Origin of the sequence: Dactylosporangium sp. NPDC051541, from assembly GCF_044454505.1 — a bacterium.
Lineage (GTDB): Bacteria > Actinomycetota > Actinomycetes > Mycobacteriales > Micromonosporaceae > Dactylosporangium.
On record NZ_JBITDU010000017.1, the window covers coordinates 57,672 to 114,629 of the forward strand.

Genomic DNA, 56,958 nt, shown 5'->3' on the forward strand with positions numbered 1-56,958 from the left:
GGTTGGGGCCCTTGCTGACGAAGACGGTGATCGCCTGGCCGGGCTTGACCTGCGTGCCGATCTTCGGGTCGGTGTCGATGACGTAGTTGACCGGGACGGCGTCGTCGAACTTCTCGGCCCGGTTGCCGGTCAGCTTCATCGCCTGCAGGTCGACCTGCGCGAGGTCCCACTCCTTGCCGGCGATGTCCGGGACCTGGTAGATCTCCGGCCCGAGCGACAGGACCAGCGTGATGGTGCCGCCGCTGAGGATGCGTCCACCGGCGGGTGGGTCCTGCGACAGGACTTCATCTTTCGGTACCGTCGCATCGAATTTCGGCGTTCCGAACTTGACCTTGAACCCGCCGGTGGCCGCCTCGCTCGCCGCCTGCTGACCGGTCTTGGTCCGCAGGTCCGGGGCGTCGGTGTAGCGGCCGACGCCGAACCAGTAGCCGCCGACGGCGACCAGCAGGCCGAACGTCAGCATCGCGGCGATCACGGCCAGCCGGGTGCGCGGGTTGGCGTTGATCTGCGCCAGCAGGGCCGGCAGCCCGCCCTCGCGGCCGCGGTGCTCGACGTCGCCGCGGTGCCGGCGGGCCACGCCCTGTGTCGGCGTCGGCGCGGGGGCCGGCAGCCGGGCCCACGACGGGCGGCGGCTGGCCTGGTAGGTCTGGGTCTGTCCCTGGTTGTGGGCGTGGTGCTGGGGCACCGACTCGACCCGCGGCACCATCACCGTCGGCGGCGCCACCTGGCGGCCGCGGCTGCCGGTCACGGCGCCGATGTCCTCGCGGACGGCCTGCACCTCGGCCAGCATCGCGCCGGCGTCGGTCGGCCGCGCGCCGGGGTCGCGGCGGGTCGCCCGGACCACCAGGTCGTCGACGGCGGCCGGGAGGCCGGGGACATACTTCGACGGGAACGGTACGTCGCGGTCGACGTGCTGCCAGGCCACCTCGACGGGGCGGTCGGCCTCATACGGCACCCGCCCGGTCAGCATCTCGAAGAGCACGATCCCGGCCGAGTAGACGTCGGTGCGCGGGTCCGCGTGCCCATCGGTGACCAGCTCGGGCGCCACGTAGGCGACGGTGGCCATGAGGTGCGAGCCGGTCTCGTCGGCGCTCGCCTCGACAGCGCGGGCCAGGCCGAAGTCGGCCACCTTCACCACGCCGTCGATGATGTTGTGGGTGTCCCCGGGCGACTCCGCGACCAGCACGTTCTCCGGCTTGACGTCGCGGTGCACGAGGCCGGCCCGGTGCGCGGCGGCGATCGCGGCGAGCATCTGCTCCATGATCGCGAGGGCCTCCTGCGGCTGCAGGCGGCGGCGCTCGGCCAGCAGCTCGCGCAGGGTCTGGCCGCGGACGTACTCCATGACCAGGTAGGGCAGTCCGTGATGGGTGCCCTGGTCGTAGACGGCCACCACGTTGGGGTGGGTCAGCCGCGCGATCGTCTTGGCCTCGTCGGTGAACCGGTCCACGAACAGCGGGTCACGCGACTGCGCCGGGTGGATGATCTTCAGCGCGACGATGCGCTCGAGACGCTCGTCGAGCGCCGTGTAGACCGTGGCCATGCCGCCTTTGGCGACACGCGAGCGAACGCGGTAGCGCCCGTCTACGAGCGCACCGAGCAAGGGGTCGGCGACCGTGGTATCCATTGGCTGCGAGTGTACGGCTGAGGTGGGCTAAACCTCAGCGTCCGTTGCGATCGTCGGCAGATCGTCCCCATTTGGAGCGCTTTGTGGGTGACGGCGACGGCGACGAAGACGTCACGGAAGGTGACGGGCTGGCCGTTTCGCTGGGTGTCGCGCTCGGCGTCGGCGTCGCCGTCGGGGTGCTCTCCGGCTCAGTGGTCGCCTGCGTCGGCACCTCGATCGGGGCCGGCACCGGCGGCATCGCCAGCACCGGCGCCGGCTCGGTCGTGCGGCGCACCTGCGGGCGCACCTGCGTCGGCTGCGGCGCGGGCGGCCGGATCAGGCTCGGGGCCAGGTTCGGGTGGGCCGCGGGCGCGGCCGGCGCGGCCATCGGGGCCTCGTAGGGCTCGGGCTGCAGCGCGGCCAGGCTCCCCGCGACCGCGAGGTAGGTGCCCGCCGCCCCGCCCGCGACGAGCAGGGCGACACCGGTCGTGGCCGCGGCCTTGCCGCGCCCGGAAGCCCGCATGACGTGCTGGCCCCGGTGGTTGCGCGGCCCGTACTCGGCCGTCTCCGCCATCCGCAGCCGCACATCCCGCCGGCGGCCCGCGTGCCGGACCATGTCGTAGCACGCGGAGCGCCAGGCACCGGCGACCTCTCGGTGAACCTTGAGCCAGAGCCCCACTGCCCGTTCCTTCCTCAACGCGTTGCGCGGTTTAACCTGCTTGTGTGAGCGAAGAATCTGCCGCCCCGTCCGAGTGGCTGACCATGCCCGACGTCGCGGAGCGCCTCGGCATCCCGGTGAACCGGGTGCACCAGCTGGTCCGTGACCAGTCCCTGATCGCCGTCCGGGAAAACGGGGTGCTGCGCGTCCCCGCGGACTTCATCACGGACGAGGGCGTGGTCAAGCACCTCCCCGGCGTGCTGCGGTTGTTGTACGACGCCCGGTACAACGAGGCTGAAGCCCTCCGGTGGCTGTACACGCCGGACGAGTCCCTGCCGGGCACCCCCGCCGAGGCGCTGCGCGGCAACCGGGCCACCGAGGTCAAGCGGCGCGCGCAGGCCCTGGGCTTCTGACGGTGCACTGGACCTACCTGCTGGTGCTGGCCGGCTGCCTGTTCGGCGCCCTGTGGCTGGAGCCGCTGCTCAAGGTCGGCGTGTTACGGCAGGTGCGGCGGCTGGTGCTGACCATCGCACCGGTCGCCGCCGTGTTCGTGGTCTGGGACCTGCTGGCGATCCGCGCCGGACACTGGACCTTCGACCCGCGGCAGATCCTCGGGGTCATCCTCCCGGGTGGCCTGCCGCTGGAGGAGCTGCTGTTCTTCCTGGTCGTGCCGGTCTGCGCGATCCTGGGCTTCGAGGCGACCCGGCTGACGTTGCTGCGGTGGTCGCGGCGGTGACCTATACAGCGGCGGCTGTTCTCGGCGTTGTTTCGGCGGTGGTACTGGACGTGGCCGTGCTGCGCACACGAGTGCTCCTGGGCCGGGTGTTCTGGTGCTCGTACCCGATCGTGCTGGCGTTCCAGCTGCTGTCCAACGGCATCCTCACGGGCCGCGGCGTCGTGCGCTACAACCCGGACGCGATCCTCGGCATCCGGCTCGTCTACGCGCCGGTCGAGGACCTCGCGTTCGGCTTCGCGCTGATCGTGGCCACCCTGGCCCTCTGGGTGCGGCTCAGGCCGCCCCCAGGATCGCCGCCCGAGCCCGATTCACGCTGATCGCGGCCCTTGGCGTTTTTGGGTGCTGGGCTTGGGTGCTGGGCTTTGGGCGCTGGGCTTTTTCGGTGCGGCTCAGACCGCGCGTTGGGTCGCCGCCTGCGCCAGGCCGGTGAGCACCTCGCGGGCCTCGTCGGTGATCTCGGCCTGGGCGAGGGCCTCGAGGGCGGACTCGGTCAGCCGGGCGATTCGCTCCTCGGTGCGGCGCAGGGCCCCGCTGTCCACGATCGCCGCGCGGAGCCGGGCCACGCCCTGCTCGGAGAGCAGCGGGTCGCCGAGGTGCTCGTCGAACACGGCCGGGCCGGCCTGCTCGATCGCGGCCGCGACGAGGTAGGTCCGCTTGCCCTCGCGCAGGTCGTCGCCGGCCGGCTTGCCGGTGACGGCCGGGTCCCCGAACACGCCGAGGATGTCATCGCGCAGCTGGAAGGCCTCGCCGAGGGGCAGACCGAACGCGGAGTAGGCCTTGGCCAGCCGCCCGCCGTCGGCCAGCGCCGCCCCGAACACCAGCGGCTGCTCGATCGTGTACTTCGCCGACTTGAACCGGGCCACCAGGCTCGCCCGCGCGGTGGAGGTGTCGCCGGTGGCCTGGGTCTGCACGTCGAGGTATTGCCCGATGGTGACCTCGGTCCGCATCTCGTCGAAGACGGGCCGGGCCCGGGCCAGCGTCACCGGGTCGACGCCGCTGGTGTGCAGCAGCTCGTCCGACCAGACCAGGCACAGGTCGCCGAGCAGGATCGCGGCCGCGGTGCCGAAGTCGTCGCGGTCGCCGCGCCAGCGCTCGGCCGCGTGCAGTGAGGCGAACCGCCGGTGCACGGCCGGCTCACCCCGGCGCGTCTCCGACTGGTCCATCACGTCGTCGTGGATCAGCGCGCTGGCCTGGACGAGCTCCAGCGCGGCGACGGCCGCGACGATCTCGTCCCGGTCCGCGCCGCCCGCACCCCGGTAGCCCCAGTAGGCGAACGCCGGCCGCAGCCGCTTCCCGCCGCCGAGCACCAGCGCGTCGATCGCGTCCGCGACGGGCGCCAGCGCCTCCGCCTCGATCTCGGTCAGCCGGTCCCGCCGCCGCTGCAGAAACTGGCCGAGGGCGGCGTGGACCCGCTCGCGAAGGCCGGCCCGGTCGAGGAAGGGGTGCGTCACGGCAGAGACGCTAGTCCGAAACGAGCCGCCCCGCCGAACCGGTGTCGCCCGCATCTCCAGCCGCCCAGCGCACCGACGCGTACATTTCGGCGAATTGGCGGTAGTTTCGCCCGCTTCGCAACGCCGGCCGGACCCGCTCCAGCTCCCGCGCCACCCGCACGGATCCGCAGCTCACCCCCGCGACCACGGCTTCACCGGCGGCAACACAGGCCGCATCGACCGCACCGGCCGTGGCCAGCGCCCGGGCCCGGGCGACGTGCACGAGCGCGAGCCCGCGCAGCCGGATCCCCGGCCGGCCCGCCGCGCGGTCCCGGGCCGCCGACCGCAGCGCGGCGTCGAGCAGCGGCAGCGCCTGCCGCGGCCGCCCGAGCGCGGCCTGGCACCGCCCGGCCATGGCCGCGACGTGGGCGTCGTCGAGCCAGTAGAGCCCCGGCGGCTCGGCACCGCTCCGCCGCCGCCGGTGCGCGCGCACGGCCGCGGCGATGGCTCCATCGCACCGCCCACGATCTCCGGCGGCCGCCGCGGCCGCGGCCTCGCGCAGCCACAGCAGGGTGAGCGTGCCGGCGTCGGCCGGGACCGCCAGCCGCCGGGCGGCCCGGGTGAGCCTGAGCGCCGTGGCGCCGTCGCCACGCTCCGCGTGCAGCTGGGCCAGGCACCCGAGCAGCCCACCGGCCGCCGCCCGGTGCCCGCCGCGCAGCGCCGCCCGCAGTCCGGCCCGCACCAGCGCCGCCGCGGACCGCCCACCGGCCGCCGCACCGGCGTCGGCCCCGGCCCAGAGCGCCAGCTGGGCCAGCTCGGCCACCAGCCCGAGCGCGGCCGGCCCCCGACCGGGCGCCTGACGCACCGCCGCCGCGAAGGCGTCCCGCACCACCCGGACCACCTCCGGCCCGGACACGAGATCGTCGAGCCGCCGCAGCTCCAGCACCCGCCGCGGGTCCAGCCGGCCGTCGTCGGACGGCCCCGCGGCCCGATCCGCCCGGTCACGCGGCGCGCCCGCCGGGAGCGTGGCCGCCCGGTCACGCGACGGGACCGCCGCGGGCCCGGCCGCCCGGTCGTGCGGCGCGACCATCGGGCGTGTGGCCGCCCGGCCGTGTGGCGCGCCCGCCGTGGGCCCGGCCGCCCGGTCGTGCGGCGCGACCATCGGGCGTGCGGCCGCCCGGTCGCGCGGCGCGCCCGCCGTGGGTGTGGCCGCCCGGTCGTGCGGCGGGACCGCCGTGGGCCCGGCCGCCCGGTCGTGCGGCGCGACCATCGGGCGTGCGGCCGCTCGGTCGCGCGGCGCGCCCGCCGTGGGTGTGGCCGCCCGGTCGTGCGGCGCGCCCGCCGAGGGCCCGGCCACCCGCGGGCCCGGTAGCCGGTCGTGGCGGGTCCGGCCGGCCGCACGCTCCAGGTCGTCGAGGGGCACTTGCAGGACAAACGCGATCCACGCCCGCCACGGTGGGCCCGGCACCCGCTCGCCGCGCTCCCACCGGGACACCTCGTGACGGGTGATCGTCGCCTGGCCCGCGGCCGCGCACAGCATCTCGGCCAGCCGGAGCTGGGAGCGCCCGCGAGCCAGGCGCAGCCGGGTCAGCAGCGCCCCGAACGTCTCGTCGTCGTCTCGGCTGAAGGACATGCAGCCACCTCCCGGAACCAGGCCGCGGCACCGGGACACCACCCACCGGCGGCATCCACCGCCTCTTATACCCCCCAGGTACGACAATTCCGGCCCGCAAACCCGGAAGTGCCCTGCGGCCGCTTCGGGCATTACAGTCAGAACGTGGCTCTCGGACTTCCCTCTGTCATGGGCGGCGGACCTGCCGCGATCGGTGACCTGATCGCGCAGCACGCGCCCACGTTCTCCTTCGAGTTCTCCCCGCCCAAGAACCCCGAGGCGGAGAAGCAGCTGTGGCAGGCGATCAGGGAGCTGGAGTCGCTGCAGCCGTCGTTCGTCTCGATCACCTACGGGGCCGGCGGCACCACCCGCGACACCACGGTCGCGGTCACCGAGCGGGTGGCGACGGAGACGACGCTGCTGCCGATGGCCCACCTGACGGCCGTCAACCACTCGATCGCCGAGCTGCGCAACGTCATCGGGCAGCTGGCCGGGGCCGGGATCCGCAATTTCCTGCTGGTGCGCGGCGACCCGCCGGGCGACCCGATGGGGGAGTGGGTCCAGCACCCCGAGGGCGTCCTCTACGCCGAGGAGCTGGTCCAGCTCGTCCACGACGCCGGCGACTTCAGCATCGGCGTGGCCGCGTTCCCCTACAAGCACCCGCGCTCGGCCGACATCGAGGCCGACACCGCCAACTTCGTGCGCAAGTGCCGGGCCGGCGCCGACTTCGCGATCACCCAGATGTTCTTCGACGTCGACGACTATCTGCGGCTGCGCGACCGGGTCAGCGCGACCGGCTGCACCACACCGATCGTGGCCGGCCTCATGCCCGTCACCAACGTCGGCACGATCGCCCGCTCCGAGCAGCTGTCCGGGGCCCCGTTCCCACCGGCCCTCGCCGCCCGCTTCGAGAAGGTGGCCGACGACCCGCAGGCCGTGCGCCGCCTCGGCATCGACCACGCCACCGCGATGAGCCAGCGCCTCCTCGACGAGGGCGTGCCCGGCATCCACTACATCACCTTCAACCGCTCCACCGCGACCCGCGAGGTCTGGCAGCAGCTCGGCGTCGGTGCGCGGACCTGACGCTCTCGACTGGGACGGGTACTGCGCGCGCTGGTCGGCCGCACACGGCGGTTACGACCCGCGCACGGCGCCGTCCCTGGTCCGGGGCTGGCTGCGGCTGGGCCACACGCTCGGGGCGGCCCTGCTCCGGGCGGGTGTCGGCAGCCCCAACACCGTCACGTCCTTCGGTCTGCTGTTTTCGCTGGGGGTACCCCCAGTGGCCGCACTGGCCCCGTTGGGCGCGCTGTGGGCCGCGATCCTGATCCTGCTGGCCGCGTTCGCCGACACGATCGACGGCGTGCTGGCCGTCATCGCCGACCGTGCCACCAGGCTGGGCCAGGTCTACGACTCCGCCGCCGACCGCCTGTCCGAGGCCGCCTGGCTCGTCGCATTCGCCCTGCTCGGCGCGCCCGTCTGGCTGACCGTGGCGGCCGGCGGCACGATGTGGCTGCACGAGTACGTCCGCGCCCGCGCGACGGTCGCCGGCCTCCCCGACATCGGCACCGTGACCATCGCCGAACGCCCGACCCGCATCCTGATCGCCATCTTCGGCCTCCTGGCCACCCTGCTGGACACCCGCGCGGCCGCCGTGACGATGGTGATGGCGCTGCTCGTCGCCCTGATCGGCCTCGGCCAACTGCTCCGCGCCGTCGTCAAAGCCCTCCGCTGACGCCGGCTTCGTCAACACGCCCCGAGCACGGCGCGCGGTTGCGGGCGCTTGGCCGCCGGGCGGCGCCGCGGCTGGGCTCGCCGTGCGGTGTCGGCGGCCGCGACCGCGCCGGGGAGCGCGGCACGCGGGTTCCGGGCGCTCGGCCGCGGCGGCACCTGGGCGCCCGGGGAGCTGGGCGCGCGGTTGCGGGCGCTTGGCCGCCGGGCGGCGCCGCGGCTGGGCTCGCCGTGCGGTGTCGGCGGCCGCGACCGCTCCCGGGAGCTGGGCGCCGCACGGAGTTCCGGGTGCTGTTGCGGAGCGTTCAGCCGAGGGCCTTCTCGAACGTCAGCAGGGTCGAGACCAGCAGTTCGCGCTGGTCGGCGGTGAGTGGTTCGAGGGCCACGCGCCAGGCGGCGGCGCTGCGGCCGAGCCAGCCGTCGATGGCCGCGTGGTGCTCCGGGGCGATGCTCACGATGGTTCGGCGGCGGTCCGTGTCGTCCTCGCGGCGCAGCAGGACGCCCTTACGGCTCAGGTCGCCCACCATCAGGCTCACCGTCGTCGGCGCCACCTCCAGCCGGGCCGCGAGTTCGTTGACCCCCAGGGCGCCGTCCAGCAGCAGGTATGACAGCAGCGACAGGTGGCGCGGGGCCAGGTTGAGCGGCGCCAGCTCCGGCGGGGGCGGTGTGCGCTTCGCCCGCCCGACCAGGCGGGGCATCAGCAGCAGCAAGGTGCGGATCGCGGCGTCGGCCGACGTTGACACTGTCTTGCTCCTCAAAGTATCTTTGCTTGCAAAGCTAGTTGCCGATCAAAGGTGTCCCCATCATGGCCGACGCGCCGCCCACCCTGGCCCAGATCCACGCCGCGCTCCGGGACCACCTCACGGCCGCGCGCCGTGACCCGGCCGCGCACTGTCTCACGTTCTGCGGCGCGCTCACCGCCCACCACTGCAACGAGGACGGCGCCTTTCCCCGCCTCGAGCGCGAGCTCCCGGAGTCCGCCCCGCTCCTGCGGCAGCTGCGCGAGGAGCACGAGGCGATCGCCCGCCAGGTCGACCGGCTGCGCGACGACCCCGACCCGGCTGTGGCCCTGGAGCGGCTGGCCGGCGAGCTCGAGGAGCACTTCGCGACCGAGGAACGCGACCTGGTGCCGCTGCTCAGCCGGCTCCGATGAGGTCGGCCACGATCTTCGCGGACAGCATCACTAGCGGCAGCCCGCCGCCCGGGTGACCAGTGGGAGCCCGCAGTCTGGTGACCAGTGGGAGCCCGCCGCCGGGTAACCGATGGCAGTCGGCCGTCCGGATGCACCGAGCCGGCGGCGAGGAATGGGCCCGGCACGTGAGGCGTGGCGCGCTGCTCAGCCGGCTCCGATGAGGTCGGCCACGATCTTCGCGGACAGCATCACCAGCGGCAGCCCGCCGCCCGGGTGTACGGAGCCGCCGACCAGGAACAGGCCCGGCAGCGGCGCGCGGTTCGGCGGGCGGAGCAGGCCGCCCAGGCCGTGGCTGGCGGTGCCGTAGATGGCCCCGCCCGGCGAGCGCGTCGCCGCCTCCAGGTCGGCCGGGGTGAGGACCTCGCGGAAGAGTAGCCGGTCGCGGACGTCGAAGCCGCGGGCGGCCAGGACCGCGAGCACCCGGTCGGCGTAGGCGTCCTTGACCGCGGGCCAGTCGACCGGGCCCTGCGGCGCGGCGTTGACCAGCACGAACCAGCCCTCGTGGCCGTCCGGCCGGACGAGCGGGTCGTCGGCCGCGGTGACGAAGACCGTGGGGTCGGCGACGGGCGCGGGTGGGGTACCGAAGATGGCGTCGAACTCGGCGTCGTAGTCGCGCGGGAAGAAGACCGTGTGGTGGGCGAGGCCCGGCGTGCGCCCGCGCACCCCCAGGAGCAGCACGAACCCGCCGAGGCTGCGCGCCGCCAGCTTCCGGGCCAGGCGGGGGCGGGGCAGCAGCTCGCGGTACACCTGCAGCGCATCGGCATTGGCGACGACCACGTCGGCCCGGACCTCGGTCCCGGCCCGGTCGGCGAGGACCACGCCGGCCGCGCGCGAACCCTCGACCAGGACGGAGCGGATCGCGGTGCCGGTGACCACCCGCACGCCGAGCGCCTCGCAGCGGGCGAGGAGGGCGTCGGCCAGGGTGCCGAGGCCGCCGCGGAGGTACCAGCCGCCGAACTCCAGCTCCGCGTATGGGATCGCCAGCAGTGCGGCCGGGGCCCGGCGCGGGTCGGCGCCGGTGTAGGTCGCGTACCGCTCCAGCAGCATCCGCAGCCGCGGGTCGCGCAGGTGCGAGCGGCCCAGCCCGCGCAGCGTCCGCCCGGGTGCGATCGCCGCGAGGTCGCCCAGCCGCCAGGCCAGCCCGGCCAGCTGCCGCGGACTGTCCACAGGGGACGTCAGCACGTGCCGCCACGACGTCGCCCAGACCCGCCCGGCCCGCTTCCACAGCCCCCGCCAGTCCGCGGCCGCCTCGGCACCGAACGCCTTCTCGATCCGCGCGGCGAAGCCATCGCCGGTCGCCGAGTCCAATGTGGACCCATCCGGGAAGTGATGACGGACAATGGGATCCAGTGGTACCAGCTCAAGCCCGTCAGCACCGATAGCGCTGAACAGCTCGGCGGCGACCTGGGGCAGGGTGAACAGGCTCGGCCCGGTGTCGAACTTGAACGTCCCCGCGTCCGTCGCCACGGTTCGCCGGCCGAGCTTCCCGCCGACCGTCTCCGCCTGCTCGAACACGGTCACTTTGTGCCCCGCGGCGGCCAGCCGGGCAGCGACGGAGAGCCCGCCGACGCCGGCGCCGATCACGATTACGGCTGCCATGTCGGGCGTCCCTTCCAGGTGGTCCGGCCCCGGCGCGCGAACGAGCGCACCACCAGCCACGCGAACAGCAGTACCGACACCGGCTGGGCGAGTGCGTCGGGCAGCGCGCGGCCGCCCGTGGCGCGGGCGCTCACGATGCGGCCGGCCACGCCGAGCGCGTAGGCGGCCAGCCCCCACCACTGTCCGACGAGGACGGTCAGCGGTGCCGCGACGTAGAGGGCGAGCAGGAGCGTGACGATGGCCGCGGCCCCGGCGGGTGAGCCGAACGAGGCCCACAGGGACTTGCTGTAGCCGTCCGAAAGTTCGTGCCAGGAGGTGTACATCCGGCAGCTGGCCAGGTCCGAGCCGTCCGCGAGCGCGATGCGGCCGCCGGACCGTTTGACCGCGCGGGCGAGCTCGATGTCCTCCAGGACCTTGTCCCGGACCGCGGCGTGGCCGCCGGACCGCTCGTAGGCGGCGCGGCGCACGACCAGGAACTGCCCACCGGCCGCGGCGAGGCTCGGGCGGGGCGAGCGCTCCATGGCCCGCAGCGGCAGGAACGTGAGCCACGACCACTGCAGCAGCGGCTGGACCAGGCGCTCGCCGAGGCTCCTGGTTTCGATGTGCGGGTATGGGCTGAGCAGGTCGATGTCATCCGCCTGCATTACCGCAATCGCGCGGTCGACGGCGTCCGGGGCGAGGACCACGTCGGCGTCGATGAAGACCAGGAACGTTTCGGTACCGGCATCCGCCAGCTGCTGGCAGGCGTGGGGCTTGCCCAGCCAGCCTGGGGGGAGGTCTTTGCCGGTCAGGAGTTCCGCGCGGCTGCCGGCTATGCGTTTGACCAGGTCGGCGGTGCCGTCGGTGGAGCCGTCGTCGAGGATCGTCAGCTTGATGTCGGGTGGGAGGCGCAGCAGCGACTGGAGGCACGGTTCCACTCGCTGTGCCTCGTCGCGCAGCGGTAGGAGTACCACCGCCGAAGCTTCTTGGGTTTTTGGGGTTTTTGGGGGTTTTCTCAGCAGCCTCGCGTTGACCAGGGTGTGTGCCAGCAGGGCCAGGAGCACGGCGCAGGCGATCAGGGGCGCCACAGTCGCACCGCCAGCGGGATCGCGACCAGGCCCATGCCCGCGGCTCCCCAGGCCGCCGAAGCGGGCAGGCCGAGGAAGACCGCGTGGGCCAGGATGCTCGAGGCGTAGGTCCAGAGGTACATGGCGTGCATTGGCGCGTCGGACGGTTCGGATTTTTCGCGTCTTCCGTAACTTTCGCCTTTGTCGTATTTTTCGGTTATGTGGAGGAGGGCCATCAGGGCGGTGGCGACTATGAGCCAGCCGAGATAGTTCGTGAGGGGGATGCCTGGCACGCCGGGGAGGGCGGGGGTGGTTGTGTGCCACTGCCAGTACCCCTGGGAAACCATCTGTGGGTCCAGGAACAGGTCCCAGGCTGCCAGTCCGACGCCGGCGACGGCGATTTTCGCTATGCGATTCGTGGTAATTCTTCCGGCGGCGGTCCAGGCCGGCCAGGCCATCCACGTCCAGGCCAGGGGGATGGCGAGCGGGACGCCCAGGAGCCTGGGGCCGAGCGCGGCGGTGTAGTCGTAGTCGCCGAACGGGTAGCCGGTCGCCCGTCCGACCGCCTCGACCAGGAAGCCGCCGCCGGTAGTGATCAGGATGAGCGCGACGGCCGTGCGTCGGCCGCGGGTGAGCCAGGCGTGCGCGACCGAGATGACGTAGCCGAGGACGACGGTCGCGACCACGAGCGCGGTCCGGGCCCGGCCTTCGGTCAGCGGGTAGCCGATCTCGGCCAGGACCAGGGCGCCGAACAATATCCAGAGCTTGTTCACAAGGGAAGCTGGCGTCCCAGTACGGCGAAGGGTCGATCGTCGCCCGGGAAGTTGAAGTGGCGCAGGACGTCGACGAAGCCGAACCTTCTGTAGAGCCGCCACGCCCGCGAGGTCGCCTCGGGCGCCTCCGGAGTGGACAGCAGGACGGTCTGGTGGCCGGCCTGGGTGAGCAGCTCGTGCAGCTGGCGGGCGCCGATGCCGTGCCCCTGCGCGTGCGGGCGGACGTGCAGCTCGACCAGCTCGAAGCAGTCGGCCAGCCAATACTTGCGGGCGTCGCGGCGCAGGGCGTTGCGGACCTGGTCGTGCCACCACTGCCCGGCGGTGCCGCGGTAGCCGTAGCCGAACCCGAGCAGGTTGTTGTCGTCGTCGAGCGTCGCCACCGCCTGGAACGACTCCCGGCGGGTGTGCCCGGCGACGTAGCCGCGGCGGGTCTGCAGCAGCTGCACGGAGTAGCCCATGGCCTCGCCGTAAACCGCGATGACGTCGTCGAGGCGCTCGAGGAGGTCCTCCCCGCGCCACCGCACGAGCCTCACTGGCCGTCCCTCCACCCGATCACCTCTCGGTCGCCGTCGATGCCGAGCACGCGGAACCGGGCGAACAGCTCCTCCGCATACCATCCCACCTCGGCCGTGCGCGCCACGACCGCGGCGTGTTCGGGCCGACGGTACGCGAATCGCACGACGTCCGCCGCGGAGCGCCAGACGCTCATCGTGCCCTGGAATCCTACGGGGGCCTCGCCGAGCCCGAAGGCGCAGTGCAGCCCCTCCGCTTCGCCGGCGATCGCGCCGACCGGGCCGATGGCCCGCCAGAACGCCAGGGCCTTGCCGGTCTTGAGCCGAGCCCTGGTGAGCACCGCGACGGGCCCGTCGCCGCGAGCGGTCCGGACCGGCTGGAAGGGCTCCTGGCCGCTCCAGGTGCCGCGGCTGGCGATCGGCTCCAGGGTCAGGGTGCAGCTGGCTACGGCGCCGCGCATGGGCGGTCTGCGCTCGGGCGCTTCGTCGGCGGTCGTGATGAGCGCGGCCCATCGTGTGAGGTCGGCCGACCCCACGCCGAAGTCGCGCCCGTTGCCGGTTCCGAGCAGTTTCGCAAAATCGGCGTTTTTCCGGATTTTTCGTTTATCTACGGCCATGGACCAGAATGCGGCGGGGATCTTGCTGCGCGGCACCCGCCACACGTAGAGCCGGACCGTCATGCCACCGCGGCCGCGGTACCGCCGGTCACCCGCACCAACTCGGCGAAGGTGATCGGAAACACGGCCTGCGGAATCCCACCGGCCGCCCAGACCTCGTCATATTGCCCCAGCTCCACATCCACCAGCGTCCGCAGCGGCGCCGGATGCCCGAGCGGCGAAACACCCCCGATGACCTGCCCGGTGTTGAGCCGCACGAACTCCGCCTCGGCCCGCTTGAGCTTGGCCACCCCGAGCAGGCCCGCCACCTTCCCGGTATCGACCCGATGCGCCCCGGACGTGAGCACCAGCAGCGCCTCGCCGTCAGCGTTGAAAATGAGCGAGTTGGCGATCTGGCCGACCTCGACCCCGAGCGCGGCCGCCGCGGCGGCGGCGGTGTGCACCGGGTCGGTGAGAACCTTGACCTGGCACGGGTGGCCGGCTGACGCTTTGGCGCCGGCGGCGTCCAGCGCGTCCTGGACGGCCTGGACGTTGAGGTGAGGCTGCATGGTCTCTATCTTGCCTCGCTGGCTGGTTGACTGGTTTTCCACGAGGGGGCGGGCGCTTGGCGCCGCTTCCCACGACGCGCGGGGCCCGCTTGTGGGCCGCTTCTCATGACGTGCCGGGCGCTTGCGGGCCGATATGTCGGGCGCTTCAGGGCGTTCGGCGCTTCGGGCGCTTCGCGCCGCTTTTCCTGACGTGATGGTGCACTGGGTCGATCGTCGGCGATGTGTCCGGCGCGATATGTCGGGCGCTTCGCGCCTCGACATATCGGATTTATACCCCGACGGGGGATTCGCCGGAATGCAAAAGTGTCGTACCCCGTCGCTATGGTGCGGCTATGACGGTGAGGGAGCGGCGGTTGCACTCGCAGCTGCTGGCCGGGGCGCCTGCGACCGACGTGCTGAGCGTCGTGGAGCGGGTGGTGGGCGTGCAGGCTCAGTCCTGGCCGGCGGCGCGGCTGGCCGTGCGGGCCCGGTCGTCAGCACTGACCGCCGCCGACGTCGACGCCGCGCTCACCTCGGGCCGGCTCGCCCGGACCTGGCTGATGCGGGGAACATTGCACCTGGTGGCGGCGGCCGATCTCGGGTGGCTGACATCGTTGTTCGGGCCGATCAACCGGGCCGCGGGGGAGCGGCGGCGGTTTGAGCTCGGCGTGTCCGACGATGTGGCCGCTCGTGCCCTGGCCGAGCTGCCCGGGATCCTGGCCGGGGCCGGGCCGATGGAGCGGGGCCGGCTGGTGGCCCAGCTGGCTCGGCGGGGTGTGCGGGTCGACCCGTCCGGGCAGGCGCCGGCTCACCTGGTGGCTTACGCGGCCGCGGCCGGCGTTGTGTGCCGTGGGCCGGAGGTGGGCGGGAAGCCCACGGTGATACTGGCTTCAGAGCTCGAGGTCTCGTCACCGCGGGCGTTCACGGGGGATGCGGCGCTGGCCGAGCTGGCGCGGCGATACCTGGTCGGTCACGGGCCGGCGTCCGCGGATGATCTGGCGGCCTGGTCCGGGCTGCCGGTGACCTTGGCTCGGCGGGCTCTGTCGCTCGGGGCTCCCGCTGCTGTGCCTGTCTCCTCGGGTGCGGCGTCTCCGCTCTCCTCGGGGGCGGCGTCTGCGCGGTTGCTGGGGGCGTTCGACACGTTGCTGCTCGGGTATCGGGACCGGTCCTTTGTTCTGGACGCCGAGCGGGCGGGGCTGGTCAATCGGGGTGGCGGCATGATCGCGGCGACGATGCTGGTTGACGGGCGGGTGGCCGGGGTGTGGCAGCGGTCGGGGCGGAAGGTTGTGCTCCAGCCGTTCCCTGGTCTTGACCGGGATCCTGCTCGTGGTGCTGCCCCCGGCCCTGGTGCTGCTCGAAGTCCTGATCGTGGTCCGACTCTTGGTCCTGATCGTGGTCCGGCTCTTGGTCCTGATCGTGGTCCTAATCGTGGTCCGGCTCTTGGTCCTGCTCGTGGTCCGGCTCTTGGTTCGGCTCCTGGCCCTGCTCTTGGTCCGGCTCGTCGTCCGGCTCGTCGTCCGGCTCGTGGTGCTGCTCGTGGTCCGGCTCGTCGTCTTGGCCTTGGTTCGGCCGGGCTGGTCAGCGGGGCTCGGGAGGCCCTGGAAGCCGAGGTCACGGACTTGTCTCGGTTTCTTGGTGAGCGGCTGGTTCCGGTGTGGGAGGGGGTGTGATGGTGATCGTCCGAACGGGTGTACGAAAAACCTCGCGCAACCATTCCGTGGGCGGGTGTCGGGGGTGTACTGTTGAGCCATCGAACGAGTGTTCGAACTGCTTCGGGAAAGCGATTCGCGGCGCTGATCCCGAGCGCGGTCCGCGACACCGCGGAGGCCGGATTTTCGCGGGTCTGGCCTCAGGCGGGGCCGCCGTTCGCCGCCCACGACCCCCGGGCGGCGGACGGCGACCCAGCCGGTCGGGTGTGGTGTGGGGAAGCTCCACGCCCGACCGGCACGCCGTCGCAGTCGCGGACCGGCACCCGTTCGACCCGTTGATCGCACCTAGCTCCACCCCATAACTCCAGCTCCTCGCTCCTGACAACCGCAGTTCCCGATCCCGGCCCTTTTTGTTCCAGTCACTTCCAGCTTTTGGCTTTCTTCGCAGTTCTGATCGACTCCGGCGGTTGCGACTCCCCCCGCAGCGGCCGGCCGGCGCACACCGCGCACCGACAGGCGCAGGCCCAACCTGCCGACGCACCACCGAGGGAGAGCACCGATGCCGACGAACCGTTCGACCAGCTCGTCCAACATCAGTCGTTTCCCGGCCCCACCGTCGGCCACCGGGCCGAGCGGCGGTGCGTCCCGCCAGCAGCTCCCGATCCCCGCGCACGCGCTTCCCCACCGCACCCCGCGCGAACTGCTCACCATGGCCCGCCACGGCCTGGAAGAAGCCGCCGAGATCCGCGCCGACGGCATGCGCTACGCGACCGCCCACCTGGCCGCCCTGCGCGCCGCCGCGGCCGTCTTGGCCGCCCGCGCCGTCCCCGCCGCCCCCGGCCGCCGCAGCCGTGTGACCAGCGTCTGGTCCCTGCTGGTCCTGGTCGCCCCGGAGCTGAGCGAGTGGTCCTCCTTCTTCGCCGCCACCGCCAGCAAGCGCTCCGCCGCCGAAGCCGGCATCCCCCGCGTGGTCACCGCCCGCGAGGCCGACGACCTGATGCGCTCCGCGGAGCAGTTCATCGCGGTGGTCGAGGTCGCGCTCGGCTACTCATACCAGCCAAGGCTCGAAGGCCTGGCCAGCTGACCGCCCGCCGCCACCCGCCATCAGCGCCAAGCCCGTGCCTCCAACGCCCGCGCCCGCTACCGCCCCTGCGCCAGGTCCTGCTTCCGACCTTGGTGCCGCTGCCGGTTCCGCTTCCGCGCCCAGCCCAGGTCTCGCGTCCGGGTTGGGTCCTACGCCCGGTTCCGCTTCCGCGCCCAGCCCAGGTCTCGCGTCCGGATTAGGTCCTACGCCCGGTTCCGGCTTCGGTTCCGCGTCCAGTCCAGGTTCCGCGTTCGGTTCCCGTCGTACGCCCGCTTATGGTTCCGGTTCCAGTCCTGGCTCTGGTTCCGGGCACGGTCCAGGTCCTGGCTTCGGGCGCGGTCCAGGTCCCGCTTGTGGTGCTGACTCTGGTTCCGGGCACGGTTTGGATTCTGCGCCCGGTTCCGGTTCTGCGGCCGCTTACGGTTCTGGTCCGGGCTCCGATTTCGGTTCTGCGGCCGCTTACGTTTTCGCTGCTGTTCTCGAGCCCGGCGCCGAGGTGCTGACCCCCCGCAGCGAGCCTCGCCTGGGTGTACGTGCCGTGCGTCCTCGAACGCGCCCAATCCCAACCTCCGAAACCCTGACGGATCCCGTGGTCCAGGCCAGCCCTGGTTCCTCGGGCCGCTCCGCACTTCCAGATTCCACGAGGCCTGAGCTCGCATCCGCCCGCGAGTTCGGTGTTGATGGTGGTGGGCGTCCGGTCGTGTCGTCCGTCCGCGGCCGGCGTTTGGCTGCCTCGCCTTCGGGTGCTGCTGGATCTGCTTTCGCATCCGCTGGCGAGTTCGGTGTTGATGGTGGTGGGCGTCCGGGTGCGTCTTCCGGCCGTGGTCGGGGTTTGCTTGGTCCGGCTTTGGGTGCTGCTGCTGGGTCTGTGGGCTCATCCGTTGTGCGGGGCGTTGACGGGGCCGGTGGGGTTGACTACGACGGGCCGGGCTGGTCCTCTCGTGGGCTTGGCTCGGTTGTTGCTCGGTTTGCGGCGGCTGAGGTTGGTGCTGTGCTCGAGGACTCCTCCGCCTTGCCCCTTGCGGCCGCTGGAAGTGTGCCCGGGGTTGCGTTCACCTCGTTGAGTGTTGTCTTGGCCTCTGGTCGGTCCCTTCCGGCTGCTGCGGTTGCTGTGTTCAGCGAGCCGGCGGGGTTCGGTGGTGTTGAGCTGGTTGAGGGTTCTGGACCCCGTTCGGTGCTGGCGGCCCCCACCGTCGTGTTCGCGTCGGGACTGGAATTGGCTGGGAGTCATGCCGGCGGTGATCCGGGGGTCTGAAAAGGCCCCCAACGGCTGGCGTACATGAATGGTCATTCTTTGGGCGATTTGCCCAGATTCGTGCAGGTTTCTACTACAGGTGGGGGAGCAAGGAGCCGTGGCTGGCACATCGGCTTCGGTGGCGGCCGAGTTTGATGACGTGGCGTACGACGACGTGCGGCCCGAGGATGACGACTGGTCCACGATCAGCGTTGTCGGCGGGCGGGCGTCTCGGCGGCTCGATCGGTCCGGCTCGGCCAAAAATGCTTGCCCTGCGGGTGGGGACGACACGCCGGCCCCGGTTACCGCGATCGAATCGGCTCGGGCGTTCGTCAGAGGGCTGCCCGGCAGAAAAGGCGACGAAAACAGAAAAGGCGACGACAGCAAGAGGGCCGACGACAGCAAGAGAGCTGGCGAGAGCAAGAGAGCCGGCGAGAGCAAGAGAGGCGACGGGGGCGGGAGGGCCGACGAGAGCCGGCAAGTGGTTCGGGCGGCTGGGCTTGACGGGGTGGTGCGGACCGCCTCGGAGCGGGATGTCGAAGTTGTTGCCGGCACGCGTACGTTGCCGGTGCTGCAGAAGCTGAAGGAGCTGCTGCCGGGCGGTGGGCTGCGGCGGGGGGCGACCGTGGCCGTGCACACCTCGTCGGTGTTGCTGGCGTTGCTCGCGGCGGCCTCCCGTGGGGGGTCCTGGTGTGCGGTGGTCGGGCTGCCCGCGTTGAGCCCCATCGCGGCCGCCGAGATGGGGATCGCGCTGGACCGGCTCGCGTTGGTGCCGCATCCCGGTACCGAGTGGACCACCATCGTGGCCGCGCTGCTGGACGGGTTCGACATCGTGGTCGCGGCGCCGCCGGGGCCCATCGCGCCCGTTGTGGCCGGGCGGCTGGCGGCGCGGGCGCGGCAGCGGGGGAGTGTGCTCATGCCGGCCGGGGCCTGGGCCGGAGCGGATCTGACCGTGGCGCCGGTTCGGGGGGCCTGGGGTGGGCTTGGTACCGGGCGGGGGCGGCTGCGGTACCGCGAGATCACCATCCAGGCTCGAGGGCGGGGCGCCGCCTCCGCGACCCGCGAAGTGACCCTGGCCCTGCCCGCGGCCACCGGTGTCCTGCCGCCCATAAGAGAGCTGACCGCAAAAGACCCAGCGGCAAAAGACGCAGCGGCAAAGGACACCGCGACAAGAGGCGCAGCGGCAAGAGGCGTGGCGGCAAGAGGCATCGCGGCAAAAAACACGGCGGCAAAAGGGCCGGCGGCAGAAGAGACGGCCCGAGAGCAAGCAGTCGAGCCCCTGCGCCGGGTGGGGTGACGGGGCATGCGAACGATGGTGGTTTGGTGCCCGGACTGGCCGATCGTGGCGGCCGAGATCGTGGACGGGTATCCGGCGCGGGAGCCGGTCGCGGTGCTGCACGCCAATCGGGTGCTGGTCGCGTCCCCGGCCGCCCGCGAGGAAGGGGTCCGAAGAGGGCTGCGCAAGCGCGAAGCGCAAGGGCGCTGCCCCCACCTCATCGTGCTCGAGCACGATCCCGGCCGTGACCTGCTGGCATTCGAGCCGGTCCTGGCCGCGGTCGAAGCTATCGCGGCGGGTGTGGAGACGCTGCGGCCGGGGGCGTGTGCGCTGGCGGCGCGCGGGCCGGCGCGGTACTACGGGGGTGAGGCGGCGGCCGCGGAGCGGATCGTCGAGCAGATCGCCCAGCAGTGCGCGGTCGAGGCGCAGATCGGGGTGGCGGAGGGGACGTTCGCGGCGGGGCTGGCGGCGCGGGCGGGTGTCATCGTGCCGGACGGGGAGACCGGCGAATTTTTGCGCGACCTGAGCATCGGGGCGATCGGGCGGCCCAACCTCGTGGATCTGCTGCGGCGGCTGGGGATTCACACGCTCGGGGAGTTCGCGGCGCTGCCGGCGGCGGACGTGCTGGACCGGTTCGGGTTCGATGCCGCGCTCGCGCACCGGCTGGCCGGTGGGCGGGACGAGCGGCCCCTCGCGCCCCGGCAGACGCCGCTGGAGCTGGCCGTGGAGGAGACGTTCGACGAGCCCGTCGAGCGGGTCGACGCGGCCGCGTTCGCGGCCCGGGCGCTGGCCGAGCGGCTGCACGACCGGCTCGGGCGGCACGGGCTGGCCTGCACGCGGCTGGCAATCGAGGCGGTCACCGACCGCGGCGAGGAGCTGGTGCGGACCTGGCGCCACGACGGCCTGCTGAGCGTGAACGCCGTCGCCGACCGGCTCCGCTGGCAGCTCGAGGGCTGGGTTCGCAGCGAAAGCAACAAGAACATCGCCAAGCTGAGGCTCATCCCGGAGGGCGTGGTCGAGCATCTGGGGCTGCAGCCGGGTCTGTGGGGTGAGGCCGGCGAGGAGCGCGACCGGGCGCACCGGGCGATGTCCCGGGTCCAGGGCCTGCTCGGCCCGGATGCGGTGCTGACCGCGGTCCTCGACGGCGGCCGGGCCGACCAGAGCCGGATCCGGCTGGTGGCCTGGGGTGATGAGCGGACGGCGCAGGGCACCGAGGCGCCGTGGCCGGGCGGGATCCCCGGACCGAGCCCGGCGACGGTGTACCCGGAGCCGATCCCGGCCGAGGTGGTCGATGAAGCCGGCAACAAAGTCCAGGTCAGTGGCCGACTGGAGCTCTCAAATCCCCCGAAATACCTAAAAATCCGAAACGACGGCGAGCTCATCGAGATCACCGCCTGGGCCGGCCCCTGGCCGATCGACGAGCGCTGGTGGGACGAGGAGCACCAGACCAGAGCGGCCCGGTTCCAGTTGCTGCTCGCGGACGAACGGGCCTTTTTAGCGGTACTGCGGAATGGATCTTGGCACATGGAAGCGCTGTACGACTGATGGGCTTCACGAACCCCGACATTCCCTGGTCGAAGCTGCACGACCAGATGAGCTGGGCGCCACCGGGGCCCGACTTCCGCCCGGACGCGCTCGCCGCCGACGGTGGAGACGGCCCGGCCTGGTCCCGCAAACGCCCGGAGTACACCGCGCCCGACATCACCAAGAACACCGGAACAACCCCATACGCGGAGCTGCACTGCCACAGCAACTTCAGCTTCCTCGACGGGGCCAGCCACCCGGAGGAGCTGGCCGAGACCGCCGCCCGTCTGGGCCTCGAGGCGATCGCGATCACCGACCACGACGGCTTCTACGGTGTGGTCCGCTTCGCCGAGGCGGCCCGCGCGCTGGACCTGAAGACGGTGTTCGGGGCGGAGCTCTCCCTCGGCCTGCCGGGGCCGCAGAACGGCGAGCCGGACCCGCTCGGCCGGCACCTGCTGCTGCTGGCCCGCGGCCCCGAGGGGTACGCCCGGCTCTCCCGCGTCATCAGCGAGGCCCACCTGCGCGGCGGCGAGAAGGGCCGCCCGGTGTATGACCTGGAGGAGACGGCCGCGGCCCTGCGCGACCACGTCGTCCTGCTCACCGGCTGCCGCAAGGGCCATGTCCCCGCAGCCTTGGCGCAAAATGGCATGGAAGCCGCAAAAGCCGAGCTGGACAAACTGAGCACCCTCTTCGGCGAGGAGTCGGTGGTGGTCGAACTGACCTCGCACGGCGATCCGCTGGACGACGAGCGCAACGACGCTCTCGCCACAATCGGACAAAAGCTACAAATCGTAGCTACCAACAACGTCCACTACGCCCAGCCAAAAGACAGAAAGCTGGCCACCGCCCTCGCCGCGGTCAGAGCCCGCCGTAGCCTCGACGAGATCGACGGCTGGCTCCCGGCCGCCGGCTCGGCCTACTTGCGCTCCGGTGCGGAGATGGCCACCAGGTTCCAGGCGTTCCCCGATGCCGTGCCGAACGCCGCGAGACTGGGCCGCGAGCTGGCGTTCGATCTGCAGCTCGTCGCCCCGAACCTGCCCGACTACCCGGTGCCGGTCCAGGGCCTCACCGAGATGCAGTGGCTGCGGCACCTCACCGCGGAGGGCGCGAAGGAGCGGTACCCCGGCAATCAAAAGGCGCACGAGCAGCTGGAGCACGAGCTGGCCATGATCGAAGAGCTCGATTTTCCGGGGTACTTCCTGGTCGTGCACGACATCGTGACGTTCTGCCAGCGCAACGGCATCTACTGCCAGGGTCGCGGCTCCGCGGCGAACTCGGCCGTCTGCTACGCCCTGAAGATCACGAACGTGGACGCGGTGCGGTGGGGGCTGCTGTTCGAGCGGTTCCTGTCCCCGGAGCGCGACGGGCCGCCGGACATCGACATCGACATCGAGTCCGACCGCCGCGAGGAGGTCATCCAGCACGTCTACAAGAAGTACGGCCGCGAGTTCACCGCCCAGGTCGCCAACGTCATCTCGTATCGCCCCAAGTCCGCCGTCCGCGACATGGCCAAGGCGTTCGGGCACTCACCAGGGCAGCAGGACGCGTGGAGCAAACAGATCGACCGCTGGGGCGCCGTAACAGTCAGCGAGACCGAGGACATCCCGAAGCCGGTGGTGGACTTCGCCAACGAGCTGCTCACGTTCCCGCGGCACCTCGGCATCCACTCCGGCGGCATGGTCATCTGCGACCGGCCCGTGATCGAGGTGTGCCCGGTCGAGCACGCCCGCATGCTCAACCGCACCGTCCTGCAGTGGGACAAGGACGACTGCGCGGCCGTCGGGCTGGTCAAGTTCGACCTGCTGGGCCTGGGCATGCTCTCGGCGCTGCGATACGCGTTCGAGATGATCGACTCCGAGCTGGACATCGCGCACATGCCGCTGGACGACCCCGAGGTCTACGCGATGCTCTGCCGCGCCGACTCCGTCGGGGTGTTCCAGGTGGAGAGCCGGGCCCAGATGGCGACGCTGCCCCGGCTCAAGCCCGAGACGTTCTACGACCTGGTCGTCGAGGTCGCCCTGATCCGCCCGGGCCCGATCCAGGGCGGCTCGGTCCATCCGTTCATCCGCCGCAAGAACGGCAAGGAGCCGGTCACCTACCCACATCCGCTGCTCGAACCCTCGCTGGAGAAGACCCTCGGCGTGCCGCTGTTCCAGGAGCAGCTCATGCAGATGGCCATCGACGTCGCCGGGTTCACCCCGGCCGAGTCCGACGAGCTGCGCCGGGCCATGGGCTCGAAGCGCTCGATGGAGCGGATGGGCGCGATCCGCGACCGGCTCTTCGCCGGCATGGCCAAGAACGGCATCACCGGCCGGCTCGCGGAGGATCTGTTCGACAAGCTGGCCGCGTTCGCCAACTACGGCTTCCCGGAGAGCCACGCGATGAGCTTCGCCTACCTGGTCTACGCCAGCGCCTGGCTCAAGCGCTACCACCCGGCCGCGTTCTGCGCCGCGCTGCTCAACGCCCAGCCGATGGGCTTCTACTCGCCGCAGAGCCTGGTCGACGACGCCCGCCGGCACGGCGTGGAGGTGCGCCGGCCCGACATCAACGCCAGCGCCGCGGCGGCCGTCCTGGAGGGTGCGCCGCTGGACGAGCCGCCGGACGATCCCCGGGACTGGGGGCGCGGCGGGCCCGCGGTCCGGCTCGGCTTCAAGTCCGTGCGCACGCTCGGCGAGGACGTGGCCGAGCGGCTCGCCGCGGTCCGGGCGGAGGGCGGCGCCTACACGTCACTCACGGACGTCGCGCGGCGGGCCGGGCTCAGTGCGGTACACCTGGAGGCTCTGGCAACGGCGGGGGCGTTCAACTCCTTGGGACTCACCCGGCGCGCGGCACTGTGGGCGGCGGGCGCGGCCGCGCGCGAGACGGCCAACCGGCTCCCGGGCACCGTCGGCGGCCAGAACGCCCCGATGCTGCCCGGCATGGACGCCGTCGAGCGGATGGTCGCCGACGTCTGGGCCACCGGCCTGGCCCCGGACGCGCACCCGGCGCAGTTCGCCCGGCCATACCTCGACACGATCGGCGCGGTGTCGGTCGAGGGCCTGCAGGCGGTGAGCGCCGGCCGCCGGGTCTCCGTCGGCGGCATCGTTACCCACCGCCAGCGCCCGGCCACCGCCGGCGGCGTCACGTTCATCAACCTGGAGGACGAGACCGGCATGCTCAACGTCACCTGCACGCCGGGACTGTGGCAGCGGTACCGCCGCATCGCCCGCACCGCCAACGCCATGGTCATCCGCGGCATCCTCGAAAAGTCCGAGGGCGTGCTCAACCTGCGCGCCGACCACCTGGCCGCACTGAGCCTGCCGATCCGCTCCGCCAGCCGGGACTTCCGCTGACGTCCGCCGGCCTCACCCGGTGGTCAGGCGGTCCCAGTCGGCGGCGAACTTCTTCGGGTCGAACGGGTCGGCCTTGATGGGGATGACACCGCCGGGTTGCATAACCGAAACCCGCTCCAGTGGTACTGCGAAGACGGCGGGACCGGCAACCGGAGCGCGGCCGTCGACGGCGATGTGCAACTGCGCCGAGTACAGGGGACGGCCCTGCTCATCCAGGCTGCCCGCGAACTCCGCGGCGAGGATCCGGATCGTTCCCGGTACCCCCGTCGCCAGAATCTGCTCTTTCACGAACGCGCTCTCGGCGGCCGGTGGCGGTGTCGGGGCCGCGACCGGGCCGGCGAAGGACCACTCCACGATGACCTTGGCCGGGTCGAGCGGGTCGACGAGGACCGTCAGCGGGCGGCCGCTGCCGAGCATGCCCATGGCGATGAACGGCACGTACTCCTTGATCGTCGTGTCGTAGGTGCCGTGCCCCGGCGCCGTGATGCGCAGCTGCAGGGCCATCTGCGGCTGCTCGTTCAGGTACACCCCGGTCTGGTTCGCGCCGAGCACCTGCGCGGTGCCGCGCACGCCGTGCTCGCGCAGCGCCTGGGCCTCCCGGAACCGCCGGTGGAACCGCATCCCGAACAGGAACAGGATCACCGCCGTCGCCGCGAGCACACCGCCGACGAGCGTGAACGTCGTGGTGATCTCGGGCACGAAGTTGCCGATGACGATGAAGGTGACGCCGAGCAGAAACTCGAAGACGGCCACCATGTACATCACGATGGCCGGCCCGCGGGATGTGGTCATGCCGCGATGGTGGGGCAGTCAGCCCTTCGCCGCTGTCGTCTCCTTGACCGGCTCCTGTCGGGAGGTGCGCCACAGCCAGAACAGGCCGACGAACGGGAGCACGAGGGGGACGTACCCGTACCCCTGCCCGTAGTCCGACCAGACCGTCGCCTCCGGGAACGCCTTGCCGTCGACGAGGCTCGCGGTGCCCACGGCGAGCACGCCGAGCAGCTCGAACCCGACCGCGAACCAGGCCACCCGGCGTGAGGTCGCGCTGGAGCGGGCCAGGGCGACGGTGGCGACGATGTACACGAGCGCGGCCAGGGCGGACAGGCCGAACGCGAGCGGCGCCTCATCGAACTTCGTCGCGATCTGCACGCCGGCCCGGGCGCTCGCGGAGAGCGCGAAGACGCCGTAGACGAAGACGAGGACCCGGCCGAAGCCGCGGTTGAGCGGGGTTTTCTCAGGCATTCCAGATCTGTCCCAGTCGCAGGATGAGCACCGGCACGAGCACGGCGGCCGCGGCGATGAGGAAGGAGCCCCAGCGGGTCGGCTCCATGCGGGCCAGCACGACCCCGGCCGGCGGGAGGAGGACCGCGGTCAGCAGGTATCCGATCAGCGTGACCATGTCCCCGCCCGGCCGCTGACCGTCGATCAGCAGCACCACCAGGCCCACGACCTGGGCCACGACCAGCGCCTCGACCACCCACAGCCCGGTGAACAGCGGCTTTCCGGGCTCACGCCGCCGGAAGAACTCGACGAACGCCCACACGGCGAGCGCGAGCGACAGCACATGCGTGGCGACAGCCAGCGGCCCGATCACGGCCGTCAGCGTATCGGGCCTGGCCGCCGCCCCGACCGGAGGTACGACACGGGCCCTCAGGTGAGCGTGGTTCACTTCTGTCGGCTACCTGCCACTGGCACGTTTCCGGGATTTTTCCGAGCGACCGTGGCTCTAACGTTCAAGCAACGCACACGACACCAAGGGGACAGCGATGAGCGACTACGACCTGGGCGACACGGGCCACGACGCGGGCCACGAGGTGGACTACGGTCAGTACTCGGCCGGTCAGGAGCACGACGCCCTGAACCAGCTCCACCACGCCAGTGGCGCGGAGGCCGACTACAACAACCAGTTCAACGTGTACGAGAACGACCACCACGCGCAGGAGTCCACGGACTTCGCGCAGGGCAACCACGTTGAGGTCGACCAGCCGTACGGCGCCCACTACGAGCAGGACAACTTCACCAACTTCAGCCACGACGCGTCCGAGGACGACCACGTCTTCGCCGCCGAGGGCAGCGAGTCCTCGCACCAGGCGAACTTCAACGAGCTCGACGCCCTGCAGCAGCGCTTCGACGGCGCCTTCGCCCAGGGCACCGAGTTTCACGCGGAGGGCGGCGAGGGCCAGCTCGGCGTCGCGTCGAACTGAATTCCTGACCCGTAGGGGAGGCCCTGCCTCCACCCACACCCCCTCACGATCCCCGCCACCCGGCTCCCGGCCGCGCGTGGCCGGCCTGACGATCGTCGACGGGACCTGGGAGCTTCAGTTCCACCCGCACGCACCTGAGAGCGTCCGACCGGTTCCTACTGGTCGGACGCTTTCGGGTTGGCAGAAGCCGCGTCGAACTGCTCCGGGCCGTTACCGGATCACCGCCGGTCGGCAACGCTGAGCGGACGCATCCCCAATCGTCGTATCCACCGCCGCCGCTCGGTCGGCAGTCTGCGGCGAAATGAGCACCGCAGATATGACTTTGCGCGATAAATGGCGGATATTCTGCACGCCAGGAGCCGAACCGGGACGGCTCGAGGCGCGCATGAGCGGCTCCGTCGGCCAGGGGACTGGACGATGGCGGTGCGGCACCGGACCTGTCAAGGCCAGTCGAGGTCTAGGTCACCACCAAGCAAGGCCAGCGCTTCTTGAAGTGTCGCCGATCTGGTTGAACAGGGCCTGTGTCGTGGATCGTGGCCGTCGCGCCCGCAGTGCGAGGCCTGGATTTCGCGGTTTCCCGCACCACCAGGCCTCGCTGCCGGCGTCGTCGGCCGTAGGGGGTCAGTGGCCGGCGATGCGGTGCGGGGCGTACGGGGCCTCGAGGCGCTCGATCTCCTTCTCGTCCAGGGTGAGCTCGGTGGCGGCGATGGCGTCGTCGAGGTGGGTGAGCTTGGTGGCGCCGATGATGGGGGCGGTCACCACCGGGTTGGCCAGGAGCCAGGCCAGGGCGGTCTGGGCGGGGGAGACGCCGCGGTCGGCGGCGACGGCGGTGTTGGCGTCCACGACGTTGAAGTCGTCGTCGCTGTAGAGGGAGTCGCCGAACGGGTCGTTGTTGGCCCGGGTCGTCCGGCGCTCGCCGTCGCGGCTGCGGTTGCCGGCCAGGACACCGCGGGCCAGGGGGCTCCAGGGGATGACGCCCACACCCTGGTCCTCGCACAGCGGCAGCATTTCGCGCTCTTCCTCGCGGTACACCAAATTGTAGTGGTTCTGCATCGAGACGAACGGGGTCCAGCCGTTGGCCTTCGCCAGGTACTGGGCCTTGGAGAACTGCCACGCGTACATGCTCGACGCGCCCAGGTAGCGGGCCTTGCCGGCGCGGACGACGTCGTGGAGGGCCTCGAGGGTCTCCTCGATCGGGGTGTTCGGGTCCCAGCGGTGGATCTGGTACAGGTCGACGTGGTCGGTGCCGAGCCGGCGCAGGGACTCGTCGATGCCGGCCAGGATGTGCTTGCGGGACAGGCCGCCGTGGTTCGGGGCGTCGCTCATCCGGCCGTGGACCTTGGTGGCCAGGACGTAGTCGTCGCGGCGGGTGAAGTACTTGCTCAGGAGCCGGCCGGTGACGGTCTCGCTGGCGCCGAGCGTGTAGACGTCGGCGGTATCGAAGAACGTGATCCCGGCCTCGGCCGCGCGGCGCACGAACGGGTCGGCGTCCTCCTTGCCGAGGACCCACGGGCGCTGCGTAGGGTCGCCGTAGCTCATCATGCCGAGGCAGATCTCCGAGACCTGCAGGCCGGTCCGGCCGAGTCGCACCTGTTTCATATCTGAAAAGCTATCGCGGTGCGCACCCTCGGACGACTGCATCTCATCACCGACACCCGGCCCGGCCGCGACACCCTGGCGGTGGTCGCCGCCGCGCTGCGGGCCGGCTTCGACGTGGTGCAGGTGCGCCCCGAGGACCACGTTACCGACCGCGAGGCCTACGACCTGACCGTGCGCATCCTCGCGATGTGCCGCGAGCTGGACCGGATCTGCCTGGTCAACGACCGGCTGCACGTCGCGCTCGCGGCCGGGGCCGACGGTGGCCACGTCGGCGCCGACGACCTGCCGGTGGCCGCGGCCCGGCGGATCCTCGGCCCGGGCGCGATCCTCGGCGCGACCGCGCGCGATCCGGAGACGGCGCGGCGGGCGGTGGCCGACGGCGCCTCGTACCTGGGGGTCGGGCCCGCGTTCACGACGACCACGAAGTCGGGGCTGCCGGACGCGATCGGGGCCGCGGGCGTGCGCGCGGTCGCGGAGGCGGTGGCGGTGCCGGTCGTCGCGATCGGCGGGGTCACAGCAACAAGAGCGCGGGAGTTGTACTCCGCTGGAGCCCACGCGGTAGCGGTCGTGGGTGCGGTCAGCGGGGCGGCCGATCCATATACGGCGGCGAAGGAGTTCCTCCAGTGAGCATCGGCATCGTCGGCGGCGGGATCATCGGCCTGAGCATCGCGTTCGAGCTGGTCGAGCGGGGTGTCGAGGCGATCACCGTCTACGACCGCGACCCGTCGCAGGGCGCCGGCCTGGTCGCGGCCGGGATGCTCGCGCCGACGGCCGAGGCCAACTTCGGCGAGGATGCGCTGCAGGAGCTGATGTCGGAGTCGATGCGCCGCTGGCCGTCGTTCGCCGAGCGGGTCGAGGCCCGGACCGGGGTATCGATCGCGTATCGCACCGAGGGCACCCTCCTCGTCGCCCTCACCGCCGACGACCAGGCCGAGGTCGACCGCCTGATCGGCTTCTACCGCCGCGCCGGCAGCCCGATCGAGCCGCTCTCCGGCCGTGACCTGCGCGAGCGCGAGCCACTGCTGGCACCCCGGGTCCGCGGCGGCGCCTTCGCCCCCGGTGACCACCAGGTCGACCCGCGCCGCCTGCTGCGGGCCCTGCGCACGCTCCCGGTGCGATTCGAGGCCCGGGATGTGAACACCCTGTCCACCTTGCGGGACGATGTGATCATCGTCGCCACCGGGGCCGCCGCGGCCGCGCTGACCGGGCTGCCGGTGCGCCCGGTGAAGGGGCAGCTGCTGCGGCTGCGCGGGCCCGAGCCGCTGCTCCGGCACGTGGTGCGAGGCATCGCCGGCGGCCGGGACGTGTACCTCGTGCCGCGGGCCGACGGCGAGCTGGTCGTCGGGGCCACGGAGGAGGAGCGCGGGGCCGACACCACGGTCACCGCGGGTGGGGTGCTGGACCTGCTCCGGCCGGCCGCCGACCTGCTACCCGGCGTGGCCGAACTGGTGCTCGCCGAGGCTCTCGCCGGGCTTCGTCCCGGTACCCCCGACAACGCTCCTATCATCGACCGGCTCGGCAACTCCGAGGTCATCGTCGCCGCCGGCCACCATCGCAACGGTGTCCTGCTGGCCCCGGCCACGGCGGCGGCGGTGGCCGAGACGGTTGTCGATAAAGCGACATCAATCGATATCAGCGCGTTCGGGGCGGGCCGCTTTACCTGACCGGGCCGCCGGGGCTATGGTCGAGACGTTCCCACGGGAGTCCGGTGTGACCGGGCTGAGAGGGAGGCTGTGAGCCTCCGACCGTCGAACCTGATCCGGGTCATGCCGGCGCAGGGAGGCAGGAGTGAGCCCATGCAGCTCGTGGTCAACGCCGTCGCGTCGACCGTCGCCGACGACACGACCGTCGCCGACGTCGTGCGCACGCTCGCCGGAGCGGATCCGCGCGGCATCGCCGTGGCATTGAACGGTGACGTGGTACCCCGCTCCCGCTGGGCCGAGACCCGCCCCGCCGACGGCGACCACGTCGAGGTGCTGACGGCGGTGCAGGGTGGCTGACCCCTTCCTGGTCAACGGCGTCGACCTCCCGTCCCGGCTGATCCTGGGCACGGGCGGCGCGACCAGCCACGCCGCGCTCGAGGCGGCGATCCGGGCCAGCGAGACCGCGCTCGTCACCGTCGCGCTGCGGCGGCTCGACCCGGCCGCGCCCTCGCTGCTCGCGGTCATCGAGCGGTGCGGGGTCCGCGTCCTGCCCAACACCGCCGGCTGCTACACCGCGACCGAGGCCGTGAAGCTCGCCCACCTGGCCCGCGAGGCCTTCGGCACCGACTGGGTGAAGCTCGAGGTCATCGGCGACGAGGACACCCTGCTGCCGGACGGCGTGGAGCTGGTCGCCGCGGCCGCCCGGCTCGTCGAGGACGGCTTCACCGTGCTGCCGTACACCAGCGACGATCCGATCCTGGCCCGGCGCCTGGCCGACGCCGGCTGCGCGGCCGTCATGCCGCTCGGCGCGCCCATCGGGTCCGGGCTGGGGATTCGCAACCCGCACAACATCGCGCTCATCCGGCAGCTGGTCAGCGTCCCGGTCATCCTCGACGCCGGGATCGGCACCGCCTCCGACGCCGCCCTCGCCATGGAGCTGGGCTGCGACGGCGTGCTGCTGGCGTCCGCGGTCACCCGGGCCGAGCACCCGGCGCGCATGGCCGAGGCGATGCGCCTCGCGGTGCGGGCCGGCCGCCTCGCCCACCTCGCCGGGCGCATACCCCGCCGCCGGCACGCGACCGCATCCAGCCCGACCGGAGGTATGCCGTGGTAGAGCCGGCGGAGGCCCGTCTCATCGTCTTCACCGACCGCCGGCAGGCCGAGCGCCCGCTGGACGAGGTGATCGCGGGTGCGATCGACGGTGGGGTTCGAGTGGTGGTACTGCGTGAGCACGACCTGCCACCGCGCCGCCGACTGCGCCTCGCCGCGGCCCTGCGCACCCGCCTCGACCAGGTCGGCGGCCGCCTGCTCCTGGAGGAGGACGCGACCGTGGCCAAGTGCCACTCGCTGGAGGAGCTGGTCGCGGCCTCGACCGCGGCTTCGACCTCGACCTCGACCTCGACCTCGACCTCGACCTCGACCTCGGTCGAGTACGCCACGCTGTCGCCGATCTTCGCCACCCGCAGCAAGCCCGGCTACGGCCCGCCGCTCGGTCTGGCCGCGCTCGGCCGGATGGCGATGGCCGCGCCGCTGCCGGTCTACGCGCTCGGCGGCGTCGACACCCCGGCCCGCGTCCGCCTCTGCCTCGACGAGGGCGCCGCCGGTGCGGCCGTGATGGGGGCCGTCATGCGCGCCGAGGACCCGGCCCGCCTGGTCAAGGAGATGTTGACGGCGTGAACCCTCCGGTCGCCCTCACGATCGCGGGCTCGGACTCCGGCGGTGGCGCCGGGGTCCAGGCCGACCTCAAGACCTTCGCCGCCCACCGCGTCTTCGGCACCAGCGTGATCACCGCGCTGACCGCCCAGAACACCGTCGGCGTGCGGGCCATCTCGGCCGTTGACCCGCAGTTCGTCGCCGCCCAGCTCGAGGCCGTCCTCGACGACCTGCCCGTGGCCGCCGTGAAGACCGGGATGCTGGCCACGCCGGAGACGGTGGCGCTGGTGGCCCGGTTCGCGCCCCGCCTGCCCGGCCTGGTGGTCGACCCGGTGCTGGTCGCCTCGTCCGGGGACCGGCTGTTCACGGTCGACGCCGAGCGGGCCTACCTGGAGCTGCTCTTCCCGCACGCCGCCGTCGTCACGCCCAACCTGCGCGAGGCCTCGGTGCTGCTCGGCCGCGACGTCCTCGACGCCGACGACGCCGTCAAGGCCGCGGCCGACCTGGCCGCCTTCGGCCCCCGCTGTGTCGTCGTGAAGGGCGGCCACCTGTGGGGGAGCGCCAAGGCCGTGGACGCGGTCTGGTTCGAAGGTCAGACCTCGCTCATGACCGCCCCGTGGATCTCAACCCCAAACAACCACGGCACCGGTTGTACTTTCGCGGCGGCGACGACCGCATTGCTGGCTTCCGGTGCGGAGCTCCCCGCGGCGCTGGACGGAGCCAAGACGTACGTCCATGCGGCTTTGCGTCGCTCGACCTCCTGGTCGCTGGGGGCTGGTCACGGCCCTCTCGGCTGGGGTCCTTTTTAGGTAATTCACGCCCCTTTCCCGGGGTGGAGTCTGCCGACTTTCGGGAGGTTTGTGGTGAAACGCAAGGTTTACGAAGGCGAGCTGCGGGTGCCGTTCGCCGAGATCGAGCTCAGCGGCGACAATCCGCCGGTCCGCCTGTACGACACGTCCGGGCCGATCACCGACCGCCGCCCGTGGATCGCCGCCCGCGGCCCGGTCGAGCGCACCCAGCTGTACTACGCGCGCCAGGGCATCACGACGCCGGAGATGCGGTTCGTGGCCATCCGCGAGGGCGTCGAGCCGGAGCTGGTCCGCGCCGAGATCGCGGCCGGGCGCGCCATCCTGCCGAACAACGTCAACCACCCCGAGAGCGAACCGATGATCATCGGCTCGCGGTTTCTGGTGAAGGTCAACGCCAACATCGGCACCAGCGCCGTCTCCTCCGGGATCGAGGAGGAGGTGGCCAAGCTGCACTGGGCCACCCGCTGGGGCGCGGACACGGTGATGGACCTGTCCACCGGCAAGCACATTCACCGGACGCGCGAGGCGATCCTCCGCGACTCGCCGGTGCCCATCGGTACCGTCCCGCTCTACCAGGCCCTCGAGAAGGTCGGCGGCGACCCGGTGAAGCTCACGTGGGAGGCGTACCGGGACACGATCATCGAACAGGCCGAGCAGGGCGTCGACTACATGACCGTGCACGCCGGGGTGCTGCTGCGCTACGTGCCGCTCACGGTCCGCCGGGTCACCGGCATCGTCTCCCGCGGCGGCTCGATCATGGCCGCCTGGTGCCTGGCGCACCACGAGGAGAACTTCCTGTACACCCACTTCGCCGAGCTGTGCGAGATCTTCGCCCGCTACGACGTCGCCTTCTCACTGGGCGACGGCCTGCGCCCCGGCTCGATCGCCGACGCCAACGACGAGGCCCAGCTGGCCGAGCTGCGAACCCTGGGCGAGCTGACGTCGATCGCCTGGGAGCACGACGTCCAGGTCATGATCGAGGGTCCCGGCCACGTCCCGATGCACAAGATCAAGGAGAACGTGGACCTGCAGCGGGAGTGGTGCCACGAGGCCCCCTTCTACACCCTGGGCCCGCTCACGACGGACATCGCGCCCGCGTACGACCACATCACCTCCGCCATCGGCGCCGCCATGATCGCCATGTACGGCACCGCCATGCTCTGCTACGTCACCCCCAAAGAACACCTCGGCCTGCCCAACCGCGACGACGTCAAAGCCGGCGTCATCGCCTACAAGATCGCCGCCCACGCCGCCGACCTGGCCAAAGGCCACCCCGGCGCCCAGGCCTGGGACGACGCCCTGTCCAAGGCCCGCTTCGAGTTCCGCTGGGAAGACCAGTTCAACCTGGCCCTGGACCCGGACACGGCCCGCGCCTACCACGACGAGACCCTCCCCGCCGAACCCGCGAAGACCGCCCACTTCTGCTCGATGTGCGGCCCGAAGTTCTGCTCGATGCGCATCAGCCAGGACCTGCGCGAGTACGCCGAACTGGGCATGCGCCAGAAGTCCGAAGAATTCGCCCAGTCCGGCAGCAACGTCTACCTGCCGCTGCTTCCCCAATAGACCGGGAAGGCTTCGCCTCCACCCGCACCCCCGCACGATCCGCGCCCACCCGCCGGGCCGTGCGGGGCTGGGGCCACTGCACACCAGCGACTCCATGCTCAAGGGCGGCCTGTTTCGCCGCGTGGAGCACCGATGTCGTTGCGGAGCCTGTGGTGGGGCTGTGAGCGGCGGCGGCGGGAGTGAGCAGCGGGTGGGCGGTCCGGGCGGGGGCGGGTTGCTCGTTGCTCTAAGGTTTTCTGGGTGGAGTCTTCTGCGCCCCGCACCGCCGTCGTCTGGCGGGTGCTGCGCCAAGAGCTGGACCGGGCCGGCCGCCCGCTCAACGCCCTCGACGTCGGCGGCGGCACCGGCGGCTTCGCCGTACCCCTGGCCCTGGCCGGCCACACGGTCACCGTCGTCGACGCCAGCCCCGACGCCCTGGCCGCCCTGACCCGCCGGGCCGCCGAGGCCGGTGTGGGGGAGCGGGTCCGCGCGGTGCAGGGCGACGGCGACGGGCTCGCCGATCTCGTCCCGCCGGAGAGCGTCGACTTGGTCCTCTGCCACAGCCTGCTCGAAGTCGTCGACGACCCGCACAAGGTCGTGGCCGCCCTCGCCGGCACCATGCGGCCGGGCGGCGCGGCCAGCGTCGTGGTCGCCAACCGGGTGGCCGCGGTCCTCGGCCGGGCGATCCAGGGGCACCTGGCCGCCTCCGCCCTGCTGGTCGCCAGCCCCGACGGGCGCGGCGACGCCCGTGACCGCCTCCGCCGCCGCTACACGGCCGAGACCGCGACCGCGCTGCTGGACGAGGGCGGGCTGACCGTCGAGCAGGTCCACGGCGTCCGCGTGGTCGCCGACCTCGTGCCCGGCACCGTCGCGGAGAGCGAGGCCGAGGCCCTGGCCGCGTTCGAGCTGGCCGTGGCCGGCACCCCGCCATACCGGGACATCGCCACCCAGCTGCACCTCCTCGCCCGCCGCGCATGACCGGCCCGGAGCTCCCGGCCGCGGCGCTGGAGCCGATCGAGCCCCGATACGGCCGCGACAGCCTGGCCGACATCATGCCGACGGCCCTGCACGCGCTCGGTGTCGCCGGGGAGCCGGACACCCTCGGGCTGGCCGCGGAGCTCGCCGGGGTCCGCCGGATCGCCGTGGTCCTGCTCGACGGCATGGGCTGGCACCAGCTGCCCCTCGCGGCCGGTTCGGCGCCGACGCTGACCGACCTGGCCACCGGCCGCCTCGGCCACGCCCGGCCGATCACGTCCGGGTTCCCGTCCACGACCCCGGTCAGCCTGGTCACCCTCGGCACCGGCACCGCACCCGGCCGGCACGGCATCGTCGGCTTCAACCTGCACCGGCCCGGCACCGACCAGGTCCTCAACCACCTCCGCTGGCTCGACGAACCCGACCCGGCTGACTGGCAGCCGGTGCCGACCGCGTTCACCCGCGCCGACGCGGCCGGTCTGGCCCCGACGGTCGTCACCAACCCCCTGTTCACCGGCACCGGCCTCACGGAGTCCGCCTACCGCGGCGCCCGGTTCGGCCCCGGGGTGGAGGCCGACGCGGTGGCCGCGGAGATGCTGTCCGCGCTGTCCGAGTCCCGCCTGGTGTACGGGTACCTCCCGGACGTCGACCGGGCCGGCCACGACTTCGGCGTCGCCACCGAGCAGTGGCACCGGGCCGTCACCGACGCCGACCGCCTGGTCGGTCGCCTGGTGGACGGTCTGCCCCCGGACTCGGCCCTGATCGTGACGGCCGACCACGGCCAGCTGAACATCCCGCCGGACCGCCGCATCGACCTGGACCGGGACCCGCGCCTGACCGCGGGCGTCGCGTACGTGGCCGGCGAGGCCCGGGTCCGCTACCTGCACACCCGCCCGGGTGCCCAGGCCGACGTCCTCACCGCCTGGCGCGCCGTCCTGGGCGACCGGGCCTGGGTCGCGACGCGGGAGGAGGCGGTGGCATCCGGCTGGTTCGGCCCGGTCCCCGAGTCCCACCTCCAGCGGATCGGCGACGTGGTGGCCGTGTGCCGCGACCGCTGGGTCCTGATGGCCAGCGCCCACGAACCGCCGCGGCTGGGCAACATGATCGCCTTTCACGGCTCCAACACGACCGCCGAGATGGAGATCCCGCTCCTGATCGCGCGCCGCTGACGCCTCAGACGGTCAAGGCCGGGCGGGTGGACAGCAGGGCGGTCAGGTGGCGCACGTGGCGGGCCAGCTCCGGGGCGTCCGGGCCGGCCTGTGCGGCCACCAGCCGCAGGAGCTCCTGCCGGTTGGCGGCGACCACCACGCCCGGGACGTCGGCCGCCGGGTCGTCGGGGAGCACGGCCACGCTCGCGCGGCGGATGCCCAGCTGGCCCGCTCGGTTGAGGAAAGTCTCGCCCGGGATCAGCAACGGGACTCGTCGGGCTCTGGTCCAGGCGACGACAAGGAGTACCGCCGCGGCATGGGGGTTTATGGCTCTTTCCCACTCCGGCGTCGCAGTCATCAGCAAGCCCGGGAAGATGCCGCAGGTCAGGGCCGGATGGCGGCGACGGAGGCCCTCCACGGCGGCGACGACCGGCGCCAAGGGCGAGGTCAGCGCAGCTTGCGTCATGCCTGAAAGGTAAGGCAAGCCTAAGTTTTCGTCAATTTTGTCATAGGGTGCCGCTAGGGTTCGCTGTTGTGGGGCGAAGTCAGGTTGTACCGCGCGGAGGCTCCGGCGAGTTCGGGCCGCACGCTGATGACACGGGCTGCACCGTGCTGCACGTCGACATGGACGCGTTCTACGCGTCGGTGGAGATCCGGCGCCGACCGGAGCTGCGGGGCAAGGCCGTCATCGTGGGCGGGGCGGGGCCGCGCGGGGTGGTGTCGGCGGCCAGCTACGAGGCCCGGAAGTTCGGGGTGCACAGCGCGATGCCGGGTGCCCGGGCGAAGCGGCTGTGCCCGCACGCGGTGTTCCTGCCGCCCGACTTCACCGCCTACACGGAGGCGTCCCGGGCCGTGATGGCGATCTTCCGCGACGTCACGCCGCTGGTGGAGCCGCTGTCGCTCGATGAGGCGTTCCTCGACGTCGCGGGGGCGCTCAAGCTGCTCGGGCGGCCGGTCGAGATCGCGGCGCTGATCCGGCGGCGGGTGGCCGGCGAGCAGCGGCTGACCTGCTCCGTCGGCGTAGCGGGGACGAAGTTCCTGGCCAAGCTCGGCTCGACGCGGGCCAAGCCGGACGGGATGGTCGTGGTGCCGCGGGCCCGGGAGCTGGAATACCTGCACCCGCTGCCGGTCGAGGCGCTCTGGGGCGTCGGCGAGCGGACCGCCGAGACCCTGGCCCGGCTCGGGCTCAAGACCATCGGCGACCTGTCATCGGCTCCGCTGGGGCTGCTGCGGTCGGCCGTCGGCGACGCCGCGGCGCACCACCTGCACGAGTTGTCCTGGGCCCGGGACCCCCGACGGGTGATTCCCGAGCAGATCGAGAAGTCGATCGGGGCCGAGACGACCTTCGACGTCGACGTGAGCGACCTGTCGATCATCCGACGCACGATGCTGGCGCTGTCCGGCAAGGTCGCCGAGCGGCTCCGGCACGCCGGGCAGGCCGGGCGGACGGTCTCGGTCAAGATCCGGCTGGCCGACTTCCAGACCCTGTCGCGATCACGCACCGTAGATGTCCCCACCGACGTGGCCCGTGAGATCTTCCAGCTCGGCTGGGCTTTGTTCCAGGCCGCACGCCCGGGCGAGCGGATTCGCCTGATCGGGGTGCGGGTCGAGGGGCTCCTCCACGCCGACGGGACGCCCCGGCAGATGACGCTCGGTGAGCGCGACCACGGCTGGCGCGACGCCGAGCGGGCGGCCGACGCGGTGGCCGCGCGGTTCGGGCGGGGGCTCGTCAAACCGGCCAGCCTGCTCCGGGGTGACGGATTACGCACCGACGCAAACGGGTCCGCACCGCGCGGGGAGGGGACGATCGAACCCCCGGCAAGACACAATGGAGGGGCGTAAGGGCTACTTCGAGAGGAACTCCGTCGGAAAATCGGCACGGCTGGACCATCGTCCCGCTTTCCGACGCGTTGACCCGCTCGTAAACTTGCCAGTACGCAGCCGTCCGGCTGTGCCGGACTGCCGGTCCTTTTTCGAGGCCGGCCTTCGCGACCGGGGAGGAGTGCCGTGCCGCTCTCGGAGCACGAGCAGCGGCTGTTCGATCAAATCGAGCGGTCGCTAGCCGAGGATCCCAAGTTCGCTTCGGCGGTGCGCGCCACCGACCCGCGGTTCCATGCCAAGCGCCGGATGATCGTCGCAGGAATCCTGGTGCTGGCGGGCATGGCGCTGCTTGTCTACGGCGTCGTTATTTCCATCCCCCTCCTGGGCGTGGGTGGTTTCCTGGTCATGCTGTGCGCTTTGGCGTTCGGCGTCCAGGCATACCGCCGCGGCCAATCCACCGACCTGCACGCGGTCGGCGGAACGGCCACGCGCCGCACCCGCCAGCGCCGTGGTGGCCTGGTGGACCGACTGGAGGAACGCTGGCGGCGCCGGCCAGAGGGCGACCTCTGACGGCCGCTTGACCGGGCCCGGGCCGCTCGTCGCGTAACTTTCGCCGGACGGCCCAATCGCGGCTTCACGCTGCCCGCTTGCCGCAGCCCTCTCCCGTCGGGCACCGCTTCCGGCCGCCCACGCCTCGCTCACCCGCCGCCGGTTGCTCGTGGCTGGCCCAGAATCGCCCTGCGCCCCGCGCCGCTCGGCCGTGCTGCTTGCGTTGCGCTGCTCGTCCGGTGCTCCTCGCTCCCCGGCCGTGCTGCTTGCGCTGCTCGCCCCGCGGCCCTACTGCATGCGTTGCGCTGCTTGTCCGGCGCTCCTCGCTCCCCGGCCGTGCTGCTTGCGCTGCTCGCCCCGCGGCCCTACTACTTGCGTTGCGCTGCTCGTCCGTGCTGCTTGCATTGTGCTGCTCGTCCGGTGCTCCTCGTCCGTGTGAACGGCGAAGTCATTTCACACGCCGCCGACAGTCCGCCGCTCCTCGATCGTGCTGCGTGCTGCGTGCTGCTTGCTGCTTGCGCTAGTGCTTCCTCTGCATCCTTCGGGCGTGACTCGGCCTGTGCAGTGGTCCCTCCGCCGGAATCGCCTCCAGGTTGACGTCCACAGAAGCCACGGGTCCGAAATAGGCGACCTTTCCGGAAAAAGCGAACTCGTTCGTCGAAGCGGACATTTACGGAGCGGCTTCCACGCGCCCGTGTTGTCGCCGGCCGCGCTCCGCGAATCCGGGTGTCCAGAAAAGTCCGACATTTCCGGTTGCGTCGTGCTCGGCTCGCGGTGCGTCTTGCCTAGCACGCCGGTGCGTCGCGAGCATGCGGCGCGGAGTGCGGAAGTGCGAAGAGGCCGCCCCCGCGGACGGGGACGGCCTCAGAGAAGTGAGTGCCTCAGCGGGCCGCTCGGCGCGTGACCATGCGGCGGACGCTCAAGGTTCGCATCACGGCCTCCCAGCCGCGGCCCGTCGCGAGGGCGGCGCTGCTGGAGCCGGTCGAGATCGAGGTTCGCCAGCGGCGCAGTACCGATGGTGGGAGGAACCGGGCGATGAGCCGGACCTTCCGCGTCGCGTTGGTGGCGAACGCCGACTCCACCGCCGTGATCGCCGTGCGCAGCTCGCGGCCCGTGAGGGGGCGGCGGGCGTAGCGGGCGTGCTCCTCGGCGGTCGAGATCAGGCGGGCGCCGGACTCGGCCTGGTCGCGCAGGCGCTCCTTCTTGACCAGGCGTTCCACCGTGGCTCGGGGGGTTTCGGCCTCGTCGACCGGGACGCGGTAGTCGACCATCGTGTCGACGAGTTCGTCCCAGGCTCGGTGGGCGTCCTGCTTCGCCGCGAGCAGGGTGCCCTCGTCCGCGACGACCGTCATGGTCGGGCCGTCGCCGGTCGGGACGGGTGTGCCGACGGGGACGGTGGGGGTGGCGAAGGTGAGGCGCCGGCGGCGGGTGCGGTTGCGGGCCACCGCCGGTGCGGCCAGGAGCAGCGCCAGGACGATCAGCGAGATCAGCGTGATGCCGATCGCGCCGGTGACGAAGGCGGCCACCTTCTCCCAGAGCGTGCTGTCCCCGCCGGCCGTGGACGAGTCCGTGGAGCCCGGGTTGTCGTGGGTGTCGGCCTGCGCGGCCGGGGCCGAGGAGTCGGTCGTCGGGTTGCCGTTGTTGCCCGGGCGGTTGAGCTGGTCGTCGTCGTTGGCGGCGGCGCCCGCGGCCGGGAGGTAGGACGTGGCCACCGAGCCGCCGATGGCGGTCGACGGGGTCGCGTCGAAGGGGAGCCAGCCGTAGCCGGGGAAGTAGACCTCGGTCCAGGCGTGCAGGTTGAAGTTGGTCAGCGTCATCGTGTTGCCGCTGCGGTTGCCGCCGCGGGCGAAGCCGAAGGCCACGCGGGCCGGGATCTTCGCCTCGCGCAGCATCCAGCCGAAGGCGGCGGCGTACTGCGCGCAGTAGCCCCGCTTGTTCTGCAGGAAGTCCGCGATCTTGGTGCCGCTGGTCTCGGGGCCGGTCTGGGTGTCGTAGACGAAGCCGTTGTCCGGGGAGAAGAAGTCGTAGAGCTTCTTGACCTTGTCGTACTCGGTCGTCAGGCCCTTGGTCAGCTCGTCGACCTTGCTCTTCACGGTCGGGTTGCCGGGCGCCGTGGCCAGGTCCTTCAGCGCCGGGTCACCCGCGTTGAGGGGCGCGGCCGCGCGGAGCTGGTCGGGGGTGATGTCGGCCCGCTGGTACGTGACGTTGAAGGTCTTCTTGGCGGTCGTGTCCTTGTTGGAGTACACGACGGCGGTCTTCGGGTCGAACGACCACTGGTTGCTCAGCTTGTCGATCTTCGTCGGCCACGTGTAGATCGGCATGAAACTGATCGCGAGCTCGTTGGTGACCTCGATCTTGGCCTGGTGGGTCGTCGCCTTCACCGACGGGCCCCACTCGGGCTTGCCGAAGCCGTTGCTGACCGGGCCGCCGCCGGTGATCGGGCGGGCCGCGAAGCCGCGCGAGTTGAGGTCCTCGAGCACGTTGAAGCGCAGGTAGAACGGGTGCTCGTCGTCGACGTTGGTCACCTTGACCATGTCGACCGCCTTGTCCCGGGTCAGCTGGCCGGAGAGCAGCGCGAACATGCTCACCGACTTGCCGTTCTTGCCGTTGCCGATCCCGGCGCCACCGCCGCCGCCCCCGGCGCCGAGGGTGTCGAGGATGCCGCCCGGCATCGCGAAGGGGATGAGCGGGATGAGCACGGCGGCGATGACGCTGATCGCGCCGAGCCGCTGGCCGGCCGCGGCGAGCGGGGAGGGCTCCCACAGGTCGACGTCGCGGCCGTCGCCGGTGAACCGGCGGCCGAAGCGGCGGACCCGGTCGACGTTGTCGGTGACCAGCAGCCACAGGAAGCCGATGGCGCCGAGCGCGAACGGGATCGGGTTGGTCGTGTCGGTGTCGACGGTGACCGGCACCGAGTAGATCGCGAGCATCGGCAGGCCGGCCAGCGCGGGCCGGCGCAGGACCACCGCGAAGAAGTCGACGAGCAGCGCGATCACGGCGACGCCGAGCGTGGCGAGGAACAGGAAGCCGTCGCGGTCGCCGACCGGCGTGGCGTATTCGCTCATCTCCTCGGACGCCGTGCGCATCAGCTGCCCGAAGTGCTCGATCGTGCCCGGTGAGGGCAGGATGCCGAGGTACTCCTCGTGGCTGCGGTAGAGCCAGGTCAGCGACAGCAGCGCGGCCAGGGCCATCGCCCCGGTCGGCGCCCAGGCCGGTGCGCGCATGCTGCGGACCAGCAGCCCCACCCCGCACATGACGGCGACGACGAGGAACGCCCGGATGGCCCACGTGTAGTGTTCGAACACGTTGATCAGCGGCAGCGACGCGAGGAACGCCGAGCCCGCCGCGATCAGCGTCAGGTGCTTGCGTTGGTTCACCGGAAACCCCCAGAAGTCACCGGACGGCCCCGGCGACGCTTTCAGCTGACGCGGCCCGCCAGGCGAAGCCCTGCGAACCCCGTCCGGTCTGCGGCCACAGCCCGGACAGCTTGGCCCCGTGCGGCACCTCCACGACCCGCCAGCCGCTGCGTAGCAGCGCGAGCGACGCCACGCCGTGGGCCTTGTCGGCCTCCTCGCGGGCCGCGGTCGGCAGGTTGAGCCAGGTCGAGGAGTCGATGAAGAACGCGACGCAGGTCGCGTTGTTGGAGCGGAACGAGGCCAGCAACTCCGCCTCGGCCGAGGACAGCAGGCCGAAGATGCCGATGATCAGGCCGCCGTCGCTGCGCCGGCGGACCCGCTCGATCAGGGCGGCGATGTCGCCCCGCTGGGCCAGGCGCACGTCGGCGAGCTGGTCGAGCAGCGGGCCGTCGCCGTCGATCTCGGTGGCGTCGACGTCGACACCGGCGTCGGTGACGAGTCGCATCTTGTACCCCGCGTGGCGCAGGTGCACCGCGATGCTCGCGGCCGCCGACACGGCCCACTCGAAGCTGGCCGTGGGCCCCTCGCCGCGGTGGGCGGTGGAGCGGGTGTCGAGCACGACTGTCGCCCGGCTCTCCCAGGGCTGCTCCTCGCGGCGCACCATGAGCTCGCCCGTGCGGGCGGTGGAGCGCCAGTGGACGCGGCGCAGGTCGTCGCCGTGGCGATACTCCCGTGTGGCCGCGTCGTCCTCGCCGTGCACGGCGACCGAGCGGGCGCGGCTCTCGCCGGAGCCGGCGAACTCGCCGGCCAGGCGCACCGACGGCAGCGGCACGACCTGCGGGATGACGGTCAGCCGGTCCACGGACGGGAAGGCCCGGGTCAGCTCGCACAGCCCGAACGGGTCGGTCAGCCGCACGACCAGCGGGCCGACCTCGTAGCGGCCGCGGACGTCGGCCCGGACCGTGTAGGCGACGGAGCTGGCCTGGTGCGCGCCGAGCTTCTCCAGCACCAGCCGCGGCCGGCTGCCGAGCGCGTATGGCAGCCGGTCCTCCAGCAGCATCGTGCCGGTGGGCAGCCGGGACAGGTTCTGCAGGCGCAGGATGACCCGCGCGCTCGCGCCCACCTGGACGCGGTGCGGGTCGAGGGTGCGGCTGCAGGACAGCCGGTATCGGGTCCGCCCGACATACGCCGCCGACAGCAGCGGCAGCGCGGCCAGCAGCAGCGCCACCCGCAGGAGATCGCGTTCGCCGAGGATCAGGGCGGCGATGAGGGCCGCTGCGGCGGCGGCCAGGAAACTACGACCCCGGGTGGTGAGCCCCCGCAGCGCCTCTCGCATGGTCAGCGGCCTCCGTACTGCTGGGGCCGTTGTTGCTGCTGCTGCCGCGTGTCGTAGGGCGAGCGCGGCGGCGGCCGGTCACTGGGCAGCGGCAGGCGGTGCACGAGCTCGGCGACGATCGCGTCGGTGGTGCGCCGGGACAGCTGCGCCTCGGCGGTCGGGATGACGCGGTGGGCCAGCACCGGCACGGCCAGGGCCTGCAGGTCGTCGGGGAGCACGAACTCGCGGCCCTCGATGGCGGCGACGGCCCGGGCGGTGCGCAGCAGCTGCAGCGTGGCGCGCGGCGAGGCGCCGAGGCGCAGCTCACCGGACTCGCGGGTGGCGGTGACGATGTTGACCGCATACTGCTTGACCGCGTCGGCGACGTGCACGTCGCGGACGGTGGCGATCATCCGGCGCATCAGGCTGCCGTCGGAGACGGGGTTGAGGTCGTCCAGGGCGTCGTGGCGGCCGTGGACGTCGAGCATGGCGAGCTCGGCCCCCATGTCCGGGTAGCCCATGGCGATCCGGGCGGTGAACCGGTCGCGCTGGGCCTCGGGCAGCGGGTAGGTGCCCTCCATCTCGATCGGGTTCTGCGTGGCGATGACCATGAAGGGCACCTGCAGCGGGTAGGTCGCGCCGTCGACGGTGACCTGCCGCTCCTCCATGCTCTCCAGCAGCGCCGACTGCGTCTTCGGCGAGGCCCGGTTGATCTCGTCGCCGACGACGATGTTGGCGAACACCGCGCCCGGCTTGAACTCGAAGTCCCGGGTCTCCTGGTTGTAGACGCTCACGCCGGTGACGTCGCTGGGCAGCAGGTCGGGCGTGAACTGGATGCGTCGGACCGAGCAGTCGATCGAGCGGGCCAGGGCCTTGGCGAGTTTGGTCTTGCCGACGCCGGGGACGTCTTCGATGAGGAGGTGACCCTCAGCGAGCATCACAGCGAGCGCCAGCCGCACCGTGGCGGTCTTGCCCTCGATGACCTGTTCGATGTTCGCGACGATCGCTTCGGTCGCAGCGCGGAACTCCGGCACTGGTAGCGGGGCGCCGAGTTCCTCGAACGTGCGGTGCCTGGTCAACTGGCCTCCTCATGGTCGTGCCGTGGCCACCGTTAGGTGTAAGACCCGTAGGTGAACCGCTCGGTTGCACCAAAACGTTGTCATCAGATTGCAACCAAGCCGTCGTTATCCCCTCAGGCTAGCCGGGGAATTGACAAGCCGCCGGACGCGAATCCGGCGATACCGGACATCCCGCCCGGCCGGTCGGCGGTACTTTTTTGAACGTGCGGACGTACCCCTGTCAAATGGCCGTAAACAGCCCGCCGAGATGTCGCGCCGCGTCGATTGCGGCAGACTGGGGCAGATGCGGGCCGGACAGCTGCTGAACGGGCGATACCTCCTCGCCGAACGACTGGGCGAGGGCGGCATGTCCGTGGTCTGGCGCGCCCGCGACGAGGTGCTCGACCGCGATGTCGCGGTCAAGGTCCTCAACTCGCGGCTGGCCGCGGACACCGACTGGCGCCGGCGCATCCGGCTGGAGGCACAGGCGGCCGCGCGGCTCTCGCATCCCAACATCACCAACGTGTACGACTACGGCGAGACTTCGGATCACACGCCGTTCGTCGTGATGGAGCTGCTGCGCGGCCCGACGCTGAGCGCCCGCCTCCAGGCCGGCCCGCTGCCCGTACCCGCCGCCCTGCGGATCTGCGCCGAGGTGGCCGCCGGTCTGGCCGCCGCGCACGCCCGGGACCTGGTGCACCGCGACGTCAAGCCGGCCAACGTCATCCTCACGCCCGACGCCGCCAAAGTCCTCGATTTCGGCATTGTCGGATTCATCGGTACCCCGGACGTCGACGACGGCTCCGAACTCGTCCTCGGCACCCCGGCCTACCTGGCCCCCGAGCGCCTGACCGGCAACGAGATCACGACGGCCAGCGACGTCTACGCGTTCGGGCTGCTGCTCTACCGCTGCCTGACGGGGCGGCTCCCGTGGGACAGCGAGACGACGACACAGATGGTCGCCGCGCACGTCCTGGTCGCCCCGGCCCCGCTGCCCGACCTGCCGGACCTGCCGGACGACGTGCGCGCGCTCTGCATGGAGTGCCTCGCCAAGGACCCGAACGACCGTCCGGACGCCGCCGCGGTCGCCACCCGGCTGGCCGAGGCCGCCGGCATCGTTCCCCGCCACTCGATGGTGCCGGCGGAACCGATCGGTTTCGCACTGCTCGCCGACGAGACCACGCTGGTCCGCCGGCCCAACGAGGGCCGGCGAGTGCTGCTCGGCCTGGCCGCCCTGGTCGCGATCGCCGCCCTGGTCGCCGGGGTGATCCTGCGCGACTCCGGCACCGAGCCGTCGAGCGCGGCCGACCCGATCCGCCCCGCACCGTCCGTTCCTCTTACTACGGCGCCCCCGACCGAAGCGCCCCCGACCGAAGCGCCCCCGACCGATCCGCCGGCGCCGAGCGAATCACCCACGGCACAACCAAATGTGACGAGCGAACCGCCGGCCGCCGCCGACGAACAGCCCGTCAACCAGCCGCGCATCGACGTCAAGACGGAAGGTGGCACGGTGGTCGCGCTCTGCATCGGCAAGAAGGTCAGCCTGATCAGTGTCCTGCCGCAGCCCGGTGTGGTGGTCACCCGGGCCGACCTCGGCGTGCACACCAAGGCCCAGGTCGAGTTCCGCAAGGCGGGGGAGCGGCTGCGCTACGACGTCCAGTGCAGCGGTGATCGGCCGGTGGCGAGCGCGCACTAGGCAAATCGATTCGCGGGCTGCGATACACTGCGAACATGACCCGGGTATTCCGACTTCTTGACGAGCCGTGCTGACGCGAACACCCTTCGCGACCGCGCGGCGACCCCTCCTACGTGAGGGGTTTTTTCATGCCCGGAGATGCCCGGACAATGCCGAGTAATTCCCGAGACCCATAGGGGTGGATAGTCATGAGCGAGGCAGTGACCGACGGGGCGGTCGACATCTCGCCGTACCGCTACACCGCGGCGATGGCGGGGGACATCGAGGCGTGCTGGCAGGACTACTGGTCCGAGCAGGGCACGTTCCACGCGCCGAACCCGACCGGCCCGCTCAGCGACCCCGGCCACCCGCGCGCGGGGGCGCCGAAGGTGTACGTGCTGGACATGCTGCCCTACACGTCGGGCGCCGGCCTGCACGTCGGGCACCCGCTGGGGTACATCGGCACGGACTGCTACACGCGGTATCTGCGGATGGTCGGCTACAACGTGCTGCACCCGATGGGCTTCGACTCGTTCGGCCTGCCCGCCGAGCAGTACGCGGTCCAGACCGGCGCGCACCCGCGGACCACGACCGAGGCCAACATCGAGCGCTACCGCAGCCAGCTGCGCCGCCTGGGCCTGGCCTACGACGACCGGCGCACCGTCGCCACCACCGACACCGACTTCTACCGGTGGACCCAGTGGATCTTCCTGCAGGTCTTCAACTCGTGGTTCGACGCGGACCAGCGGAAGGCCCGCCCGATCGAAGAGCTCATAGAAGCCTTTTCCGGGGGTACTCGTCCGACGCCGGACGGCCGCGCGTGGGCTTCGCTGTCCGCCGTCGAGCGCCGCCAGGTCATCGACGACCACCGGCTGGCCTACATCGCCGAGGCGCCGGTCAACTGGTGCCCGGGCCTGGGCACGGTGCTGGCCAACGAGGAGGTCACCCCGGACGGGCGCAGCGAGCGGGGCAACTTCCCGGTCTTCAAGCGCGACCTGCGCCAGTGGATGATGCGTATCACCGCCTACGGCGACCGGCTGCTGGACGACCTGGAGCGGCTGGACTGGCCGGAGAAGGTCAAGACCATGCAGCGCAACTGGATCGGCCGCTCGCGCGGTGCCCACGTGGACTTCGCGACCGCCGGCGGGACCCCGATCCGGGTGTTCACCACGCGTCCGGACACCCTGTTCGGTGCCACCTACATGGTGCTGGCTCCCGAGCACGCCCTGGTCGACGCGCTGGTGCCGGCGGCCTGGCCGGACGGTACCAATGAACAATGGACCGGCGGCGCGAAGACCCCGGCCGCGGCTGTCGCCGCCTATCGCGCGTTCGCGGCCGGCAAGAGCGACGTCGAGCGCCAGGCCGACGCGAAGGAGAAGACCGGCGTCTTCACCGGTGCCTACGCGACCAACCCGGTCGACGGCCGCGACATCCCGGTGTTCATCGCCGACTACGTGCTGGCCGGCTACGGCACCGGTGCGATCATGGCGGTGCCCGGCCAGGACGAGCGCGACTGGGCGTTCGCCGAGCGCTTCGACCTGCCGATCATCCGCACGGTCCAGCCCAGCGCCGACTTCCCGGCCGACGGCCGGGCCTACACGGGTGACGGCCCGGCGATCAACTCGAGCGCATCCAACGGACTCGATCTGAACGGCCTGGGCGTCGCCGAGGCGAAGGCGTCGACCATCGAGTGGCTGGAGGAGCACGGCCACGGCGTCGGCGCGATCACCTACCGGCTGCGCGACTGGCTGTTCAGCCGCCAGCGCTACTGGGGCGAGCCGTTCCCGATCGTCTACGACGAGACCGGCCTGCCGATCGCCCTGCCCGAGTCGATGCTGCCCGTCGTGCTGCCCGAGGTGGAGGACTTCTCGCCGCGCACGTTCGCCGTCGACGACGCCGGCAGCACGCCGGTGACGCCGCTGTCGCGGGCCGGGGAGTGGGTCGAGGTCACGCTGGACCTGGGCGACGGACCCAAGACGTACACCCGGGAAACCAACGTCATGCCGCAGTGGGCCGGCTCCAGCTGGTACGAGCTGCGCTACCTGGACCCGGCCAACACCTCGCAGCTGGTCGACCCGGCCAACGAGCGATACTGGATGGGCCCGCAGCAGCCCGGTGACGTCGGCGGCGTCGACCTGTACGTGGGCGGCGTCGAGCACGCGGTGCTGCACCTGCTGTACGCCCGCTTCTGGCACAAGGTCCTGTTCGACCGCGGCTTCATCTCCTCCGAGGAGCCGTTCCGGAAGCTGTTCAACCAGGGCTACATCCAGGCCTACGCATACGTCGACGCCCGCGGCGTCTACGTCGAGGCGGACAAGGTCGAGGAGCGCCAGGGCAAGTTCTTCTTCGGCGGCGAGGAGGTCCGCCGGGAGTACGGCAAGATGGGCAAGTCCCTGAAGAACGTCGTCACCCCCGACGAGATGTGCGAGCGCTACGGCGCCGACACATTCCGCGTCTACGAGATGTCGATGGGCCCGCTGGACGCCTCCCGCCCGTGGGAGACCCGCGCCGTCGTCGGCGCCCAGCGGTTCCTGCAGCGGGTCTGGCGCCTGGTCGTCGACGAGCAGACCGACGGGCTGCGGGTCACCGACGACGCCCTGGACGAGGAGACCCGCCGCCTGCTGCACCGCGTCGTCGACGGCGTCCGGACCGACATCGAGGAGATGCGCTTCAACACGGCCATCGCCAAGATGATCGAGCTGACCAACCGGGTCACCCAGACCGCCGCCGCGGGCACCCCCCGCGAGGTGGCCGACCCGCTGATCCGCCTGATCGCCCCGTTCGCCCCGCACCTGGCCGAGGAGCTGTGGCAGCGCCTGGGCAACGAGACCTCGATCGCCTACGCCGACTTCCCGCAGGCCGACCCGGCCTATCTGGTCGCGGCCTCCGTGACCTACCCGGTCCAGGTCAACGGCAAGGTCCGCGGCACCGTCGAGGTCCCGGCCGACGCCGACGAGGACACCGTCCGCACCGCCGCCCTGACCGCCGTGGCCGAGCACCTGACCGGCCGGACCCCGAAGAAGGTCATCTTCGTCAAGGGCCGCATGGTCTCCGTCGTCGTCTGACCTGTATCGAGCAAGGGCCGGCTCCGCAGCGCCGAGCCGGCCCTTTTGCGCTGCTGGTCACGTACCATGTTCGGCATGAGCGCAGAGGCCATCGGCATGCATATGCCCCCCGTCGTGACGCTCGACGACCTAGCGGCTATGAATGCCACGGACTTGTATGGGCACCGGTACGAGACCAGCCCGGAGGGGGTCCTCTCGGTCATGCCGCCGGCTGACTCGGAGCACGCGAAGATTGCGACCCGCTTGACGCTGTGGCTCGCTGCCGCCGGCTGGACGGCCGAGCAAATCCTGCAGGTGGCCGGCATTCGCATTCCAGGAGCCAGTCGCGAGGGTGGTCGCATCCCCGATCTCAGCCTGTGGCGGGTCCCGCCGCCGACCGGCGTGTGGCTGACTGTCGCAGACCTCGTGCTCGTGGTTGAGATCGTGTCGCCGGGGTCCGAGGCGATGGATGTGATGACGAAGCGTTATGAGTACGCCACCGTAGGCATCGCTCACTACTGGGTGATCAATCGAGACGGTGCCCTGACGGCCCAGCTCAATCGTCTCGGCCCAAGCGGGGAATACGAGGAGTACGCCAAGATGCCGCTGGCCTGGCTGCTGCAGACCGCGCCGGCCGACCATCTCGGCTGACCTGCGAAACGACCGGGCGCTCGGGGCGCCCGGTCGCTCGAACTACTTCGCTACTGCGGCGAGGCGCTCGTTGCGCAGGGCGTTGGGCCAGCGGTCGTCGATGGGCTCCATGTTCTGGCCGGTGGCCCAGCGCAGGAGCAGGTCGGCGATCGCGGGGTTGCGGGCCAGGGCCGGGCCGTGGGAGTAGGTGCCCAGGATGCGGCCGTTCCAGGCGCCCTCGGACTGGCCGTCGTTGCCGATGCCGGTGGTGACCTTGGCCAGGGGCTTCACGCCCGGGCCGAGGCTGGTGCGGCCGCCGTGGTTCTCGAAGCCGGTCAGGGTCGGCAGGCCCAGGGCCGGGTGGGTCTCGCCGGCCAGCTCGCCGACCGCGCGGGTCTCGCCCCGGTTGGAGTCGATGTCGAGCAGGTCCAGGCCCGGGTACTTCGCACCCTTGGCGAAGAACGAGTGGCCCATGAGCTGGTAGCCGGCGCACACCGCGAAGACGGTCGCGCCCCGCTCCACGGCCCGGTGCAGGCCGCGGTCCTCGATGAGGCGCTGTGCGGCCAGGGCCTGGGGGCCGTCCTCGCCGCCGCCGATGAGGTAGATGTCGCCGTCGGCCGGGACCGGATGGTCGGCGCGGACCTCGGCGCACTCCACCGGCAGGCCTCGCAGGTCGGCCCGGCGGGCCAGGATCAGCAGGTTGCCCCGGTCGCCGTAGGTGGACAGCAGGTCCGGGTACAGCCAGATCAGGCGCAGGTGCGACTCAGTTGACACGGTCCAGCTCCGCTCGGATGTCCTGGAAGGCGGTGTAGTTGGCGATGACCTCCAGCCGGCCCGGCGGGACGAGCGAGAGCGCCTGGCCGAACGAGCGCACGTGCTCGAACGGGACCTCGTTGACCTCCAGCCGCACCGCGAGGTCCATGGCCCGGTCCCCGGTGATCAGGACCCGGCGGCCGCGCAGCGGGGAGAAGTCGACGTCGTAGAGCCACGACGTGTCGGCGCCGTCGGGGTCGCGGGCGTTGATGCCGAGCAGGGTCGGCACGTCCTCGGCCATGTCGAACGACTCCAGCCAGCCGGCCGGGTTCTTGGCCAGCAGCAGCCGGATGATCCGCCCGTCGCGCTGCACGGTGGCGTAGCGGCCGGCGACGGAGGCGACCTTGGCCAGCTCCGGCACCGCCTTCGCCGGCGGCACCCCGAAGTGTGCGGCGACGGCCAGGGCGGTCGCGGCGTTGGCCCGGTTGACCCGGCCCGGCAGCTGCAGGGTGATCTGGTGGTACAGCCCTGTGTTGTCGACCACCCCGTCACCGGACACCGTCCAGTGTGGGACCGGCCGGCTCAGGTTGCCGGCGACGCAGGCCCACTGCTCCCCGTTGCGCTCGATCGAGGCGCCGCACTCCGGGCACACCCAGGAGTCGTCGTGGAAGCGCTGACCGGCCGCGACCCACGTGACCGGGGTGCCCTGGGCGACGGCCTTGCCCGCGGCCCAGACGACCATCGGGTCGTCGGCGTTGGCCACGAGGTGCAGGTCCCGGCCCACCAGCGCGTCGCGCCACAGGGCCGCCATCATGGCGACCTCCTTGGCCCGGTCGAGCTGGTCGCGGCTCAGGTTGAGCAGGGCGACGACCCGCGGGTTGGTCTGGTCGAGCACCTGCCGGAGGTAGTGCTCGTCGACCTCCAGCACCGCGTAGTGCGTAGCCCCGGCCTTGGCCAGGGCCGAGGTGTGCCCGGCCGGCATGTTGGCGCCGAGGCTGTTGGTGGCGACCGGGCCGAGGACGCCCATCGCCGCCGCGGTCAGCCGGGTGGTGGTCGTCTTGCCGTTGGTCCCGGAGACGAGGGCGATCTGCCGGCCCGAGGCGAGCTCGGCGAGCAGATTGGGCTCGATCATGAGGCCGATGCGGCCGCCGATGACCGACCCGTCGCCCCGTCCGGTGGCGCGTGACAGCGCGGCGGCCCCGCGCGACAGTGAGGAGGCGAGCTTTGCCCGCATCGGGAGCTTGTTGTCCGTCATCTCTCGCTTCCACGGTCTTGATGGCGTGCCGCTGACCCTACCCGGAGCGGGTGAGACCCCCAATCCACCACTCGCCCCTGACGGGTTCCCCACTTTGCTCCACCGGCACGCCCCACTTTCCTCCACCGCTGCCCCCGGACGCGCCGGGTGCATGGAGATGTCGACCTTCCCGGGCGCTTTGTCCGGATTCTTGAGCAGGGGAAATGCCCTCCACCGATCGGGCACGAGCCACGTCCTCCACCCGGCGCTAACCCCGTTTGACGTGGGAATTCTTCACGGAGCCGGGCGCCGGATCAGGGTGTTTTCCGTTGACGGTGGAGGGAAGTGGAGTACAGTGGAGCGCGATGGCGGAGCCGGGGGGCTCGGCCGGCCCCGGGGGGACCGTTCGCGGTGGGAAGGGGTGGTTGTCCGTGTTTTTGGGCACCCACACACCCCGCCTGGACGAAAAGGGCCGGTTGATCCTGCCGGCCAAGTTTCGGGACGAACTGGCGGGAGGTGTCGTGATCACCAAGGGACAGGAGCGCTGCCTCTACGTGTTCCCCGGCGCCGAGTTCGCCCGGATCGCCGAGCAGCTTCGCGCCGCACCGATGACGAACAAGGCGGCCCGGGCCTACGGCCGGGTGTTCTTCGCCAGCGCTCACGACGAGGTTCCCGACCGCCAGGGCCGGGTCACCATCCCGCAGCATCTTCGCGAATATGCCGGGCTGGACCGTGACCTCGTGGTGATCGGGGCGAGCACTCGGGTGGAGATCTGGGATCGGCAGGCGTGGGACACATACCTCGCTGAAAGCGAAGAAGACTTCGCGGGCATCGAGGAGGGGGTGCTGCCGGGAGGGCTGTGAGGTCCAACTGCAGTAACCGACTTGAGCCGCCGTACCGGCAGCTCTCCAGCCGCTCGATTTTCTCGAAGTCCTGACACCACTTCCCCGGTGCCAGGGCGGAGAGGGCGGATGGGGAGCTGGCGGTACGGCGCTCGCGCACCTGAGGACGTTTTTTGCAACACACGGCGGGCCGCGAACCCGCCGCCGGCAGGGGGTCGACGATGGGGGAGCGGGACGTTCACGTGCCCGTGCTGCTCGAGCGCTGCCTCGAGCTGCTCGCCCCCGCGCTCACCCGGCCGGGTGCGCTGTATCTCGACGCCACCCTCGGTCTCGGCGGCCACGCCGAGGCGGTCCTCCTGGCTCATCCCCAGGCCCGGCTGCTGGGCCTGGACCGCGACCCGCAGGCGTTGCGCCGCGCGGGGGAGCGGCTGGCGCCGTTCGCCGACCGGATCCGCCTCGTGCACGCCGTCTACGACGAGCTGCCCGAGGTCCTCGACGGCGAGCGGATCGATGCCGGACTGTTCGACCTGGGCGTGTCGTCGATGCAGCTCGACGTCGCCGAGCGTGGGTTCGCCTACGCCCGGGACGCGCCCCTGGACATGCGCATGGACCAGACCACCGGCGTCACCGCGGCCGAGGTGCTCAACACCTACAGCCACGGCGAGCTGGCCCGGGTCCTGCGCGTCTACGGGGAGGAGAAGTTCGCCTCCCGCATCGCCGCGTTCATCGTCCGGGAACGGGAGAAGACGCCGCTGACCAGCTCGGCCCGCCTTGCCGAGCTCGTCGTCGACGCCATTCCCGCGCCCGCCCGGCGCACCGGCGGGCATCCGGCCAAACGCACCTTCCAGGCGCTGCGCATCGAGGTCAACCGCGAGCTCGCGGTCCTCGAGCGGGCGATACCCGCGGCGCTCGACGCGCTGCGGCCCGGTGGGCGGCTGGTCGTGCTGTCGTACCACTCACTCGAGGATCGCCTGGTCAAACAGGCGATCACGGAGCGGACCCGCTCGACCGTCCCGGTCGAGTTGCCGTTCGAGCCGCCCGGCAGTGAACCGGAGCTACGGGCGCTCAACCGGGGAGCCGAGCTTCCCAGCCCGGCCGAAACCGGGGCCAACCCGCGCGCGGCGTCAGTTCGACTCCGCGCGGTGGAACGCAAGGAACGCCCGAATCCGTCTGGGAAACGGGCAGACACACTGGGGGAGGTGTGAGTGAACGTGACGACACTGCCGAGCGATCGGCAACGCAGAGGTCAGCAGAGTGTGCCGCGGTCGGGGGGCCGGACCACGGGGCGCAACGCTGAGGAGTTCGAGCCGCGACAGAACCACCCGACGGACGGTGCGACGGCACTGCAGCCGGAGCACGAGACGGATCACGCGACCGTTCCGGTCAGGGCGGGTCAGCGGCACAGCAACGAGCCGGCGACCACCCCGGCGAGCACGGGCACGGGTTCGGATTCGGCGCGCGGCCGCCTCCGGGCGGCTCCGCCGGCGCCGGTCAGTGCGCCGCGGGCGCCGTTCGTGGCGCTGGTGCTGGTGCTGGTGCTCTCGGGCGTGGTCGGCATCCTGGTGCTCAACACCCGGATCGCCGAGAACGCCTTCAAGCTCGACGCGCTGAAGACGAAGCAGGCGGGCCTCGACCGCGACGAGGAGCGGCTGCGCAGCGACCTGGCCAACAAGGAGTCGCCGGTGACGCTCGCGTCGCGGGCGAAGTTCTACGGGCTCGTGCCCTCGCGGACGCCGGCGTTCCTGGTGCTGCCCGACGGCACCAAGCTGGAGATGCCGGGGCCCGCGAAGTAACACGAGACGGTTCATCCAAGTCCATAGTGGACGAACGAAGGAAGTCGGGACATGGCTGGCGACACTCCTGATCGACGGGGCGGCAGCGAGCGGCGCGGGGGCGCCGAGCGCGGCGCCGATGCTCGCGGGAGTGGCGCCGGCCGGCAGCGAACGGGCGGTCGCGCCGGCGCGGGGGGTGCCGGTGCCTCCGCCCGTTCCCGTTCCGGCGGTGGCGGCGTGCCGGAGGAGCCGCCGCTGCGCGGGACGATGTCCGAGGCGAAGCGGTACACCCCCCGCGGCCGGTCGGTCCGCGACGCCTCGGCCGAACCGCGGCGCGGTGACCCGTTCCGCCCGGCCCTGGAGGTCATCCAGGGCGGCCGCAGCGAGCAGCCGCCCCGCGCGGGCGGCCGCCGCCCGGCCCGGCCCGTGGTCGAGGCCGAGGACGAGCCGGTCATCGACCTCGACGAGCCGCCACCGCCGCCACGACAGCCGCGGGCGCCGCAGCGGCGCACGGTGGCGGCCAAGCGGACCCAGAACACCCAGAAGATCCAGAAGCCGCCGGTGCGCCGGGCGCCGCCGAAGAAGACGCCGGTCCGCAAGAAGCAGAGCCGGGTCGCGGTGCCGCGCCTGGGCCGGCGCACCCGGCTGCCCAAGCTCGCCGAGCCGCGCCGCCGCCTGCGCCTGGCCACCGTCCTCTGCCTGGCGATGTTCGCCGCGATCGGGGTGCGGCTGGTGCAGCTGCAGCTGACCGACGCGAGCGCCTACGCCGCCGAGGGCCTCAAGGCCCGCCTCGTGGACGCGGTGCTGCCGGCCGCCCGGGGCGCGATCCTGGACCGCAACGGCAAGATCCTGGTGCACTCGATCGAGACCCGCTACGTCGCCGTCGACCCGACGGTCGTCAAGGACCCCGAGGCCCTGGCCGACAAGCTCTTCGCGATCCTCGACAAGTACGGCGTGCTCCGCTCCGACCTGGTACGCAAGATGACCCCGCACAAGACCGCCGACGGCAAGCGGGACGTGCAGTTCGAATACCTCGTCCACCAGATCGACGTCGCCGACGGCGACCGCATCAAGGCGCTGCGGGTCGGCGCGCTCAAGGTCGACCGGGACGAACGCCGCGAGATCCCCGGCTACGACCTCGCCTCCAACGTCATCGGCTTCACGTCCAAGCCCGACCTGGTCGGGCAGATGGGCATCGAGAAGCAGTTCGACTCGGTGCTCAAGGGCGTCGACGGGCGGCACGTCTACGAGCACGGCCAGGGCGAGCTCGACGTGCCGCAGCCCTACGGCTACGAGGAGCTGACGCCGGCCCGGCCCGGCGGCTCGGTGGAGCTCACGATCGACCAGGACCTGCAGTACTCGGTGCAGCGGGCCCTGGCCGAGCGGATGGGGCCGCTCAACGCCGACTTCGCCTCCGCGATCGTGCTGGACGCGAAGACGATGGAGGTCATGGCGATGGCCAGCTATCCGTCGTTCGCCGCCACCAACCCCGCCGGCACCGACCAGGCCTTCGTCAAGGACCAGTGCACGGCGACGGTCTACGACCCCGGCTCGATCCACAAGGCCATCGTCATGGGGGCCGCACTGCAGGAGGGGATCATCACCCCGAGCTCGGTGGTCACGGTGAACTCGAAGGTGCGCAAGGGCGACACCACCTACACGGACCACCCGGCGCAGAAGGACGGGACGGCGATGACCATCCCGGGCATCCTGGCGCTGTCGTCCAACGTGGGCACCATCGCCGTCGCGGACCAGTTGGGCAAGGACAAGCTGTACGAGTACCAGCAGAAATTCGGTTTGGGTCAGCGCACCGGCGTCGGACTGCCCAACGAGTCGGCCGGGCAGATCCTGGCGCCGGACAAGTGGACCGGGTCCAGCCCGGGCTCGATCCCGATCGGGCGCGGCGTGGCGACCACGCCGATGCAGATGGCGGCGGTGTACGGCGCGATCGCCAACGACGGCCTCTACGTCCAGCCGACCGTGGTCAAGAAGATCATCAACCCGGACGGCACCGTGACCAAGCCCGCCGCCCAGCAGACCCGCCAGGTGCTCGACCCGAAGGTGGCGCAGGAGCTGCGGGTCATGCTGGAGGGTGTGACCACACTCGACGACGCCACCGGGCGGCAGGCGGCCATCCCCGGCTACCGGATCGCCGGCAAGACGGGCACGTCGCAGCTGCCGCAGAACGGCGGCTACGCGTCGGGCGAGGTCGTGTCGTTCATCGGCATGGCCCCGGCCGAGGCGCCGCGCTACGTGGTCGCGGTCAACGCGCACGTGCCCGGCGGCGGGGGCGGCTCGGTGGCTGCACCCGCGTTCAAGGAGATGATGGCGCTCACCCTGTCGACCTTCGGGGTCACCCCGACCGGCACCGAGCCGCCGAAGCTCACGATCTACCCGTGACACCGGCTCTGTGCGTCCGGCGCCGGGCGGGTAGGGTCTGACCCCGTGTCCGGCTATCCCCGTCCGCGGAAAGTCCGCCCAGTACAGGTCGATGAGCTCATCGGCTCGCTGGGCGGCGGCACCGGCGATGTTGCGGTCACGGGGGTGACGCACAGTAGCTCGACGGTTCAGCCGGGTGATCTCTATGCGGCGCTGCCCGGCGCGCGCGTGCACGGGGCCCAGTTCATCCCGGACGCGGTGCGGCGCGGCGCGGTCGCGGTGCTCACCGACCCCGCGGGTGTCCGCGCCGACGCCGGCGTGCCGTTCGTCGTGGTCGACCGGCCGCGCGACGTGCTCGGCGACGTCGCCTCGAAGGTCTACGGCGAACCGACCCGCCGCCTCACGACCATCGGCATCACCGGGACCGCCGGCAAGACCTCGACGACCTACCTCATCGAGGCCGGGCTGCGCGCGGCCGGCCAGGTCACCGGCCTCATCGGCACGGTCGAGACCCGGCTCGGCGACCTGACCGTCAAGAGCATCCGCACCACCCCCGAGGCGACCGACCTGCACGCCCTCTTCGCCGCGGCGCTCGAGCGCGGCGTGCAGTCGGTGGCCATGGAGGTCTCCAGCCACGCGCTGGAGGTCGGCCGGGTCGGCGGGGTCCGCTTCGCCGCCGCCGGCTACACCAACTTCGGCCTGGACCACCTGGACTTCCACCCGACCGTCGAGGCCTACTTCGCGGCCAAGGCGCGCCTCTTCGACGGCCGCGCCGCCGTTGAGATCCTCAACGCCGACGATGTGTCGGTAATGCGACTGCGCAAG

Annotated in this window: 50 protein-coding genes, 3 pseudogenes and 1 riboswitch (2 of these 54 running past the window's edge); of the genes and pseudogenes, 32 read left to right on the forward strand and 21 right to left on the reverse strand. The window is 71.8% G+C overall.

What is annotated here, in order from left to right; translation table 11 throughout:
* Positions 1-1,624: the 5' portion of a Stk1 family PASTA domain-containing Ser/Thr kinase gene (gene pknB / locus ACIA8L_RS46200; RefSeq protein ID WP_395915058.1), read on the reverse strand. It extends 374 nt beyond the left edge of the window; only the first 1,624 of its 1,998 coding nucleotides appear in the window; it begins with the start codon at positions 1,622-1,624; its stop codon lies beyond the left edge, outside the window.
* Positions 1,625-1,658: 34 nt separating this feature from the next.
* Positions 1,659-2,282, reverse strand: coding sequence for a hypothetical protein (locus ACIA8L_RS46205; protein WP_395915059.1), 624 nt, complete (start codon positions 2,280-2,282; stop codon positions 1,659-1,661).
* Between the two features lie 44 nt (positions 2,283-2,326).
* On the opposite strand from ACIA8L_RS46205, the gene ACIA8L_RS46210 reads away from it, so the two are divergent.
* The 3 genes from ACIA8L_RS46210 to ACIA8L_RS46220 are packed head-to-tail and all read left to right on the forward strand — an operon-like array spanning position 2,327 to position 3,314.
* Entirely contained in the window at positions 2,327-2,674 is a 348-nt protein-coding gene (locus ACIA8L_RS46210; RefSeq protein ID WP_395915061.1) for an Rv2175c family DNA-binding protein, read from the forward strand.
* Positions 2,675-2,676: 2 nt separating this feature from the next.
* Positions 2,677-2,997 carry a lycopene cyclase domain-containing protein gene (locus ACIA8L_RS46215; RefSeq protein WP_395915063.1) on the forward strand — a complete coding sequence of 107 codons (321 nt, stop codon included), beginning with the start codon at positions 2,677-2,679 and terminating at the stop codon, positions 2,995-2,997.
* Positions 2,994-3,314, forward strand: a complete 321-nt coding sequence (locus ACIA8L_RS46220) for a lycopene cyclase domain-containing protein (RefSeq protein WP_395915065.1) — start codon at positions 2,994-2,996, stop codon at positions 3,312-3,314. Before ACIA8L_RS46215 ends, ACIA8L_RS46220 begins: the two co-directional genes overlap by 4 nt.
* Positions 3,315-3,386: 72 nt before the next feature.
* Here ACIA8L_RS46220 and ACIA8L_RS46225 read toward each other — a convergent pair whose 3' ends face one another.
* Together ACIA8L_RS46225 and ACIA8L_RS46230 are read right to left on the reverse strand one after the other, a co-directional pair.
* Positions 3,387-4,448 carry a polyprenyl synthetase family protein gene (locus ACIA8L_RS46225; RefSeq protein ID WP_395915067.1) on the reverse strand — a complete coding sequence of 354 codons (1,062 nt, stop codon included), beginning with the start codon at positions 4,446-4,448 and terminating at the stop codon, positions 3,387-3,389.
* A 10-nt stretch (positions 4,449-4,458) separates the two neighbouring features.
* A complete protein-coding gene (locus ACIA8L_RS46230; RefSeq protein WP_395915069.1) occupies positions 4,459-6,060 on the reverse strand; it encodes a hypothetical protein in 1,602 nt (533 codons plus the stop codon).
* A gap of 144 nt (positions 6,061-6,204) precedes the next feature.
* Here ACIA8L_RS46230 and metF point away from each other — a divergent pair, with 144 nt between their 5' ends.
* Together metF and ACIA8L_RS46240 are read left to right on the forward strand one after the other, a co-directional pair.
* Positions 6,205-7,122, forward strand: coding sequence for a methylenetetrahydrofolate reductase [NAD(P)H] (metF, locus tag ACIA8L_RS46235; RefSeq protein WP_395915071.1), 918 nt, complete (start codon positions 6,205-6,207; stop codon positions 7,120-7,122).
* On the forward strand, positions 7,109-7,771 hold the full coding sequence (locus tag ACIA8L_RS46240; protein WP_395915073.1) for a CDP-alcohol phosphatidyltransferase family protein: 663 nt from the start codon (positions 7,109-7,111) through the stop codon (positions 7,769-7,771). Before metF ends, ACIA8L_RS46240 begins: the two co-directional genes overlap by 14 nt.
* Positions 7,772-8,072: 301 nt before the next feature.
* On the opposite strand, the gene ACIA8L_RS46245 is transcribed toward ACIA8L_RS46240, so the two are convergent.
* On the reverse strand, positions 8,073-8,510 hold the full coding sequence (locus ACIA8L_RS46245) for a MarR family transcriptional regulator (protein WP_395915074.1): 438 nt from the start codon (positions 8,508-8,510) through the stop codon (positions 8,073-8,075).
* Between the two features lie 62 nt (positions 8,511-8,572).
* Here ACIA8L_RS46245 and ACIA8L_RS46250 point away from each other — a divergent pair, with 62 nt between their 5' ends.
* The gene (locus ACIA8L_RS46250) at positions 8,573-8,920 is read left to right on the forward strand and encodes a hemerythrin domain-containing protein (RefSeq protein ID WP_395915076.1); all 348 of its coding nucleotides are present in this window, start codon (positions 8,573-8,575) and stop codon (positions 8,918-8,920) included.
* Between the two features lie 183 nt (positions 8,921-9,103).
* On the opposite strand, the gene ACIA8L_RS46255 is transcribed toward ACIA8L_RS46250, so the two are convergent.
* Genes ACIA8L_RS46255 through ACIA8L_RS46280 form a run of 6 tightly spaced genes read right to left on the reverse strand, consistent with a single transcriptional unit; the run spans position 9,104 to position 14,054 of the window.
* Entirely contained in the window at positions 9,104-10,558 is a 1,455-nt protein-coding gene (locus tag ACIA8L_RS46255; RefSeq protein WP_395915078.1) for a phytoene desaturase family protein, read from the reverse strand.
* On the reverse strand, positions 10,546-11,616 hold the full coding sequence (locus ACIA8L_RS46260; RefSeq protein ID WP_395915247.1) for a glycosyltransferase: 1,071 nt from the start codon (positions 11,614-11,616) through the stop codon (positions 10,546-10,548). Before ACIA8L_RS46260 ends, ACIA8L_RS46255 begins: the two co-directional genes overlap by 13 nt.
* Positions 11,613-12,377, reverse strand: a complete 765-nt coding sequence (locus tag ACIA8L_RS46265) for a carotenoid biosynthesis protein (RefSeq protein ID WP_395915079.1) — start codon at positions 12,375-12,377, stop codon at positions 11,613-11,615. Before ACIA8L_RS46265 ends, ACIA8L_RS46260 begins: the two co-directional genes overlap by 4 nt.
* A complete protein-coding gene (locus tag ACIA8L_RS46270; RefSeq protein ID WP_395915081.1) occupies positions 12,374-12,910 on the reverse strand; it encodes a GNAT family N-acetyltransferase in 537 nt (178 codons plus the stop codon). Before ACIA8L_RS46270 ends, ACIA8L_RS46265 begins: the two co-directional genes overlap by 4 nt.
* Entirely contained in the window at positions 12,907-13,569 is a 663-nt protein-coding gene (locus ACIA8L_RS46275; RefSeq protein ID WP_395915083.1) for a monooxygenase, read from the reverse strand. The genes ACIA8L_RS46270 and ACIA8L_RS46275 overlap by 4 nt, the downstream gene beginning before the upstream one ends.
* Entirely contained in the window at positions 13,566-14,054 is a 489-nt protein-coding gene (locus ACIA8L_RS46280) for a YbaK/EbsC family protein (protein WP_395915085.1), read from the reverse strand. The genes ACIA8L_RS46275 and ACIA8L_RS46280 overlap by 4 nt, the downstream gene beginning before the upstream one ends.
* Positions 14,055-14,386: 332 nt before the next feature.
* On the opposite strand from ACIA8L_RS46280, the pseudogene ACIA8L_RS46285 reads away from it, so the two are divergent.
* From ACIA8L_RS46285 to ACIA8L_RS46310, 6 genes and pseudogenes are all read left to right on the forward strand, one after another.
* Positions 14,387-15,304, forward strand: a pseudogene (locus tag ACIA8L_RS46285) (winged helix DNA-binding domain-containing protein); the annotation flags it as partial.
* A 37-nt stretch (positions 15,305-15,341) separates the two neighbouring features.
* Positions 15,342-15,779 (forward strand): hypothetical protein, encoded by a 438-nt coding sequence (locus tag ACIA8L_RS46290; RefSeq protein WP_395915256.1) that lies wholly within the window; start codon positions 15,342-15,344, stop codon positions 15,777-15,779.
* A 462-nt stretch (positions 15,780-16,241) separates the two neighbouring features.
* The gene (locus tag ACIA8L_RS46295; RefSeq protein ID WP_395915087.1) at positions 16,242-16,766 is read left to right on the forward strand and encodes an SAV_6107 family HEPN domain-containing protein; all 525 of its coding nucleotides are present in this window, start codon (positions 16,242-16,244) and stop codon (positions 16,764-16,766) included.
* A 1,715-nt stretch (positions 16,767-18,481) separates the two neighbouring features.
* Positions 18,482-19,159: pseudogene (locus ACIA8L_RS46300) on the forward strand (hypothetical protein); the annotation flags it as partial.
* A 144-nt stretch (positions 19,160-19,303) separates the two neighbouring features.
* On the forward strand, positions 19,304-20,821 hold the full coding sequence (locus tag ACIA8L_RS46305) for a DNA polymerase Y family protein (RefSeq protein WP_395915089.1): 1,518 nt from the start codon (positions 19,304-19,306) through the stop codon (positions 20,819-20,821).
* 47 nt (positions 20,822-20,868) lie between these two features.
* Entirely contained in the window at positions 20,869-24,132 is a 3,264-nt protein-coding gene (locus tag ACIA8L_RS46310) for an error-prone DNA polymerase (protein ID WP_395915249.1), read from the forward strand.
* A 12-nt stretch (positions 24,133-24,144) separates the two neighbouring features.
* Here the strand turns inward: ACIA8L_RS46310 and ACIA8L_RS46315 are convergent, their stop codons facing one another.
* Genes ACIA8L_RS46315 through ACIA8L_RS46325 form a run of 3 tightly spaced genes read right to left on the reverse strand, consistent with a single transcriptional unit; the run spans position 24,145 to position 25,726 of the window.
* On the reverse strand, positions 24,145-24,924 hold the full coding sequence (locus ACIA8L_RS46315) for a hypothetical protein (RefSeq protein WP_395915091.1): 780 nt from the start codon (positions 24,922-24,924) through the stop codon (positions 24,145-24,147).
* Positions 24,925-24,942: 18 nt separating this feature from the next.
* A complete protein-coding gene (locus tag ACIA8L_RS46320) occupies positions 24,943-25,374 on the reverse strand; it encodes a hypothetical protein (RefSeq protein ID WP_395915093.1) in 432 nt (143 codons plus the stop codon).
* The gene (locus ACIA8L_RS46325) at positions 25,367-25,726 is read right to left on the reverse strand and encodes a hypothetical protein (protein WP_395915095.1); all 360 of its coding nucleotides are present in this window, start codon (positions 25,724-25,726) and stop codon (positions 25,367-25,369) included. The genes ACIA8L_RS46320 and ACIA8L_RS46325 overlap by 8 nt, the downstream gene beginning before the upstream one ends.
* 172 nt (positions 25,727-25,898) lie before the next feature.
* Here ACIA8L_RS46325 and ACIA8L_RS46330 point away from each other — a divergent pair, with 172 nt between their 5' ends.
* Positions 25,899-26,336 carry a hypothetical protein gene (locus ACIA8L_RS46330; protein ID WP_395915097.1) on the forward strand — a complete coding sequence of 146 codons (438 nt, stop codon included), beginning with the start codon at positions 25,899-25,901 and terminating at the stop codon, positions 26,334-26,336.
* A gap of 621 nt (positions 26,337-26,957) precedes the next feature.
* Here the strand turns inward: ACIA8L_RS46330 and ACIA8L_RS46335 are convergent.
* Positions 26,958-27,935, reverse strand: coding sequence for an aldo/keto reductase (locus tag ACIA8L_RS46335; protein ID WP_395915099.1), 978 nt, complete (start codon positions 27,933-27,935; stop codon positions 26,958-26,960).
* An 18-nt stretch (positions 27,936-27,953) separates the two neighbouring features.
* Here ACIA8L_RS46335 and thiE point away from each other — a divergent pair, with 18 nt between their 5' ends.
* From thiE to ACIA8L_RS46380, 9 genes are all read left to right on the forward strand, one after another.
* Positions 27,954-28,562: a thiamine phosphate synthase gene (thiE, locus tag ACIA8L_RS46340; RefSeq protein ID WP_395915101.1), complete on the forward strand. Its 609-nt coding sequence runs from the start codon at positions 27,954-27,956 to the stop codon at positions 28,560-28,562.
* Complete coding sequence (gene thiO, locus ACIA8L_RS46345; RefSeq protein WP_395915103.1) at positions 28,559-29,599, forward strand: glycine oxidase ThiO; 1,041 nt, start codon at positions 28,559-28,561, stop codon at positions 29,597-29,599. The genes thiE and thiO overlap by 4 nt, the downstream gene beginning before the upstream one ends.
* Positions 29,600-29,622: 23 nt before the next feature.
* Positions 29,623-29,733, forward strand: a riboswitch (TPP riboswitch).
* Positions 29,732-29,935 (forward strand): sulfur carrier protein ThiS, encoded by a 204-nt coding sequence (gene thiS, locus ACIA8L_RS46350; protein WP_395915105.1) that lies wholly within the window; start codon positions 29,732-29,734, stop codon positions 29,933-29,935. Its footprint overlaps the riboswitch before it by 2 nt.
* Positions 29,928-30,692, forward strand: a complete 765-nt coding sequence (locus ACIA8L_RS46355; protein WP_395915107.1) for a thiazole synthase — start codon at positions 29,928-29,930, stop codon at positions 30,690-30,692. The genes thiS and ACIA8L_RS46355 overlap by 8 nt, the downstream gene beginning before the upstream one ends.
* Positions 30,686-31,255, forward strand: coding sequence for a thiamine phosphate synthase (locus ACIA8L_RS46360; RefSeq protein ID WP_395915108.1), 570 nt, complete (start codon positions 30,686-30,688; stop codon positions 31,253-31,255). The genes ACIA8L_RS46355 and ACIA8L_RS46360 overlap by 7 nt, the downstream gene beginning before the upstream one ends.
* A complete protein-coding gene (gene thiD / locus ACIA8L_RS46365; RefSeq protein WP_395915109.1) occupies positions 31,252-32,040 on the forward strand; it encodes a bifunctional hydroxymethylpyrimidine kinase/phosphomethylpyrimidine kinase in 789 nt (262 codons plus the stop codon). Before ACIA8L_RS46360 ends, thiD begins: the two co-directional genes overlap by 4 nt.
* A 54-nt stretch (positions 32,041-32,094) precedes the next feature.
* Positions 32,095-33,603, forward strand: a complete 1,509-nt coding sequence (thiC, locus tag ACIA8L_RS46370; protein ID WP_395915111.1) for a phosphomethylpyrimidine synthase ThiC — start codon at positions 32,095-32,097, stop codon at positions 33,601-33,603.
* Positions 33,604-33,843: 240 nt separating this feature from the next.
* On the forward strand, positions 33,844-34,560 hold the full coding sequence (locus tag ACIA8L_RS46375; protein ID WP_395915113.1) for a class I SAM-dependent methyltransferase: 717 nt from the start codon (positions 33,844-33,846) through the stop codon (positions 34,558-34,560).
* Positions 34,557-35,726: an alkaline phosphatase family protein gene (locus tag ACIA8L_RS46380; protein WP_395915115.1), complete on the forward strand. Its 1,170-nt coding sequence runs from the start codon at positions 34,557-34,559 to the stop codon at positions 35,724-35,726. Before ACIA8L_RS46375 ends, ACIA8L_RS46380 begins: the two co-directional genes overlap by 4 nt.
* Before the next feature lie 4 nt (positions 35,727-35,730).
* Here ACIA8L_RS46380 and ACIA8L_RS46385 read toward each other — a convergent pair whose 3' ends face one another.
* Entirely contained in the window at positions 35,731-36,171 is a 441-nt protein-coding gene (locus tag ACIA8L_RS46385) for a hypothetical protein (protein ID WP_395915117.1), read from the reverse strand.
* A gap of 68 nt (positions 36,172-36,239) precedes the next feature.
* On the opposite strand from ACIA8L_RS46385, the gene ACIA8L_RS46390 reads away from it, so the two are divergent.
* Both ACIA8L_RS46390 and ACIA8L_RS46395 read left to right on the forward strand, forming a co-directional pair.
* Entirely contained in the window at positions 36,240-37,547 is a 1,308-nt protein-coding gene (locus ACIA8L_RS46390; RefSeq protein ID WP_395915118.1) for a DNA polymerase IV, read from the forward strand.
* Between the two features lie 165 nt (positions 37,548-37,712).
* The gene (locus tag ACIA8L_RS46395; RefSeq protein WP_395915120.1) at positions 37,713-38,096 is read left to right on the forward strand and encodes a DUF3040 domain-containing protein; all 384 of its coding nucleotides are present in this window, start codon (positions 37,713-37,715) and stop codon (positions 38,094-38,096) included.
* 860 nt (positions 38,097-38,956) lie between these two features.
* Here ACIA8L_RS46395 and ACIA8L_RS46400 read toward each other — a convergent pair.
* The 3 genes from ACIA8L_RS46400 to ACIA8L_RS46410 are packed head-to-tail and all read right to left on the reverse strand — an operon-like array spanning position 38,957 to position 43,825.
* Positions 38,957-41,452, reverse strand: coding sequence for a DUF3488 and DUF4129 domain-containing transglutaminase family protein (locus ACIA8L_RS46400; RefSeq protein WP_395915121.1), 2,496 nt, complete (start codon positions 41,450-41,452; stop codon positions 38,957-38,959).
* Between the two features lie 16 nt (positions 41,453-41,468).
* On the reverse strand, positions 41,469-42,767 hold the full coding sequence (locus ACIA8L_RS46405; RefSeq protein WP_395915123.1) for a DUF58 domain-containing protein: 1,299 nt from the start codon (positions 42,765-42,767) through the stop codon (positions 41,469-41,471).
* A gap of 2 nt (positions 42,768-42,769) precedes the next feature.
* Complete coding sequence (locus ACIA8L_RS46410) at positions 42,770-43,825, reverse strand: AAA family ATPase (RefSeq protein ID WP_395915124.1); 1,056 nt, start codon at positions 43,823-43,825, stop codon at positions 42,770-42,772.
* A 283-nt stretch (positions 43,826-44,108) separates the two neighbouring features.
* On the opposite strand from ACIA8L_RS46410, the gene ACIA8L_RS46415 reads away from it, so the two are divergent.
* The 3 genes from ACIA8L_RS46415 (at position 44,109) to ACIA8L_RS46425 (ending at position 49,174) form a co-directional block, all read left to right on the forward strand.
* Positions 44,109-45,500 carry a protein kinase gene (locus ACIA8L_RS46415; protein WP_395915126.1) on the forward strand — a complete coding sequence of 464 codons (1,392 nt, stop codon included), beginning with the start codon at positions 44,109-44,111 and terminating at the stop codon, positions 45,498-45,500.
* Positions 45,501-45,688: 188 nt separating this feature from the next.
* Positions 45,689-48,544, forward strand: a complete 2,856-nt coding sequence (gene leuS / locus ACIA8L_RS46420; protein ID WP_395915128.1) for a leucine--tRNA ligase — start codon at positions 45,689-45,691, stop codon at positions 48,542-48,544.
* A 75-nt stretch (positions 48,545-48,619) separates the two neighbouring features.
* On the forward strand, positions 48,620-49,174 hold the full coding sequence (locus tag ACIA8L_RS46425) for a Uma2 family endonuclease (protein WP_395915130.1): 555 nt from the start codon (positions 48,620-48,622) through the stop codon (positions 49,172-49,174).
* 42 nt (positions 49,175-49,216) lie between these two features.
* On the opposite strand, the gene ACIA8L_RS46430 is transcribed toward ACIA8L_RS46425, so the two are convergent.
* Both ACIA8L_RS46430 and ACIA8L_RS46435 read right to left on the reverse strand, forming a co-directional pair.
* Complete coding sequence (locus tag ACIA8L_RS46430) at positions 49,217-49,927, reverse strand: type 1 glutamine amidotransferase (RefSeq protein WP_395915132.1); 711 nt, start codon at positions 49,925-49,927, stop codon at positions 49,217-49,219.
* Positions 49,917-51,161, reverse strand: a complete 1,245-nt coding sequence (locus ACIA8L_RS46435) for a MurT ligase domain-containing protein (RefSeq protein WP_395915133.1) — start codon at positions 51,159-51,161, stop codon at positions 49,917-49,919. The genes ACIA8L_RS46430 and ACIA8L_RS46435 overlap by 11 nt, the downstream gene beginning before the upstream one ends.
* Before the next feature lie 410 nt (positions 51,162-51,571).
* On the opposite strand from ACIA8L_RS46435, the gene mraZ reads away from it, so the two are divergent.
* From mraZ to ACIA8L_RS46460, 5 genes and pseudogenes are all read left to right on the forward strand, one after another.
* Positions 51,572-52,003, forward strand: coding sequence for a division/cell wall cluster transcriptional repressor MraZ (mraZ, locus tag ACIA8L_RS46440; RefSeq protein WP_223106053.1), 432 nt, complete (start codon positions 51,572-51,574; stop codon positions 52,001-52,003).
* Between the two features lie 200 nt (positions 52,004-52,203).
* Positions 52,204-53,169 (forward strand): annotated as a pseudogene (gene rsmH, locus ACIA8L_RS46445) (16S rRNA (cytosine(1402)-N(4))-methyltransferase RsmH); the annotation flags it as partial.
* 69 nt (positions 53,170-53,238) lie between these two features.
* Positions 53,239-53,775 carry a hypothetical protein gene (locus ACIA8L_RS46450; RefSeq protein ID WP_395915135.1) on the forward strand — a complete coding sequence of 179 codons (537 nt, stop codon included), beginning with the start codon at positions 53,239-53,241 and terminating at the stop codon, positions 53,773-53,775.
* A gap of 246 nt (positions 53,776-54,021) precedes the next feature.
* Complete coding sequence (locus tag ACIA8L_RS46455) at positions 54,022-56,154, forward strand: peptidoglycan D,D-transpeptidase FtsI family protein (protein ID WP_395915251.1); 2,133 nt, start codon at positions 54,022-54,024, stop codon at positions 56,152-56,154.
* 45 nt (positions 56,155-56,199) lie between these two features.
* Positions 56,200-56,958, forward strand: partial view of a UDP-N-acetylmuramoyl-L-alanyl-D-glutamate--2,6-diaminopimelate ligase gene (locus tag ACIA8L_RS46460; protein WP_395915137.1) — the 5' portion only. It continues 726 nt past the right edge of the window; only the first 759 of its 1,485 coding nucleotides appear in the window; it begins with the start codon at positions 56,200-56,202; its stop codon lies beyond the right edge, outside the window.

What these genes read in the sequence shown, in the direction of transcription:
- ACIA8L_RS46310 (WP_395915249.1), top strand. Translation starts at nt 20,869, where the DNA reads ATGAGCTGGGCGCCACCGGGGCCCGACTTCCGCCCGGACGCGCTCGCC.
- ACIA8L_RS46230 (WP_395915069.1), bottom strand. Translation starts at nt 6,060, where the DNA reads ATGTCCTTCAGCCGAGACGACGACGAGACGTTCGGGGCGCTGCTGACC.
- ACIA8L_RS46435 (WP_395915133.1), bottom strand. Translation starts at nt 51,161, where the DNA reads ATGACGGACAACAAGCTCCCGATGCGGGCAAAGCTCGCCTCCTCACTG.
- ACIA8L_RS46385 (WP_395915117.1), bottom strand. Translation starts at nt 36,171, where the DNA reads ATGACGCAAGCTGCGCTGACCTCGCCCTTGGCGCCGGTCGTCGCCGCC.
- ACIA8L_RS46275 (WP_395915083.1), bottom strand. Translation starts at nt 13,569, where the DNA reads ATGACGGTCCGGCTCTACGTGTGGCGGGTGCCGCGCAGCAAGATCCCC.
- ACIA8L_RS46320 (WP_395915093.1), bottom strand. Translation starts at nt 25,374, where the DNA reads ATGCCTGAGAAAACCCCGCTCAACCGCGGCTTCGGCCGGGTCCTCGTC.
- ACIA8L_RS46425 (WP_395915130.1), top strand. Translation starts at nt 48,620, where the DNA reads ATGAGCGCAGAGGCCATCGGCATGCATATGCCCCCCGTCGTGACGCTC.
- ACIA8L_RS46255 (WP_395915078.1), bottom strand. Translation starts at nt 10,558, where the DNA reads ATGGCAGCCGTAATCGTGATCGGCGCCGGCGTCGGCGGGCTCTCCGTC.
- ACIA8L_RS46250 (WP_395915076.1), top strand. Translation starts at nt 8,573, where the DNA reads ATGGCCGACGCGCCGCCCACCCTGGCCCAGATCCACGCCGCGCTCCGG.
- ACIA8L_RS46280 (WP_395915085.1), bottom strand. Translation starts at nt 14,054, where the DNA reads ATGCAGCCTCACCTCAACGTCCAGGCCGTCCAGGACGCGCTGGACGCC.
- ACIA8L_RS46335 (WP_395915099.1), bottom strand. Translation starts at nt 27,935, where the DNA reads ATGAAACAGGTGCGACTCGGCCGGACCGGCCTGCAGGTCTCGGAGATC.
- ACIA8L_RS46315 (WP_395915091.1), bottom strand. Translation starts at nt 24,924, where the DNA reads ATGACCACATCCCGCGGGCCGGCCATCGTGATGTACATGGTGGCCGTC.
- ACIA8L_RS46295 (WP_395915087.1), top strand. Translation starts at nt 16,242, where the DNA reads ATGCCGACGAACCGTTCGACCAGCTCGTCCAACATCAGTCGTTTCCCG.
- ACIA8L_RS46415 (WP_395915126.1), top strand. Translation starts at nt 44,109, where the DNA reads ATGCGGGCCGGACAGCTGCTGAACGGGCGATACCTCCTCGCCGAACGA.
- leuS (WP_395915128.1), top strand. Translation starts at nt 45,689, where the DNA reads ATGAGCGAGGCAGTGACCGACGGGGCGGTCGACATCTCGCCGTACCGC.
- ACIA8L_RS46330 (WP_395915097.1), top strand. Translation starts at nt 25,899, where the DNA reads ATGAGCGACTACGACCTGGGCGACACGGGCCACGACGCGGGCCACGAG.
- ACIA8L_RS46455 (WP_395915251.1), top strand. Translation starts at nt 54,022, where the DNA reads ATGTCCGAGGCGAAGCGGTACACCCCCCGCGGCCGGTCGGTCCGCGAC.
- ACIA8L_RS46305 (WP_395915089.1), top strand. Translation starts at nt 19,304, where the DNA reads ATGCGAACGATGGTGGTTTGGTGCCCGGACTGGCCGATCGTGGCGGCC.
- thiS (WP_395915105.1), top strand. Translation starts at nt 29,732, where the DNA reads ATGCAGCTCGTGGTCAACGCCGTCGCGTCGACCGTCGCCGACGACACG.
- ACIA8L_RS46405 (WP_395915123.1), bottom strand. Translation starts at nt 42,767, where the DNA reads ATGCGAGAGGCGCTGCGGGGGCTCACCACCCGGGGTCGTAGTTTCCTG.
- ACIA8L_RS46380 (WP_395915115.1), top strand. Translation starts at nt 34,557, where the DNA reads ATGACCGGCCCGGAGCTCCCGGCCGCGGCGCTGGAGCCGATCGAGCCC.